Source organism: Nissabacter sp. SGAir0207, from assembly GCF_005491205.1.
Taxonomy (GTDB): domain Bacteria; phylum Pseudomonadota; class Gammaproteobacteria; order Enterobacterales; family Enterobacteriaceae; genus Chimaeribacter.
On the sequence record NZ_CP028035.1, the window covers coordinates 456,420 to 514,090 of the forward strand.

Genomic DNA, 57,671 nt, shown 5'->3' on the forward strand with positions numbered 1-57,671 from the left:
GCGTGCCGTTACCCGTGGTGGTAAAGGCAAGCGTAAGCCAAGCTCCCTGCAGCAGGGCTTCAACAAGCCGGCGCAGGCCGTGAACCGCGATGTGGTGATCGGCGAGACCATCACCGTGGCCGAGCTGGCCAACAAGATGGCAGTCAAAGGTTCTCAGGTCATCAAAGCGATGATGAAACTGGGCGCCATGGCGACCATCAACCAGGTCATCGACCAGGAAACCGCACAGCTGGTTGCCGAAGAGATGGGCCACAAAGTTATCCTGCGTCGTGAAAACGAGCTGGAAGAAGCGGTCATGAGCGACCGTGACACCGGCGACAGCGGCGCGGAAGCACGTGCACCGGTCGTGACCATCATGGGCCACGTTGACCACGGTAAAACCTCCCTGCTGGACTACATCCGCTCCACCAAAGTGGCAGCGGGCGAAGCGGGCGGCATTACCCAGCACATCGGTGCTTACCACGTAGAGACCGGTAACGGCATGATCACCTTCCTGGACACCCCAGGCCACGCCGCGTTTACCGCAATGCGTGCTCGTGGTGCACAGGCAACGGACATCGTGGTACTGGTAGTGGCGGCGGACGACGGCGTGATGCCGCAGACCATCGAAGCGATCCAACACGCCAAAGCGGCCAGCGTGCCGGTTGTTGTGGCCGTGAACAAGATCGATAAGCCAGACTCCGATCCGGATCGCGTGAAGAACGAACTCTCCCAGTACGGCGTGATGCCGGAAGAGTGGGGCGGTGAGTCTCAGTTCATCCACGTCTCTGCGAAAGCCGGTACCGGTATCGATGACCTGCTGGACGCCATCCTGCTGCAGGCTGAAGTTCTGGAACTGAAAGCGGTACGCAATGGCATGGCCAGCGGCGTCGTGATCGAATCCTTCCTGGACAAAGGCCGTGGCCCGGTTGCAACCGTACTGGTTCGCGAAGGCACCCTGAACAAGGGCGACATCGTGCTGTGTGGCTTTGAGTATGGCCGTGTGCGTGCGATGCGTGACGAACTGGGTCGTGAAGTCAGCTCTGCTGGCCCATCCATCCCGGTTGAGATCCTGGGTCTCTCTGGTGTGCCGGCTGCCGGTGACGAAGCGACTGTTGTCCGTGACGAGAAGAAAGCGCGTGAAGTGGCGCTGTACCGTCAGGGCAAGTTCCGCGAAGTCAAACTGGCGCGTCAGCAGAAGTCCAAGCTGGAGAACATGTTCGCCAACATGACCGAAGGCGAAGTCTCCGAGCTGAACATCGTCTTCAAAGCCGACGTTCAGGGCTCTGTCGAAGCGATTGCCGACTCTCTGATGAAGCTCTCCACCGACGAAGTGAAGGTGAAGATCGTGGGCTCTGGCGTAGGTGGTATCACCGAAACCGACGCCACCTTGGCAGCGGCGTCCAACGCCATCGTGATTGGCTTCAACGTGCGTGCTGATGCCTCTGCCCGCCGCGTGATCGAAGCTGAAAGCCTGGATCTGCGTTACTACTCCGTCATCTATGACCTGCTGGACGAAGTGAAGCAGGCGATGAGCGGTATGCTGGCACCAGAGTACAAGCAGCAGATCATCGGTCTGGCTGAAGTGCGTGATGTGTTCAAATCACCGAAGTTCGGCGCCATCGCTGGCTGTATGGTGACCGAGGGCATCATCAAGCGTCACAGCCCGATTCGTGTCCTGCGTGAAAACGTGGTGATCTACGAAGGCGAACTGGAATCCCTGCGTCGCTTCAAAGATGACGTCAACGAAGTGCGTAACGGCATGGAGTGTGGTATCGGCGTGAAGAACTATAATGACGTTCGCACCGGCGATATGATCGAAGTCTTCGAAACCATCGAGATCCAACGCACCATCGCTTAATCACAGCGACACTCTGCTTAGATCCAATTGGGGGGCCTTGCGCCCCCCGCTTTGTCTGGAGAATCCATTATGGCCAAAGAATTTAGCCGCACTCAGCGCGTCTCCCAAGAGATGCAGAAAGAGATCGCTATCATTTTGCAGCGTGAAGTGAAAGATCCGCGCGTTGGCATGGCGACGGTATCCGGGGTAGAAGTTTCCCGTGACCTGGCATACGCCAAAGTGTTCGTCACCTTCCTGGACGTACTGACCGAAGATCACGATCCAGAACGTATCACCACCGGCATCAAGGCGCTGCAAGACGCCTCTGGCTTTATCCGTATGCTGGTTGGCAAGGCCATGCGCCTGCGCGTGGTGCCGGAACTGACCTTCGCCTACGATAACTCGCTGGTTGAAGGTATGCGCATGTCCAACCTGGTCACCAGCGTCGTGAAAAACGATGCAGAACGCCGCTCGGCGGCGGGCGACGACGAGGAGAAGTAATGGGACGTCCTCGTCGCCGCGGTCGCGATATTCACGGTATCGTGCTGCTGGATAAGCCGCAGGGCCTCTCCTCCAACGATGCCCTGCAAAAAGTAAAACGCCTCTATAACGCCAACCGGGCCGGCCACACGGGCGCGCTCGATCCGCTGGCAACCGGCATGTTGCCGATCTGCCTGGGTGAGGCGACCAAGTTTTCCCAGTTCCTGCTCGACTCCGATAAGCGTTACCGGGTCATTGCGCGCCTTGGGCAGCGTACTGACACCTCAGACGCGGATGGGCAGATCATCTCCGAGCGTGATGTCACCTTTAGCGAGGCACAGCTGCAGGAGGCCCTTGAGCGCTTCCGCGGCGCGACCAAGCAGGTGCCCTCCATGTACTCCGCGCTGAAATATCAGGGCCGACCGCTCTATGAGTACGCGCGTCAGGGCATTGAAGTGCCGCGCGAAGCCCGTGACATCACGGTGTATGAGCTGCTGTTCATTCGCCATGAAGGGCTGGAGCTGGAGCTGGAAATTCACTGCTCCAAGGGCACCTACATTCGCTCCATCATTGACGATCTGGGCGAAATGCTGGGCTGCGGCGCGCATGTGACCTTCCTGCGCCGCCTGCAGGTCGCCACCTACCCGATTGAGCGGATGGTGACGCTGGAGCAACTGAACAGCCTGCTTGAACAGTGCCAGGCCGAGGAGCGCGCGCCCAGTGAGCTGCTGGACCCGCTGCTGATGCCGATGGACAGTGCGGTGCAGCACTTCCCGGAAGTGAACCTGCTGCCGACAGTGGCCAGCTATGTGAAGCAGGGGCAGCCGGTACAGGCCGCCCAGGCCCCGTCCGAGGGGATGGTTCGCATCACCGAAGGGGACGAGCGCCACTTTATTGGCATTGGTGAAATCGCGGAAGATGGGCGGGTCGCCCCGCGCCGTCTGGTGGTAGAAAACCCCGAGTGAGCCACTGCTGCTTACCTTGCGCAACACTATGGCAAGGAGTAGAATGGCGCAGCTTATGTATTGGGTTGCTGAATTAGAGATCGGCACCTGTTTTATTATCTATAATCTGGAGTATTACAATGTCTCTAAGCGTTGAAGCTAAGGCACAGATCGTAGCCGACTACGGTCGCGGTGCTAACGATAGCGGTTCTACCGAAGTTCAGGTAGCTCTGCTGACCGCTCAGATCAACCACCTGCAAGGTCACTTTGCAGAGCACAAAAAAGATCACCACAGCCGTCGTGGTCTGCTGCGTATGGTTTCTCAGCGTCGTAAGCTGCTCGACTACCTGAAGCGTAAAGATGTTGCACGCTACACCAGCCTGATTGAACGTCTGGGCCTGCGTCGCTAAGTCTGCGAGTTTCAGTGTAAAGGGGCCAAATTTGGCCCCTTTATTCTAGGAGGCAAGGCAAGACCCCGTTAGGGTACTGCCGCTGTCTCTACAGAGGATCTTCCGCTACAGAGGTTCGCGCGGCTAATGAGAGGCTTTGTCCTTCGAGGAAAGGATAAGGATTGTCATTAGTCGCGAGGATGTAATGTGAAGATCGGTGAGTCACTGGTGCACTTCCGCCCATGCGGCGCTGCATCTCAATAAAGGATATGATTTTGCTGAATCCGATCGTACGCAAATTCCAATACGGCCAGCACACCGTTACGCTGGAAACCGGCATGATGGCGCGCCAGGCAACGGCTGCCGTTATGGTCAGCATGGATGACACCGCTGTCTTCGTGACCGTGGTTGGCGCCAAGAAAGCTAAACCGGGTCAGGACTTCTTCCCGCTGACCGTCAACTACCAAGAGCGCAGCTACGCTGCCGGCCGTATCCCTGGTAGCTTCTTCCGTCGTGAAGGCCGTCCGAGCGAAGGTGAAACCCTGACCTCCCGCCTGATTGACCGCCCAATCCGTCCGCTGTTCCCGGAAGGCTTCCTGAACGAAGTTCAGGTTATCGCGACCGTGGTTTCCGTGAACCCACAGGTTAACCCGGACATCGTTGCCATGATCGGTGCCTCTGCGGCCTTGAGCCTCTCTGGCATCCCGTTCAACGGCCCGATTGGTTCCGCACGCGTGGGTTACATCAATGACCAGTATGTCCTGAACCCGACCACTGATGAGCTGAAGCAGAGCAAACTGGATCTGGTGGTTGCGGGTACCCAAGGCGCGGTACTGATGGTGGAATCCGAAGCGGATCTGCTGAGCGAAGACCAGATGCTGGGCGCTGTGGTCTTCGGCCACGACCAACAGCAGGTAGTGATTGAGAACATCAACGCACTGGTTGCTGAAGCAGGCAAAGCGAAGTGGGACTGGCAGCCGGAAGCGGTGAACGAAGCCCTGCACGCCCGTGTGGCGGAGCTGGCTGAATCCCGTCTGGGTGATGCCTACCGCATCATCGACAAACAAGAGCGCTACGGCCAGGTTAATACCATCAAGGCTGACGTTGCTGCTGCTCTGCTGGCACAAGATGAGTCGCTGGACGAAGGCGAGATCATGGATGTGCTGGGCACCATCGAGAAGAACGTCGTACGTAGCCGTGTGCTGCGTGGCGAGCCGCGTATCGATGGCCGCGAGAAAGACATGATCCGTGGTCTGGACGTGCGCACCGGCGTACTGCCGCGTACCCACGGCTCGGCGCTGTTCACCCGTGGCGAAACTCAGGCGCTGGTAACGGCCACTCTGGGTACCGCACGTGATGCGCAGAACCTGGATGAGCTGATGGGCGAGCGCACCGACAGCTTCCTGTTCCACTACAACTTCCCTCCGTACTCCGTAGGTGAAACCGGCATGGTCGGCTCACCGAAGCGTCGTGAGATTGGCCACGGCCGTCTGGCGAAGCGTGGCGTGCTGGCAGTGATGCCGGAAGCAGACTCCTTCCCGTACACCGTACGTGTGGTATCTGAGATCACCGAATCCAACGGCTCCTCCTCCATGGCGTCCGTGTGTGGTGCTTCTCTGGCACTGATGGACGCTGGCGTGCCGATCAAAGCCGCTGTTGCGGGCATCGCGATGGGTCTGGTGAAAGAGGGTGAAAACTTTGTGGTTCTCTCTGACATTCTGGGTGACGAAGACCACCTGGGTGACATGGACTTCAAAGTGGCAGGCAGCCGTGAAGGCATCACCGCCCTGCAGATGGACATCAAAATCGAAGGCATTACCCGCGAAATCATGCAGGTTGCCCTGAATCAGGCCAAAGGTGCGCGTCTGCACATCCTGGGCGTGATGGAGCAGGCCATCAGCACCCCGCGTGGTGATATCTCTGAATTCGCACCGCGCATTCACACCATCAAAATTAATCCTGATAAAATCAAGGATGTGATTGGCAAAGGCGGCTCGGTAATCCGTGCGCTGACCGAAGAGACCGGCACCACCATCGAAATCGAAGATGATGGCACCGTGAAGATCGCAGCGACCGACGGTGACAAAGCGAAATACGCTATCCGTCGTATCGAAGAGATCACCGCTGAGATCGAAGTGGGCCGTATCTACCAGGGTAAAGTAACCCGTATCGTTGACTTCGGTGCCTTCGTGGCCATCGGCGGCGGTAAAGAGGGTCTGGTACACATCTCTCAAATCGCTGATAAGCGCGTTGAGAAAGTGACCGACTACTTGGAGATGGGTCAGGAAGTGCCAGTGAAAGTACTGGAAGTTGATCGTCAGGGCCGTGTCCGCCTGAGCATCAAAGAAGCGACTGCCCAGTCTACAGAAGCGGCTGCGCCTGAAGCAGAATAACTGTTGATGCAGTTTTACAGCGCCTTACCGCCGGTAGGGCGCTGTTCGTATCGCGAGGGCAGGAGGCTTTCGTGTTAAGCAAGCGGATGACAGGACGATCATCCAATGTTTGTCTTCGGGAGTGGGAAATGAAGCCTTTCTTGCGCTGGTGTTATGTTGCGACAGCACTTATGCTGGCAGGATGCAGCAACCATGATTGGCGTAAAGACGACGTTCTGGCAATTCCTTTGCAGCCTACGCTGCAGCAGGAAGTGATCCTGGCGCGCATGGAACAAATCCTTGCCAGCCGGGCGTTGACAGATGATGAGCGTGCGCAGTTGTTATATGAGCGTGGAGTGCTGTATGATAGCCTTGGATTACGGGCGCTGGCGCGAAACGACTTTTCACAGGCGCTGGCGATTCGTCCCGACATGCCGGAAGTTTTCAACTACCTGGGCATTTACCTAACGCAGGCAGGCAATTTTGATGCTGCCTATGAAGCGTTTGATTCTGTACTAGAGCTTGATCCAACTTACAACTACGCGCGTTTAAACCGAGGCATCGCACTGTATTACGGTGGCCGATACCCCTTAGCGCAGGATGATCTGCAGGCGTTTTATCAAGACGACCCAAATGATCCCTTCCGTTCGTTATGGCTTTACCTGGTGGAGCGAGAGATCGATCCCAAGCAGGCTGAAGCAGCGCTGGAACAGCGTTACGAAAAAGCGGACAGAGGGCAATGGGGATGGAATATTGTCGAATTCTACCTTGGCAACATCAGTGAAAGTACGCTGATGGATCGCCTGAAGGCAGATGCAACGGATAACACTTCGCTCGCTGAGCATCTCAGTGAAACTGACTTCTATTTAGGTAAACACTACCTGAGTCTGGGGGACAAGAGCAGCGCTTCGGCACTGTTCAAACTGACGGTCGCTAACAACGTTCATAACTTTGTTGAGCACCGCTATGCATTGTTGGAATTGGCGCTATTAGGCCAAGAGCAAGACGACCTATCAGAATCGGACCAGCAATAGCTGACGGACACTTATCAGCCTGATTTACCTTGGTTTTACCATCGTCAAATCGCCTTAACAGGCGAGGGTTTTTTTGTCCGTTTATTAACTTATTTGAGCCGGTTCACACTTTTCAATGAAAATGACTGAAAATTTTCTCGACGAGTTACGTAGACTGGCCGCCATCTCTCATGAGGCACGTGTACATGACTACTGAGTTTGAAACCTCTTTTGCTGACCTGGGGCTTTCCGCTCCTATCCTTACCGCTCTGACTGAAATGGGTTACGAAAAACCCTCTCCGATTCAGGCGGAATGTATCCCACATCTGCTGAACGGCCGTGACGTACTGGGTATGGCACAGACCGGCAGTGGTAAAACCGCCGCGTTCTCGCTGCCGCTTCTGCACAATGTCAAAGCGGAGCTGAAAGCGCCACAGGTGCTGGTACTGGCACCGACCCGTGAACTGGCTGTTCAGGTTGCTGAAGCCTGCACCGAGTTCTCCAAACACATGCACGGCGTCAACGTGGTTGCCCTGTACGGCGGCCAGCGTTATGACGTACAGCTGCGCGCACTGCGTCAAGGCCCACAGATTGTGGTCGGTACGCCGGGCCGTCTGCTGGACCACCTGAAGCGTGGCACCCTGGACCTCTCTAACCTGAGCGGTCTGGTACTGGACGAAGCTGATGAAATGCTGCGTATGGGCTTCATCGAAGACGTCGAAACCATCATGGCGCAGATCCCGGCTGAACATCAGACCGCGCTGTTCTCCGCGACCATGCCGGAAGCGATCCGTCGCATTACCCGTCGCTTCATGCAGGAGCCGCAGGAAGTGCGTATCCAGTCCAGCGTGACGACTCGCCCGGACATCAGCCAGAGCTACTGGTCTGTCTACGGTATGCGCAAAAACGAAGCGCTGGTGCGTTTCCTGGAAGCAGAAGACTTTGATGCGGCGATCATCTTCGTACGCACCAAAAACGCGACCCTGGAAGTGGCTGAAGCGCTGGAGCGCAGCGGTTACAACAGCGCCGCGCTGAACGGCGACATGAACCAGGCGCTGCGTGAGCAGACCCTGGAGCGCCTGAAAGATGGCCGCCTGGACATCCTGATCGCAACCGACGTAGCGGCCCGTGGCCTCGACGTTGAGCGCATCAGCCTGGTGGTAAACTACGATATTCCGATGGATTCTGAATCCTACGTGCACCGTATCGGCCGTACTGGTCGTGCAGGCCGTGCAGGCCGCGCGCTGCTGTTCGTTGAGAACCGCGAGCGTCGTCTGCTGCGCAATATCGAGCGCACCATGAAGCTGACCATTCCAGAAGTAGAACTGCCAAACGCAGAACTGCTGGGTGAACGCCGTCTGGCCAAGTTTGCCGCTAAAGTACAGCAGCAGCTGGAGAGCAGCGATCTGGACATGTACCGCGCGCTGCTGGCTAAGCTGCAACCGGAAGAAGAGCTGGACATCGAAACCCTGGCTGCCGCGCTGCTGAAGATGGCACAGGGCGAGCGTCCGCTGATTCTGCCGCCGGACCCGGTATTCAAACCGCGTCAGCGTCGTGAGTTCAACGATCGTGACGATCGTCGTGGTGACCGTCCGGATCGTGGCGATCGCCGTGATGCACGCGATGGCGACCGTCCGCGTCGTGAGCGTCGTGAAGTGGGCGATATGGAGCTGTATCGCATTGAAGTGGGTCGTGATGATGGCGTTGAAGTGCGTCACATCGTTGGCGCGATCGCCAACGAAGGCGACATCAGCAGCCGTTACATTGGTAACATCAAGCTGTTCGCAACCCACTCCACCATCGAGCTGCCGAAAGGTATGCCGGGCGATCTGCTGTCGCACTTCACCCGCACTCGTATCCTGAACAAGCCGCTGAACATGCAGCTGTTGGGTGATGCGCAGCCGCGTGAACGCCGTGAGCGTCGCGAAGGCGGCGCTGGTGAGCGTCGTGAAGGCGGCCGTGGTGGTCGTACTTTCAGCGGTGAACGCCGTGAAGGTGGTCGTGGTCGTCCGTTCAACGGTGAACGCCGTGAAGGTGGCGAGCGCCGCCCAGCGGGCAACCGTGACGGCCAGCGCGCCCCGCGTCGTTTCGGTGATGCGTAAGCACAACCGGTAATATAAAAAAACCAGCCTGCGGGCTGGTTTTTTTTTGCCTGAAATTCAGCGCACTTAACGGATGCGGCTCTCTTTCACCAAATCCGGGTGCACCTGCGCCACGATCTCAAAGGAGCGCAGGCGAGCCTGATGGTCAAAAATCTGGCCATTGATCATCAACTCATCCGCCTCTGTCTCACGCAGCAGCGCTTGCAGGCCATGACGGACGCCCTGTTGATCACCCACCACCGACATCCGCAGCGACTGCTCCACACCAAAGTGTTCAGCCGGTGACCAGAGGCTGTTGATGTCATCAACCGGCGGCGGCAGGGGGCCGGGGTGCCCACGGCGCAGGTTGATAAACTGCTGCTGGTTGGAGGTGAACATGCGCTGTGCCTCCTCTTGGGTATCGGCGGCAATCACGTTGACGCAGACCATCGCGTAGGGCGTAGGCCAACGTTCAGATGGCTTGTAGTTGCTACGGTAGACCGCCAGTGCCTGATAGAGCATGTCGGGCGCGAAGTGGGAGGCAAAGGCAAATGGCAGGCCAAGCGCCGCCGCCAACTGGGCGCTATAGAGGCTGGAGCCAAGCAACCAGATGGGCACATGTAGGCCCTGACCCGGCACGGCCTGCACCGGCTGGTTCGGCTGGGCATCGCCAAAGTAGAATTGCAACTCCTGCACATCCTGCGGGAAGTTGTCCACCTCACCGGAGAGATGGCGACGCAGGGCGATCATGGTGCGCTGATCGGTACCCGGCGCACGGCCCAGTCCCAGATCAATGCGATCCGGGTAGAGGGTGGCGAGGGTACCAAACTGCTCGGCAATTACCAGCGGGGAGTGGTTCGGCAGCATTACGCCGCCCGACCCGAGACGGATGGTCTGGGTGCCAGCGGCGAGGTGGCCGATCAGCACGGAGGTGGCAGCACTGGCGATGCCGGTCATGTTGTGGTGTTCAGCCAGCCAATAGCGCTGATAGCCCCACTTTTCCGCATGTTGTGCCAGATCGAGCGAGTGGCGGAAGGCATCCGCCGGGCGTTTGCCTTGCGGCACCGGAGCCAGATCCAGTACCGAAATCGGGACAATTTCGGAAGGTGTCGTCTGTTGTATGGACATAGTCATTACTCACGGTTTATACACTGGCAAAATAGCTCGCCAGCTAATGATAAACTTGAGTATCGTTCATTTTGCCTATTTTGAATACAGGATGGCCTTAGGTGAATGTGCGCTCCGGTTGCTGGCACTCCGCGCTATTGGCGCAGTACCAGGCCCGGCACGCGGTGCCAGTAACCGTTGCAGTCCACGCCTGCTGGCAGTGTCTGTCTGGCCGCACCCTGCTCATTGGCGCGGAACTGCTCCAGCTTCGCCAGATCCTGCGTGGAGGCGGGAGAGAGGCGCACGATGTCCACACAATCAGCCATGCCCGGCAGATCGTTCACCAGGTTATAACAGTAGCCGCTCTGCGTCTGGATGCCGTTGAGCACGAATACCTGCTGCTGCTCTTGAGACAGTACCGTGCGCCCGGTCGGGTAGTGGATGCAGCAAGTTTCACACTGATCCTTGGCGCGGTTCTCCGAGCGGGCAGTAAAGCAGCGCGCCGAATAGGCCAGCGGCAGGTGGCCATAACCCATCACCTCCACCTCAAACGCGCCGCGGATGCCCAGTTCGTCGCACTGCGTTAACAGCGCGGCCAACCACTGCCGTGATAGCTCGACCGGCATGACCCAGCGCACCATGCCCTGACGGTGCAGCAGGCGCAGGGTATAGGCGTTGTAGCAATTCAATGCATGGCCGGCGACAAAGGGCAGGTGGCGCTCCGCCGCCATGTTCACCGCCGCCAGATCGTTGGCCTCCAGCAAAAACTCACCGTTCTCCACATAGCGTTTCAACTCTGTCAGCTCAGAGGGGGCCTGCACCAGTGTCAGGGTAGAGAGCACCACCTGCTTGCCAACCGCCGCCAATGCCTTTGCCAGCGCCAGCCAGTCGCCCACCTTCATCTCCCGCCGCTTGCTGCACACCGTCTCCCCTAAATAGAGGATGTCAGCGCTGCTGTCCGCCGCCGCCTGATAAAAAGCCTCAACCGTGCCTTTTGGCCAGTAGTACTGGATGGCACCCAATGCGTATTTCATGCGGTTTCCCTTACTGCCATTTGCGGTGATAGGCACCCAGCGTGGTCTGGGTTCCCTCTGACAGCGCGCCCAGTGCTTCCATCCAGGCGGGCTGCGGGGTAAAGGTCTCTGGCGCGGCCTTGCAGCGATCAATCGCCTGCCGCCAGATGCGGGTAACACTGCTGACATACGCTGGGCTGCGTTGGCGCCCCTCGATCTTCACGGAAGCAATATTGGCGGCCAGCAGTTGCGGCAGCAGGGCCAGCGTGTTGAGGCTGGCTGGCTCTTCCAGCGCATGGTAACAGCTGTCGCCCACCCGGTAGCGCCCCTTGCAGAGCGTCGGATAGCCAGCATTTTGCTGCGGGCCGTAGCGGTCAATCAGCACATCATTCAGCCGTGCCTCCATGCCCTGTGGCGTCTGTTGCCAGCGCACAAAGCGCGCCGGGGAGCAGGCACCCACGGTGTTGGGGGATTCACCCGTCAGGTAGGAGGAGAGATAACAGCGCCCCTCGGCCATGATGCAGAGGCTGCCAAAGGCGAAGACCTCCAGCGGCACCGGGCTGCTGCGAGCCAACTGGTTGACTTGATGCATGGAGAGCACCCGTGGCAGCACCACGCGGCTGACGGCAAAGTGGCGCTGGTAAAACGCGATGGCCTGCTCATTGGTGGCGGAAGCCTGCACCGAGACATGGCGCTCCAACTGCGGATAACGCGCCGCAGCATACTCCAGCATCGCCAGGTCAGACAGGATCAAGGCATCCGCGCCCGACTGCGCCGCCATATCCACGGCCCGCTGCCAGCGCGCAAAGCCATCGGGATGGGCAAAGGTATTGATGGCGACATGCAGCTTACGCTGGCGGCGGTGAACCAGCATCGCCGCCTCCTGCAGCTTCTTCTCGGTAAAGTTCAGGCCGGCGAAGTGCCGGGCGTTGGTGTCATCCTTCAGGCCGACATACACGGCATCCGCGCCATTCTCCAGCGCAGCTTTCAAGGCTGGCAAATTGCCAGCAGGGCAGAGCAGTTCCATAGTTGAGTCCCGGCGACGTGCCTTGGTGAGCACATAATCAGCAACAGCCTGCGATTCTAGGCAACCTTTTCGGCGCGTATATTGATTTGAGGCAGTTTCTATCTCATTGATAACAATGTGATGAATAATTTCCGCTGTACACGCGGGCGTTCTGGTGCAAAATTTATTGATATAGACCGCTGAACACGTTTTTCAATCTGGCAGAATAGTGTCAGTCTTGATCAGAGGAGTAATGCCAGTGTTGGAGCAACTACGCTCGCGCCTTGTGCGCCGGGGGCCATCGTTACTGCGGATGCCGTTAGCTATCACCCCGTTTGCTGTGCAACGGCAGCTGCTGCTGTCGCTGCTGAATGTGCAATTCCGGCAGGCACTGGCGGAGGGGGAGCTGGGCTTCCTGGAAGCGCGCTGGCTTGAGGTGGAGGTGCGGGATCTGGGACTGCGCTGGTATATCACCCTGGCGGAGGGGCAGCTGGTGGTCAGTGAACAGGCCGACGCCGATGTGCGTTTCAGCGCCGATGCCAACGATCTGATTCTGGTGGCTGCGCGCCGCTGCGATCCGGATACCCTGTTCTTCCAACGTCGCCTGAGCATTGAGGGTGACACGGAGCTGGGGCTGTATGTGAAAAACCTGATAGATGCCATCGATCTGGACACCCTGCCGTCGGCGCTGCGCCGTGGGTTGGTTCAGCTTGCCGATTTTATTGAAGCGGGATTACGAGAGGGCGCGGTGACCGATCACCGTGCGGTTAACATATGCTGATTCGAGTAGAAATCCCGGTGGATGCCGCCGGTATCGATAGCCTGCTGCGTCGCGCCTTTGGCCGTGATGACGAGGCGGATTTGGTACAGGAGCTACGGGAAGATGGCTTGCTGACGCTGGGCATTGTCGCCACGGACGATGAGGGCGGCGTGGTGGGCTATGCGGCGTTCAGCCCAGTCGAAGTCGCGGGCGAAGACCGGCAGTGGGTCGGCCTGGCACCGTTGGCGGTGGACGAAGCCAGCCGTGGGCAGGGAATCGCCACCCAACTGGTCTATGAGGGGCTGGATGCGCTGAACGAATTCGGCTATGCCGCCGTGGTGACGCTGGGCGATCCGGCGCTGTATGGCAAACTGGGCTTCCGCCCGGCGGCGGCCTACCAGTTGCACTGCCCCTGGCAGAGCGCGGAAGCGGCCTTCCAGATCTACCCGTTGGCTGAGCACGCGCTGGAGGGCGTCAGCGGCTTAATCAACTACGCGCCGCCTTTTAACCGCTTCTGACGCTGGGCGCGTACGCCAGCAGATAATCCACCACATCTGGGGGCTGGTCACTGACCAGCCTCTCTTTTTGCTGGCGATGCAACTGCTTGATGCGGTACTCCGCTTTCAGCGCGGCCGAGCGATCGCCCGCCAGACAGTGAAACTCCAGGATCAGCGGCCCCTTGCCGCGCAGGCTTTTGGCGCCCTTGCCGCTCTGGTGCTGGGCCAGCCGGCGCGCCACATCGGTAGTAATGCCTGTATAGAGCTGGCCAGCGGCGGTGCGCAAAATATAGAGATGCCAGGCAGTGGTGGATTCAGTCATGGGAGCGGGGCAAGGGTCAACATCGGCACAGGGTAAACCAGATGCTGGGTTGGTTCCACCCTGACGGCGCGGTAGACTGGCCACTCATTCAAAGAGGGAGCGCACATGAATTCGCCTGACGAGCGGTTAGCTATCGAAAAATTCCTGAAGAAATACCATGTCTTGACCCTGTGCAGCGTGGGTGAGGGGGATCTCTGGTGTGCCAACTGTTTCTATGTACCAGAGCCGGGTGAGATGTCGCTGCTGTTGATGACCGAATTGAGGACGCGCCACGGCACCCTGATGGCGCAGCACCCGCACGTCAGCGGCACCATCGCCGGCCAACCGAAAAGCGTCGCGCTGATCCGGGGCATCCAATACGCCGGCCGTGTCAGCCAGTTGAGCGGCGAGGCCGAGCGGGCGGGGCGCGATCGCTACTGCACGCGTTTCCCAGTCGCGGGCAAGATGCCAGCCCCTCTCTGGCGGCTGACGCTGGATGAGGTAAAGATGACCGATAACACCCTTGGTTTTGGTAAAAAACTCTACTGGCAGCGCGATACCCCTACCTGATCTCCCCTCCCGGCCGTGTGGCCGGGCACTCCCCTCTGCGTTTTATCCTTTCTGTCTGTTCATTTACCTGACACTCGCAATATGGGGTTGCTGTTCGGTACACTCAATGCAATCAGCCTCTCAAGGAGAAGGGGCACTGAAGCGCAAAACATCCTGATTTTTTTCTGAAAAAAGCGGCCTGTAGAAAAGTTCAAATTTTTTTTGCTCAGTTACTTAAATATAATTACCATGAATTTTAAAGTAAATTATATTTCTGTTATAAATAACAACGAAGATTTTGTTTATTTCTTTGTGATTGTAACGCGTAGGTTGTAAATTGTTTGAGTTGAATGATCGAATATGTATAATCAAATGTAGTTTTACGCTATTTAGATAAACAAAAAGCATTGTTTGTTATTAAATAATACGCTTATCAATTCTTAATCCGTAGAGTTCTCTCCTTATAATTCACCGGCTAAATAAATCTGGGCGTTTCCCCATTTTTATTTCAGGATATTAACTATATTAACTGGCAAATAAATACACTACGATCCTTTCCGTCAAGAAGACCCCCCTAATTAAGGAAAGGATATGAGAAAGATTAGTTTTATTGCCAAAACACTGCTGGTTCCCTCTTGCTTATTAATCAGCAGCATGGCGGCCAGTGCAGAAGATGGCACTGTTACCTTTACCGGTAATATCAGTGACACTACCTGTATCGTCACCATTGCCGACGCCAATGGCACTGGCATCGGTGACTACACCGTGAAGTTGAAAGATGTCAGCACCACTGCTCTGGCCAAAGCAGGGGAACGTGCTGGGGATACGGATTTCAAATTCCAGCTGAGCGGTACGAACTGCACCAACGGCAAATATGCCAACGTCTCATTCGAGCGTGCGTTGAGCCAAAATATCGACGGCACCACAGGTAACCTGAAAAACCACACGGCTGCCGGTGCGGCAAAAAATGTGCAGGTTGGTCTGAGCGATGAGTCCAAAAACCCAATTGACCTGCGTCAACAAATCACTGACGCCACCAAAGGTAAACAGATTACCAACAACACGGCAGAATTTACCTATTGGGCGCAGTACGTTGCCACAGGTGACGCGGCCAGTGCAGGCTCTGTCCACACCGATGTAGTTTACTCCATTATTTACCAATAATTGTAGGCTCTGGCAAAGGGGCGTTTACGCCCCTTTTTTTACTCTGTCCGGAATATCACTATGACTCTCAAAAAACTGGCTTTGGTGCCGCTATTACTTTCATTCGCCTTTTCTTCATCCGCCTCAATCCAGGTGTTGGGAACGCGCGTCATTTTTAATGCGCAACAGAAAGAAGAGACTGTGCGTATTAACAATGTTGGGACGACGCCCGCGCTGGTACAAATTTGGCTGGATAGCCGTGCCGATTCAAAGATTTCTGATAAAGAAGATCTGCCTTTCATGATTAACCCGCCCATTTCGCGGATTAATGTCGGCAAAAGCAAAGTGTTTCGCATTTTCCAGACTGATGAGGCCGTAAATAAATATCCACAGGACCGCGAGTCAGCGCTGTGGGTCAATATTCTGGACGTGCCGCCAGAAGGTGAATTAGACGCCAATAAGCTCAATATTGCCGTGCGGACGCGCATCAAGTTCTTTTACCGCCCCGCTGGGTTGAAAGGGGATGCCATTACCGCGGCTGAATCCCTGACGTGGAGTGGGCGTAGAGTGGCGAAAGGCTATGAATTTACTGCCGAAAACAATACGCCGTTCCATATCTCTATCGCCAATTACAAGTTAGGTGATGATGCCTCAACCCAAACGGCGGGCGGCATGATCGCGCCATTCAGTAAGAAAGCATTTGTCGTGAAATCCGATAAAACAGTCGCCAATCCGGTATTGAAATACAACTACATCACCGATCTGGGCGCATATGTGGCGAAGGAGTATCGGGCCTCGATGTAATCGCGCCTGATGAGTGATAGGGAAGGACACGTTCGTGAGTTATCTGAAACAAAGTAATCAATTTGTAAGCATCATCCTGGTGAGTGGGATGGTGCTTGTGCCTGTGGTGGCAAAACCACAGCCAGCAATGCTTCTTGAGGGTAACTCAGATGCGAATGAAACGACGACACAAAATAACACCCCAGCCAAAAAGCCGGTGAAGTTCAATACCGGTTTTATTGCCGCCGAGATGGAAGGGGTGGATCTCTCCGCGTTCGACGGCGAGGGAATGGTCAATCCTGGCATCTATCCGGTTGAGGTAACGGTTAACGGTAAAGAGATTGGCGTTAAGCAGATCCGCTTCGCCAAGGATAGCGGTGACAATGAGTTAGCGCCGTGCCTCTCACCGGAGTTGATCATCCAATCTGATGTGAATGTGAAAAAATTCCCGGCAGATTGGAAAGATCAATCCTGTGTGGCGCTGGACACGCTGGTGCCCGGCTCTACCCATCACTATGACACCGATGAGGAGGCGCTGGCGCTTACCTTCCCACAAGCGAGCCTGCTGCACAGCCCCAATGGCTATGTCAGCCCGGAGCTATGGGACAACGGTGTGCCGTCATTGGCGGTCAACTACTCCTTTAGCGCCTCGGATGTGAAGTACCGCGACAATACGTCGAATAAATACCTCTACGGTAACGCCCTGACCTCCCTGAAGTGGGGAGCATGGCGCCTGTATACCTATGACAGCGTCTCCAGCAACGATGATGGTTCGCAGTGGGATCATATGTCGGCCTACGTGCAGCGGGCCATTGCCCCGCTGGAAGCGGAGTTCCAGGCCGGTGACATCCATACTTCCGGGCAGATGTTCGACTCCATCAGCCTGCGCGGGGCAAAACTGGCGACGGATGACCGCATGTGGCCTGACTCCATGCGCGGTTACGCGCCGGTGGTACGCGGCGTCGCGGATACCAATGCGCAGGTCACCGTTCGGCAAAATGGCAACGTCATCAAAGAGCTGACCGTGCCGCCCGGCGAGTTTGTGGTGGATGACCTGTATGCCACCGGTTATGGCGGCGATCTGGAGGTCACCATCACGGAGGCGACGGGCCAGGTGCGTAAGTTCATCGTGCCTTACTCCAGCGTGCCGATGCTGCTGCGGGCCGGCTACTCCAAATTCTCCACCTCCATCGGTGAGGTGCGTAACGGGGACCTGAAAGAGGCCCCCGTGATGATGGAAGCGACCTACCAATATGGCTTGAACAACCTGATCACTGCCTACGGCGGGGGCCAGGTGACGGCAGATGGCGATTACGCCTCACTCGTGGGCGGTTTTGCCCTGAACACGCCTGTTGGCGCATTGGGTATGGATTTAACGCGCTCATTCACCTCATTTGATGATGAGAAAGAGTGTGACCGCTTCTGCCAGATGAGCCTGAAAATCAGCCTGGCGAAAGTCATCAACGAAACCAATACCAGCGTCAGTCTGGCCGGTTACCGCTATTCCAGCAGCAACTACTACACGCTGATGGACGCCATGTTGATGAAAGAGGCGATTGATGCTGACGATGGACGCCTGTTGCCAGAGAGCTACCGCGACAAAATTGAGCTGAACATCTCCCAGAGCCTGCCAGGAAACTGGGGAAGCCTGTTCATATCAGGCTATTACGGCCGCGTCTGGGACAGCTGGACAGAAACCAACAAGCGCAGCAGCTACCAAGTGGGGTACTCCAATGCCTGGCGCTCCGTTAGCTATAGCATCAACCTGGCCCGTACCTATGATGAATATGGCGAAGATCAGGACAGCATCTACCTGAGCTTCTCGGTGCCTTTCGGCACCCTGCGCTCCAAGGTGCCTAAGTTGAATGCGACCGTCAGTTACAGCGATGAATCCTCCAGTATGCGGGCATCGTTGAATGGGACGGGAGGGGAGTATAACCAGTTCAACTTTGGCGGCTGGATGGACTACCGGCAGGACCACAACTCCAACCTGGGCATCAACCTGGGTTATAGCGGCAGCAACATGCAGGGCAGCGTGGGTTACAGCCAGACCGAGCAGTCCTATACCGCGTCAGTCAATGCCAGCGGCGGTGTCGTATTCCATGGTGGTGGCGTCAACTTCACCTCATCGCTGGGCGATACCTTCGCCATTGTTGAGGCGAAAGGGGCCACCGGGGCGCATGTTTATCCAGAACTGAATAAAACCATTGATAAAAATGGCTATGCGATTATCTCATCACTGTCGCCCTATCAATTTAACGATGTCTATCTGGATACCAAAGGCGCGCCGGCTGGCGTAGAAGTGGATGAATCAAAAGTAAGCGCCGTACCGACCGCGGGCGCAGCACTTAAATTAAAAATGGCAACCAAAACCAACGTGACGCAATTTGTGCGTATCACGCATCCTTCGGTGAAAAACATTCCGTATGGATCAGCCATTAAAAATGAGAGTGGAGAGATGCTAGGCATGATCGGCCAGGGCGGCCGTGCCATGTTGGATTTGCCAGATGATGCTAAATCACAAGTACTGACCATAGATTGGAAACACCAAGACGTCTCTTATCATTGTCGAATTGAATATGCTCCCAGCGCTGCATCAACTATTTCTGATGCTGGGAACCTCGTGACACAGGAATTAACCTGCCAGCCATAACGAGAGGCAGGTAAGGTTTCTTTGGAGTGACTATGTTAAAAAAAATTATGCAGGTATGTCTCGCCCTGTGTGCGCTCTCATTCCTGCCAAATATAAGTTTTGCAGCCAATGATTGTCGTATTACATCCGGTGAAACTATTGATGCCGTAATTAATATTTCTACCCTTAAACCGTCGTCGAAAGGGGCAGCAACGGGCGCAGTGCTAGGGCAAGCGGAGATTCCCACTAAATCGATCAACTATACCTGTGGCTCAGGTGTATCGAATACCTGGCGCTCTGAGTTCACACGCCCAGAGTCAGCAGGCAGAACCGCCATCGACCATGTTTACGCAACCAATCTGCCGGGAATCGGGATACGCATTACCTGGCCCGCATCGCGCTCCTCCTATTTCCCTGACGCCTATGTCTGTAATGGGTCGTGCATGGAGAATAGCGACAAAATCCGGGTGGAATTTGTTCAAACCGGGAATGTCTCCGCAGGAACCATTCCTGCCGGGATGCTGGGACAGGTCGTAGTAAGGGCTAACAGCAATCCGGGCAATAGCGTGAACTTATTGAATGTCCGTCTGGCTAACCCGATTGATGTCAAACCCGTGACCTGCGCCGTTTTAACACCGTCACAAGAGGTGGATTTGGGTAGCTGGTCATTGGCCGACTTTATTGCTGAGGGCGGGCGTACAGATAAAGTGAAATTTCCTATCACGATAGATTGTCCACAAAGTTCCCAAGTGGCAATCGGATTTGATGGCAACTCCGATACGAACGTTGGGAAGGGCTATATAAAAAATTGCAGTGCACCAACGTGTGCTCAGAATATCGGTGTCAGGTTGTCAGAATATGGCGGCTCATCGGTGGATGTGACCGGAAAAGTGCCTAGTGATACTCAGAAAAAAACCGTCTCGGGAAGATACACCTTTGAATATGAGGCAAGGATTTATTCAGGAAGTCCGAGTAAAGCCACGCCGGGTTCAATTAACACATTTGTAGTCTTTAACGTATTTGCTGATTAACATCATTGTCTTTAATAATAAGCAGGTAAACCATGTTTAAAAATTTATTTGTTATCAGCTCAACTCTTTTGCTGGGTATTACAAGTACCAATGCGGCCATGTTACCGCAGCGCAGCGCTAAGCATGATATTGATCAACTGGAACGTCGCCAGACACAACAAACGATCGAGGAAGAGAAGAGCCGGGAAAAGCAGCTGTATGAAATGAAGCAGGACGCACAGCCTGCTCAGGACAGCATTGGCTTGCCGAAAAAGGGCCATCAATTCCAGATCGAGAAGATTGTGATCATGGGTGATGACGAATTCGATCTCTCCGCGCAGCGTCAGGCGATTGTTGACCGGTATAGCCATAAGCAATTGGGCAGCAGTGATATTCTCAACCTGATCCGTGAACTGACCGACTTTTATATCAGCAAGGGTTACTCCACGACGCTGGTCACCATTGTGCCGGGTAACCTGAAAGAGGGTACCTTAACGCTCAAAGTGCTGTGGGGAAAGATCGCGGCGTTTAGCTCGCATGGACAGCAGCCGACATTCCGCGAATCGAGCCGCCTGTTTAGCGCCATGCCTTTTGCCAAAAACAAAAAGCTGAATATGCAGGATGTGGATCAGGGCATCGATAACCTGATGCGTGTTTCACAGGGAGACAAGCTGGTGGTTGTGCCCGCCCAAGAGGCAGGCTATTCCGTGATTGATCTGCAAGGCGCGGCCGTTACCCCTTTTTCCGGCAGCATTGGTACCAATAACTCTGGAAACGAAGCGGAAGGCTGGGGGCAATATTTTGCCAGCCTCAACGTCAATAACCTGGCCGGGCTGAATGATGTTTTCAATATTTATTACTCCTTTAATGATTTAAAGCATAACAGCGATGATCAGGACTCCTGGTCTGCCAGCTATAGCCTGCCACTGGGATATTGGACTTTCGATGCACTCTATTATCACTCTGGTTATTCAAAGGAAATTGGCGGCTATTATGGCGGCTACCACTCTGAGGGCACCTCCGATCGACTCTCATTGAAAGTGAGCCGTCTGTTATTCCGCGATAGCGTGGGTAAAACCAGTGCCTATGCCAAGCTGGAGACCCGTGAGAGCGAAAACCTCATCGAAGATGAAGTTATCGGCGTCAGCAGTAAACGTTACACCTCCCTGACCGGTGGGGTTAACCGTGTGGGCACCCTGTTTGGTGGCTGGTTATATGGCGATCTGAGCGTGACGGCTGGCACGCCGTGGTTCGATTCAGCGTGGGATAACGATCCTGATCTTGAAGGGTTCGATCTGAACTATGTGAAATATAACGGTTCAGTGAACTGGTCTAAAACGCTGGCTGAGTATGGACGTATAGGCGCTAATTATGTTCTGAACAGTGGTTTCCAATACACCAATGGTGTACTGGTCAGCGAGGCTAATTTCAGCGTAGGTGATGAATTTACGGTACGCGGCTATAAGGACAGTTTTATCTCTGCCAACAACGCTGCCTATATTTCCAATACGTTCGAATTCCCTATCAGTATCTATCAATTCGGTCTTTACCAGATCACACCTTTTATCGGCTATGACCTGGGGGTAGTGGATGACAATTGCCATGAGAGCAATAGCCTTTGTCACACCGAATATATGACGGGCGCTGCGGTGGGTATTAAAGCCAATGGTAACCATTTCTCTACCTCATTGACCTATAGCTGGCCGCTAGCTGAACCCCAATCCCTTGAGGAATTGGGTGTGTCAGAGCCCGCCATTTATTACAGCGTTAGCCTGAATTTTTAATCAGTAGCTCCATAACCAGAGTCATTAGGATAAAAGCATTCTGAGGTTCATATGACAAACTCAAAAAAAAGTGTACGAATAATAAAAAGGCGCAGTTTCAACGGCAGAATTAAGCCGATCTATTTAGCGATGGCGAGCGTGCTGCCGACCATGGCATTTGCTGACGCGATTGTTCCTGACGATCGCCAGCAACATGCGCCAACCATGAGCCAGGCGGCCAACGGTACGCCAATGGTCAACATCGTTGATCCTAACCAACGCGGGATCTCACACAACAAATTCAAAGAGTTCAACGTCAATAAAGAGGGCCTGATCTTCAACAACAGTAAGAGCGATGGCGTCTCGCAGATTGGCGGCTACGCGATGAAGAACAGCAACCTCAATAATGAAGCCAAGGCGATCATTAGTGAGGTGACGGGCGTCAACGGCACCAAGCTGAATGGCACGATGGAGGTGTTCGGTAAGAAGGCAGATGTGATCATCGCCAACCAGAACGGCATCACCGTCAACGGCGTTGCCACTGTCAACACCAACAACCTGACGCTCAGTACCGGGCGCGTGATCACGCAGCAGGATGGCAGTGTTCGTCTGGGCGTGGACAAAGGGACGGTCGAGATTCAGGGTCAGGGTATCTCCACCCAAGGGCTGGGCTACTTCGACATTATCAGCCGCTCGGTCAAACTGGACGGTGAGATTGCTGGTCAGGCCGATGTGAAATTGCTGACCGGCCTGAACGACTACGACCCGGAAACCCGCACCCATACCGTTCGCAGCGCAGAGGGCGAGGGTCGCCCAGAAGTGGCGATTGACGGCAGCGCGCTGGGTTCAATGTATGGCGGCCGTATTCAGCTGATCAGTACCGAAAGCGGGGCTGGCGTGCGTCATGAAGGCAGCATCATCGGCGACCAGAGCATTGAAATCACCGCCGATGGCGACTTGCGCCTGACCGGCATTCAAAGTAAGCAGGGTGGCATTAATTTGCAGGGTAACAATATTACTGTGCAAAAAAATGCTAATGGCATTGGTGGCATCCTCAGTTCTGGCGATCTGGTCATTCGTGCGCTCTCTCATGTCAATCTGTCGGCAGACGCTCAGGCGCAAAACGGCATCGTGCGTATTGATGCCACCTCCATGCTGCAAAATGCCGCCAGCATCATGGCGAACAGTGGTCAATCCGGTGCGGTGAAAGTGCCGTCCATTCAGATCAATGTCGCCAATGACTATCGGATTGAAGGCAAGCTGTATTCGATAGATGGCAACGGCAACACCATCCCGAACGCCGTGATCACGCTGGAAAACGGTGACTATGTGGTGCGCGTTAACGGTCAGCAGGTCAATGCGGGCATCTACTCGGATGCACAACTGGCCAGCTTTGATGGCGACGTGGAGATCAATGCTGCCTCAATGAGCAACAATGCGGGCTGGGTCAGCGCCCAGAAAGGCGCACTGGTGCTCAACATCAAAGACGCTGTCGAAAACAGCGGCATGATCCATGCCTCCGGTACCCTGACCATCAATACCAAGGCGCTGAAAAACAAGGGTGTCGCGTTCGCTGACAGTGCGCTGTTCAACGTCACGTCGCTGGATAACCAAGGTGGCCTGCTGGTCAATAATGCCCTGGAGGTCAATACCCAGGCGCTGGACAACCGCAGTGTCATCAACAGTGCCGCTGGCAACGTGAACCTGAATGTCAATAATGAGCGCCTGAACAACAGCGGCCAGATTGGCGGCAAACAGGTCACCATTAACCAGAAGAGCGATGCTGGCAAGCCGACGACCTTCAACAACAGCGGCACCATCAACGCCCAACAGGGTCTGGCCATCACCACGGATAGCCTGGAGAATGAGGGCGGCGAACTCTATGCGCAGAAAGATATCACTCTTTCCCTTAGCCACCTGCTGAGTAACACCGACGGTGGGCAGATCATCGCAGGGGAGAACCTCTCCGTGCAGATCACCCACCCTGACGCGCGTCACCTGCAAATCCTCAACGCCGACGCCGGCTGGATACAGGCAAAAAATATCCAGCTCGATAACATCGATCAGTTGGAAAACCGCGGTGAAAGCGTCATCGTGGCGCTGGATAATCTCAGCATCAACAATGCCAACCGCATACTGAACGACGGCTCCACCTTGCAGAGTGACGGCCAGTTAACGCTCTCCAACATCGACACCATCAGTAACGTCAATGAGGCGGAACTGTTTGGCAACGGGGCACTCAGCCTGCTCAACAACGGCGATATCCGCAATGATGGCGCCAGCATGGGCTCCAACGGCGACGTCACCATTTCCGGTGCCAACAGCCTGACCAACACCAATGAAGCCAGAATCAGCAGCGCCAATGGTAAGGGGCAACTCGATAATATCGGTACCCTGACCAACAGCGGCGAAAGCGTGATTGAAACCCAGCAGGATCTGGTCATCAGTCATGTCAACAAGCTGGACAACCAAGCGGACTCGAGCATTACCTCGAATGCCGCCCTGAGAATGCAGGATATCGTTACCCTGACCAACAGCGGCGAATTGCTTGGCAACAACCTGCTTGAACTGTCGAATATTGACACCCTGACTAACCAGAACCGTATCCAGTCCAATGCCAATGTGGTGCTGAAAAACATCCACCAACTGATCAACAGCGGCGACGAAGCCGCGCTGGTGGCTTTGGGGTCATTGACTGCCGAAGATATTGAGATGTTGCTCAATACCAATGAGGCAAGAATCAGCGGCGCGATGCAACTGGTGCTGGAAAAGATCGGGGTGGTGAAAAACGAGAAGGATGCCTCACTGGAGTCGCAGACAAATGTGCGGATCCAGGCCGATAGTCTGGACAACTCCAGCCGGATCGTCTCAGAAAACCAGATCGATCTGGAAGTCATCTCGCTTCAGAACCAATTTGATGGACGCATTGCCGCTGATGGCAACGTCTTCATTGATGCTGAATATATGCTCAATGCCCAGGATGCCATGATCAGTGGCCTCAATACCATTATTGAAGCCGGTGACCTTGATAACCACGAAGGGATTATTCAGGCAACCCAGCAGACCAAGCTGACCATCAGCGATGTGCTGAAAAACGACGATGGCGTGCTGCGCGGCGGCGAGATGCTGTGGCTGACGATGGTTGATAAGGATTATACCTACGACGACCACAGCGGTAAGTTGGGCAGTGATGGCGCCGTGATCATCGATGCGAAGAACATTACCGTCTCCGCCCTGATGGAAAACACCGGCACCATCCAACTGGGTGCCAAAGAGACCATCAAAATCTCTGATGGCGCCGCGATCAACACCGGCAAAGACCTTAACCTGGTCGCGCATGATGTGATCAATGGCGAAAATGCCTCGCTCTGGAGCTTGGGTAACCTCTATATCGACGCCCGAGAGGGGTCATTCGTCAACAACTTCAATGGCAACGTGCTCAGCATCGGCGACATGATGATCATCGCCAAAGAGCTGACCAATGCCGTGGGCCTGATCCGTTCCGAAGGGAATATGTTCCTTGAGGCCATGTACCTGAATAACCTGAGCCAGTACAGCGGTGGTGACAAGGATATTTACGGGCCAGAGCAAAATGCGAGTGCCTCAATTGAAGCCTGGTCGGGATTGAAATATCTGAAATACACGACCACTATCGCCATCCCCACACTTTCTTCAGACATTGAACTGATCAAAGCGGGTGAGATCTCATCCTCAGGCAGTATGTACATTAACAATGAAGGGATCTTCAGCGACATGGTCGATGAAAGGGTCACCATTGTGGATGGCAAGGAGCAGCGCACCACGCAAGACACGCAACAAATCGTCAATGATGGTGGCAACATCATGTCTGACAAAGACATGGTCATTGTCGGCGACTTGGTTAACGTGCCCCGTTATGCAGAAGTGTCGATGTATGACTACATCCATAAGCCGCTGGCGACCCCGATCACCATCACTTTCTATTGGAAAGTGGTGGCGGACGGTACACGGCGGGCTTCCTTCAACACGGTTTATGAGTACCTGGACTTCATGTTCGGCAGTGGCCAACCCAGTAGCTACTCCGGTGATGATCCAAACTGGGGCTGGTGGCAGGATGCCAACCGTGAGCGCTTTACCGATTCGTTACGGATGACGTCGCATGAGTCAGCCCAACTGCAATCCATCATGATCCAGATGTTTGGCAATAGCTGGGAGACCAAGGACTACTATGACCTGGTAAAAGACTGGTCAGTGCTGAATGGCTCTGAACAAACCGCGCTGAAAGAGAAGAAGCAGTACTTCCTGCCTTCTGAACGCGGCAGTGTCATCAGCGGTGGGAACTTCTACCACACCGGTGGGGATCTGGTTAACGGTATCGGTGATCTGAGCGGCGGTGAAACCGGTCAGGGCAGCGTTGACGTTGAGAAGATCGGCGACAAAGAGATCAAGGGCATCGGCGGCAACAGTGAAGTGCTGATCAACCTGACCGATTTTGAAGAGATCCGTAAAGGCATCAGCCCGGCCAGCGTTATCAGCGATCTGGTCTCCATTCCGGGCATGTTCCAGAAGTCTGAGGAGTTCCTGGCGCAGAAAAACGGCCTGATCGAACTGGACGCCTCCAGCAGCAAGGTCGTGCCTATCTTCGAAACACGCATGGAGATGATGGATCAGAGCAAATATTACGGCTCTGACTACTTCTTTGAGCAGGTGGGCTACACCCCAGAAGAGCCTGTTACGGTGATTGGGGACAACTACTTTATCTCTGAACTGATCCGTCGTCAGGTCAATGAGTCGGTGGGTACCTTCTTCTCCGTACGCGATGGCGTGCAGGGCGTTGATCTGGTCAAAATGTTGATGGATAACGCCGAAATCGCCATGCAGAACCAGGATCTGGGGCTGGTGGTCGGTGAACCACTGAACGAGGAGCAGCTGTCGAAACTGGATCAGGATATCGTCTGGTTCGTCAACAAAGAGGTTGATGGGATCACCGTGATGGTGCCTTATGTCTACCTCTCCACCACCACGCTGGAGGAGCTGGGCAATGGGGTTACCCAAGGCCAGGGCTCGGCTATCGTCCATGCAGACGGCAATGTCTTTATTGATGCCAAGTCAGTCGATAATGGCAACGGCGTCATCTCCGCCAACCAGAGTGTGGTCATCAATGCTGAAGAGGACATCAACAGCAGCGCGAAAGGCATGAATGCCGGCATCAAAGCGAAAGAAGATGTCTACATGAACAGCGAAGCGGGTGACATCAATATCGATGGCTCCTATGTGAAAGCTGGTGGTGACATCGTGATGCTTGCCGATCAGGGCAGCATTGATCTTACGGCCAGCGTCGGGCGCGATGTCACCGGCAAACAGCAGGTGCACTACTTCGAAGACGGCCTCAACGCCGGTGGCGATATCATCATGCAGGGGGGCGAAATCAACTCCAATGCATCGACGATCAACGGTGAAAACATCGCCATGAAGTCCCTGACTGGCGACATCAACTTCAACGAGATGCATGAAGTCTCCGCGGAGTACAACTATGAGATGAACTCCAAGGGCGCATTGAACTATCGCCGCACTGAAACGGAGATCACCAACGCAACCAGCATCCAGAACGACGTGAATGCGCGTGGCAATCTCTCCATCGACTCCGCCAACAACATCACGATGGAAGGCGGCAATTACAACGCCAACACCGGGTCAATCGTGGCGAAAAATGATGTCGATATCAAAACCGGACAGGACTTCAGCCACGTTGAGCAAAATATTAAGGCCAAAGAGTTCTCTCTGAGTGCGAAAGCCGGTGCCGTAGGCTACACCGCACAAGCGGACTACAGCATGTTGGATGGCGGCACGGCCTCTACCACCAGTGGTCAATACGAGAACAACTTCTCTGACACCTCGAGCCAGGCTGGGGCAAGCCGCACCGGTAAAGCGAAAACGGCACCGACGGCAGAAGCGAAGATCGGTTTTGGCAAGATGACTGACGAAGTTGAGGTCAATCAAACCACCAACGCCAATGCCTCGCTCAACTTCAATGATGGCCTGACCATCAAGGCTGGCGAAACCGCGGATATTGGCGGCGCTGACATCAATGTGGCCAATGGCGACATGGCGATCTATGCGCGTGATCTGGACACCACCAAGTATGAAGATACGGTGGATGTGAACGCCAAGCACTCGGAATCCTTCTTCGGCTGGAAGAGTGAGTTCGGCAGCGTTGTGCTGGATGTCCTGGACAAAAACGCCTCAATGGTCGTGGACGCAGTGAGCGACCCGGAAAAAGGCTTTGATCCGCTCACCACCACTGCCCAAGTGGCCAGTGATGCGTTGAACCTCTATTACGGCGATTTGGCCTATGCGGAACACTCCATTGGTTACGAAAGTTCGAGCAGCAAATCCTCGTCGCACTCCACCAGTGAGAACATGAATAACATCAATGTGGCCGGTAACATGGATCTGCATATTGAGAATGACGCGACCCTGGCGGGCGTCACCATCAATGCTGGCCAGTTCAACACGGACATTGGTGGTGATCTGACTGTACGGGCGGCGGAAGCGCACTCCGACATGACGGAATCCAGCAAGGCGTTCAACATCGGCATTAGTGGTGGCGTGGCCGTAGACAAAGACACCGTGGGTATGGGTGTGTCCCTCAATGCCGGCGGCAACCGAAATAAAGGGGAAGAGACCGCGGTCACCTACACCAACAGCACCATCAATGCCGGTAGCGCGGATCTTAACGTCAAGGGCGATGCCAGCCTGATTGGCGGCAACATCACCGCGAATGATGTCAAAACAGATATCAAAGGCGATCTGAACATCGTCAGCGTGCAGGATACCTTCAATAGCGACGGCTCACGTTGGGAAATGGGCGGTAGCATTGGTGTGGCTGTCAACAGTGACACCGGCTTCGCGGCACCTATCCCGACTGCCAGCTTCTCCTCCGGCGGTGGATCGGAGTACCGTGACAGCGCGACCACTGGGCAGCAAGCAGGCATCACGGCAAATGATAGCCTGGCGGTCAACGTCGGTGGCGACCTGAACATGGCCGGTGGCCATATCATCAGCGAGTCTACTGCCAGTACCCTGGATGTTGGTGGAGATATCAACGCTCGTGACGTGGTGGATACCATTGAGCAGGATGGGGCATATGGCGGCGGCGGCGGCGGTATCAGTAAAACCGGCATCGCGGTTAACTACTATGCCGAAACCGTGGATGAGGTGCACTACCGCGAAGAGCAACACTCCACCATCGCCGTGGGTGACATTGATGTCAAAGGGCAGGACCGCAGTGAGTACAACACTGACGCGACCAAGACATCGACAGTGACCAAAGATGAAGAGGAGTGGGGCAGCGACATCGCCGGGACCATTGCGATGGATCCGATGAAGCACAAGGATGGCTATAGCCCGCGTCCGGATACAGGTAAGTCAACCGACACCTATACGCCGCGCCCGGATAGCTATACGCCGCGTCCGGATAGCCAGACGCCGCGTCCTTCGGGCGGTGACAATACCCCGCGTCCGCACACTGACGACGTTCCGCGTCCGGACAACACGCCACGCCCGGACAATACACCGCGCCCGGATGCCGATGGTCAGGTTCCGGATCGTAACATCCCGTCACCGGTCAAGCCGGATGATACGGCTAAGCCGCATGAGATAGCCAAACCGGATGAGACGATCAAACCGCAAGATGCGGTTAAGCCGGACGAGATGGTCAAACCGGACAACGACGTCAAACCGGACAACGACGTCAAACCGGATAACAACGTCAAGCCGGATGACGCCATCAAACCAGATAACGCCGCCAAACCGGATGAGACCATAGCACCGGATCACGCGACCAAACCTGATGAGATGGTTAAACCGGAAGAGGCTGCGACCCCGACACGCCCTGATGGCGGCTGGAAGGTGAAAGAGTATGAGCGCGTCATCCTGACGCCGGGTTCCTCTACCGGTAAGACGGATTGGATCGCACCGCCGCGTGATGGCGTAGGCAAACCGGACACCGAATACCAGGGTGTGCCGCACAGCAAGCTGGTGGAGCCGAAAGCACCGAAGAACATTGATGGATCAACCACCTATAATGGCAAGCATTATGAAGTGAAGGTGCCGACGCCAGTGGTGTTGACGCCGGGATCCAATACCAACAATGTGCCGGCCAACGGGACGCCGCGTGATGGTAATACCAGCAATGGCACGCAATTTGAGGGCTTGCCGAAGATTATCTATACCCCAACCGGGAACAAGGCACCGAGCAATCAGGATGGTTCCACGACCTATAATGGCAACCATTATGATGTGAAAACGCCGGAGCCAGTGGTGCTGACCCCAGGGTCTAACACCAACAATATCCCGGATCATGGGACGCCGCGCGATGGCAACACCAGCAATGGTACGCAGTTCGAAGGCAATCCGAAGATTGTCTATGATCCGGCCGGAAATGCGGACAAGGCGCCGAGCAATCAGGATGGTTCCACCACCTACAATGGCAACCATTATGAGGTGAACACGCCGGATCCGGTGGTGCTGACCCCAGGGTCTAACACCAACAATATCCCGGATCATGGGACGCCGCGTGATGGCAACACCAGCAATGGTACGCAGTTCGAAGGCAATCCGAAGGTTGTCTATGAGCCAACCTCGAACAGCGTCCAGGATGGTGCGATGAACGTCAGTGAAGGTCGGTCAAACTGGACACCGCTGTTGCCTGAGTATCGCCTCTCCCAACAGCAGGCTTACCTTGATGCGGAGTGGGGACAGAGTAATACCCCGATAAAGGGTAAAAACGCGTAATCTAGTCCGCTTCAAATAAGCAGACAGTACCCCCCAAAGCGTGCTCCTCAGGAGCACGCTTTTTTTATGCCTGTTGATTTTCGGTGGGTTAAAAAAGCGGCGAATATTGCCGTGGGGTGCTGTCTTTGGATTATTTTACAGGTGTGGCCGATCGGGTGGGAATTATTGGGGATAAATTGCGAGGCGTGTGATTAATAGCCCGATTTCTCTTGCAACTCTTTTACCGCATTAACCAACTGAATGTCATTGGTTACATTGAGTTTGCGCATGGCAGTGCTTTTCTGGTTGCTGATCGTTTTCGGGCTTTTACATAAATCGTGGGCAATCTGTTTAATCGAATGGCCATCACAAATGAGTTGTACTACCGCTTTCTCCCGCGCAGAGAGGGTGTTCCAGGGATTTTTATTCCGCTGCTCTGACAGATAGTGTGAAAGAAGCTCTTGCGAGAGCGTGGACTGAAGATAGAAATGCCCGCTATAGATATGGCGTAAAGTTTGGATTATTAATGACAAATCCTCCTCACTTTTCCTGATGACGCTGGCTGCGCCCGCCTCCATAGCCTCAGTGATGGTATGCGTGTTCGCATGATGCGTGAAATAGATAATGTGGGTTTGCGGATTATGGCGATGAATTAGCCGGAAAAGCTGGGTGCCATGCGCGCCCAATAAATCCTTGAAATTATTGTCGCAGATAACAATATCAACCTTATTATTGCTCAAGGTTTTTAATAGGTGCTTGGCCGTATGGCTGATGAACAGGACGTCAATGTCACTCTCTTCGCGCAATAATGAGGCCAGCCCAAAGGTGACAATAGGCTGCGGATCGGCAAGGGCGACCTTTATTTTCTGTCCGAATTCAGCGTGGACAGGAGAATGGGCCAGTGCGGCTCTTTTCTTCATAATATTATGGCTGTCAGTAGACTGGTGGATAAGTATAGCGTTAAAAGGGAGAGGGGATAAACGATGTCTAAGAAAAACTTCCCCTGCGAAATTAATGAAGGAATTTAAAAGGGAGGTGCTTTTGAATTCCTAAGCTGCGTCAAAAAATAAAATATTATCGCTAGAAATAGTGAATAACCTGATTGTCGCTCCCGCGCCAGGGCAGGGAGGGGTTATACCGTTCGCGGATAAAACGGCCATCCACCAGCACATCAATCAGGGCCAGCACAGGTCGCTGTTCAGGGCTTAACTCCGCCCGCGTATACCCGGTCCAGAGCCAGACATCTTTGCCCTCGCACTCCTGCCGCACCCGCTCCAGCAGGTGCAGCACGGCGGGCACATTCTGCGGATGCAGCGGATCGCCGCCGGAGAGCGACAACCCCTGGCGCGGTATGCGCCTATCATTCAGATCACGGAGGATGCGATCCTCATCGGCAGCCGTGAAGGGGCGGCCAGAGTCCAGCCGCCAGGTGCTCTGGTTGTAGCAGCCGGGGCAGTGGTGCTCGCAGCCCGCGACAAACAGCGTGCAGCGGGTGCCCGGCCCGTTGACTACGTCGATGGGGTAGTAACGGTGGAAATTCATTGCCCCTCCCAACCGCCGTCTGGCAGGTGCTTGACCCGACGCTTCACCTCCTCCTGCTTGCCAGCATTGAATGGGCGGGCGTCGGGACTGCCGAGGTAACCGCAAACCCGGCGCGTCACGGAGACCCGGCTGGCATCGTGGTTGCCGCACTGCGGGCAGACAAAGCCTTTGCTGGTACAGTCAAACTCACCGGTAAAGCCACACTCATAACACTCGTCAATCGGCGTGTTGGTGCCGTAGTAGGGCACCCGGTGATAGCTGTAGTCCCAGACATCCTCCAGCGCCTTCAGGTTGTGCTGCAAATTGGGGTACTCGCCGTAACAGATGAATCCCCCGTTCGCCAGCGCCGGGTAGGGGGCCTCAAAATCGATCTTGGCGTAGGGATTGACCCGTTTCTCCACATCCAGATGGAAACTGTTGGTGTAGTAGCCCTTGTCAGTGACGCCCGGCACTACGCCGAACTCGGCGGTGTCCAGCCGGCAGAAGCGGTCACACAGGTTTTCGCTGGGGGTGCTGTAGAGGCTAAAACCATAGCCGGTCTCCGCCTTCCAGCGATCGGTGGCGGCGCGCAGGGTCGCGACAATCGCCACCGCCTTGGCGCGTAATGCCTCGTCATCAAATACGTGCCGGTTGCCAAACAGCGCATTGATGGTCTCATGCAGGCCGATATACCCCAGCGAGATGGAGGCGCGGCCGTGGCGGAACAGCGCGGAGATGTCGTCATCCGCCTTCAGCCGCACCCCGCACGCGCCTTCCATATAGAGGATCGGTGCCACCCGCGCCTTGATCCCCTCCAGCCGGGCGATGCGGGTCATCAGCGCCCGTTTCGCCAACGCCAACCGGCTGTCGAGCAATTGCCAGAAGGCGGCCTCGTCGCCCCTGGCCTCCAGGGCAATGCGCGGCAGATTGAGGCTGATGACGCCAATATTGTTGCGGCCATCATGGATCAGCTCGCCGTTCTCCTCATACACCCCAAGGAAGCTGCGGCAGCCCATCGGCGTCTTGAAGGAGCCGGTCACCTTCGCCACCTGCTCGTAGTTAAGAATATCCGGGTACATGCGCTTGCTGGCGCACTCCAGCGCCAGTTGCTTGATGTCATAGTTGAGATCGCCAGGCTTGTGGTTGATGCCATCACGGATGGCGAACACCAGTTTCGGGAAGACGGCGGTCTTGCGGTTTTTGCCCAGCCCGGCGATGCGGTTGCGCAGGATCGACTGCTGCACCAGCCGCGCCTGCCAGCTGGTGCCAAGGCCAAAGCCGAAGGTGACAAAGGGCGTCTGGCCGTTGGCGGTGTGCAGCGTATTGACCTCATACTCCAGCGACTGGAAGGCGTCGTAGCACTCCTTCTCGGTGCGTACCTGCGCATACCCCTCGCCGTCCGGGATCTGCCACTGCCGGGCGGTCTCCAGGTGCTTCTCATAGCTGGCGGTGACGAAGGGGGCGAGGATCTCATCAATGCGGTTGATGGTGGTGCCACCGTAGATATGGCTGGCGACCTGCGCGATGATCTGCGCGGTCACGGCGGTGGCGGTCGAGATCGATTTGGGTGTCTCAATTTCGGCGTTGCCCATCTTGAAGCCGCCGGTCAGCATCCCTTTCAGATCAATCAACATGCAGTTGAACATCGGGAAGAAGGGGGAGTAGTCGAGATCGTGGTAGTGGATCTCGCCGCGCTCATGGGCCAGCACAATGTCACGCGGCAGGATGTGCTGCCGGGCATAGTGGCGCGCGACGATACCGGCCAGCAGGTCGCGCTGCGTCGGGATCACCTTGCTGTCCTTGTTGGCGTTCTCATTGAGCAGTGCGGCGTTGCGCTGCTCCACCAGCCCACGGATCTCCTGGTTCAGCCGGCCGCGCTGCTCGCGGGCGACGTCCCGGTCATGGCGATACTCGATATAGGCGCGCGCCAGCGCCTTATAGGGGCCAGCCATCAGCAGGTTCTCCACCGCCTCCTGAATCTCATGGATATCCACCTGCGCCCGCCCGGCCAACTGCGCGTTGACCTGCCGGGCCACGGCGGCACAGTAGGCCGGATCGTTGACACCGGCGGCAACGGCAGCCCGCTGCACCGCCTGCACAATGCGCGTCTCATCAAACTGGGCCTGACACCCGTCCCGCTTAATCACCACTGGCTCCACGATGCACTCCTTTTTATAGACGTTCCGCCGCCGCCGGGGCAGTCCGGTGGCGCAGGGGTAACGTATCGAAAGATTAACTAGATATAGATGAGGTGGGTCACTATACATACAACATCTAGTTATTTGCTGGCAGTTAATGCAGAGTTTATTGACGTAAAACAAAGAAAAGCCAGCAGTGGAGCAAGGCTAACCATTCGTCAATGCGCAAGGTGGCAAAACAAGTCGGAGGATTTAGGAAACCGGTTTAGTGGTTTTTGCCGAAAAGACTACATATTAGATATTAACGATTTTTTTACACTTTGCGCCCGGCTACACTGCTGGGGCAGGTCTTATCTTTCAGGATGGCGATACGGGCAGGAGAGCGATGAAGATACTGGTTACCGGGGCGACAAGCGGATTGGGCCGCAACGCCGTAGAAGCCCTGTTGCTGGCAGGGCATGAGGTTCATGCCACCGGTCGCAATCCGCTGGCCGGTGAGGAACTCACGGCGCTGGGCGCACGCTTCACGGCGCTGGATCTGGTTGGGGCAGACATCGCCGCCTGCCGGGCGTTGATGGAGGGATGTGACGCGGTCTGGCACTGTGCGGCCAACACCTGCCACTGGGGCGATTACCAATCCTTCTATGATATCAACGTGCTGGCCACGGAAAACCTGTTGCAAGCCGCCGGGCAGCTCGGGGTGGGGCGCTTTATCTACCTCTCTTCCGCCGCCATCTACATGGATTACCGCCATCGCTACAACGTGCAGGAGAACTTCCGCGCCAAGCGCTTCGTCAACCACTATGCCGCCAGCAAATATGCGGCGGAAGAGGCCATTCGCCGGTTGATCCCGCACTTCCCCGCCACCCGCTGCGTGATCCTGCGCCCCTGTGCGCTGTTCGGCCCGTGGAATCAGGGCATCCTGCCCCAGATGTTGGATGAGTTGCGGCGTGGCAAGGGGATTTTGTCCCTGCCGGAGGGCGGTGTGGCGCGGTTGGAATTTACTTACAGCCTGAACGTGGTGGAGGCGATGCAGCTGGCGACCAGCCAGCCGGAGATGGCCTCCGGCTCACTGTTTAACGTCACCAACCAGGAGGCGCAGAGCCTCGCGGTGATGCTGGAGTGCCTGCTCGGGCAGCAACTCGGCATCCAGTACTATCTGCGCGCCACCCCTTACCGGCTGGCCTACAGCCGCGCTGGCCTGCATGAGCTGGGCAGCCTGCTACGCCGCCAGAGGCCGGGCACTACCCGCCACCACATCGCCGCCGCGGCCTATGACCTGACCCTCAGCGCCCAGCAGGCGCGCGAGGGGCTGGGCTACCGCCCGCGCTACTCCCTGAAAGAGGGTGTGGAGCAGACGGCGCAGTGGCTGGTGGCGCGGGGCTTTGTCACCCCGCGCTAACCGAACCGCGTAGCCAGTAGATCGCCTCAAACGGGCGCAGCGTGATGCCGCCCGGCTGTGGCGCGGCATCCGCATAGTTGGCGAGCAACTGCTCCCATCCCTCCAGCTCCACCTCCTGCGGCTCCCACGCCTGTGGCTCACGGCTCAGGTTGGCGATCACCAGCAGTTGCTGGCCCTCCGCCTCACGCTGGTAGCACCAGAGCCAGGGGTGATCGGGCAGCAGATCCTGATAGTCGCCGTGGGTCAGCAGCGGGATCTGCTTGCGCAGGGCGATCAGCCGCTGGTAGGTGTAGAACACCGAATCGCGGTCGGCCAGCGCGTGCTGCACATTCACCTCCCGGTAGTTGCTGGCTGGCTCCAGCCACGGCTCGGCAGGGGTAAAGCCAGCGTTGGCGCTCTCATCCCACTGCATCGGCGTGCGGCTGTTGTCGCGCGACTTGCTGGCCAGAATCGCCAGCAGCTCCTCCGCGTCGTGGCCCGCCTCGCGCAGCTCATGGAACATGTTCAGGCTCTCCACATCGCGATACTGCTCAATGCGCTGGTAGCCGGGATTGGTCATGCCAATCTCCTCGCCTTGGTAGATGTAGGGCGTGCCCTGCATCCCGTGCAGTGCCATCGCCAGCATCTTGGCGGCTGGCACGCGCAGTGCCTCGCCGTCGCCAAAGCGCGACACAATGCGCGGCTGGTCGTGGTTACACCAGAACAGCGCGTTCCACGCCTCCCCATGCATCCCCTGTTGCCACTCGCGGAAAATGGCCTTGAGCCGGACGAAATCGGGCTTCGCCAGCGACCACTTCTCGCCATCGGTGTAATCCACCTTCAGGTGGTGGAAGTTAAAGGTCATCGACAGCTCACTGCCATCCAGCGCGCCATACTGGCGGCAGTGCTCGAGGGTGGTGGAGGACATCTCGCCGACGGTCATCAGCCCACGCGGCTGGAAGACGTCCCGGCTCAGCTCACGGATAAACTCATGGATGCGCGGGCCGTCGGTGTAGTAGCGCCGCCCATCGCCGCCCTCATCCTCCGGCAGGCCGGGGGTTTTTGACACCAGATTGATGACGTCGAGCCGCAGGCCATCCACCCCGCGCTCCGCCCAGAAGGCGCACACCTGCTTCAGCGCCTCCCGCACCGGTGGGTGCTCCCAGTTCAGGTCGGCCTGCTGGGTGGCGAACAGGTGCAGGTAGTACTGGCCGCTGGGGTCGTGCCACTGCCACGCCTGACCACCAAACTTGGAGCGCCAGTTGTTCGGCGCGCTGCCGTCCGGCTTGCCATCGCGCCAGTAGTAGTAGTCGCGGTAGGGGCTGGCCGGATCCTTGGACTGGATAAACCACTCGTGCTCGGTGGAGGTGTGGTTGAACACCATATCCATGATGATGCGGATGCCACGCTGGTGCGCCTCGCGGGTCAGCTGCTCGAAATCCTCCAGCGTGCCGTAGCTGGGGTCGATGGCGCAGTAGTCCGCCACGTCATAGCCATTGTCCACCTGCGGCGAACGGTAGATGGGCGTCAGCCACAGGGCGTCCACGCCAAGCTGTTGCAAATAGTCGAGCCGGCGAATGATGCCGGGCAGGTCGCCCCGGCCATCGCCGGTGCTGTCCTGAAAACTCTTTGGATAGATCTGGTAGATGACGCCGTTTCGCCACCAGGGCAGGGGTGCAGACATAACAGGTCTCCCATTTTTACTGAGGAAAGGTCGGCCAAAGGCCGTAAAAAGGCCGGGTGCGCAGTGGCGCACCCGGCAAGGATCAGATATAGACCTGCTCGCCCCGGCGCACTTTGCGCTGGTAGACCAGCATGGTCAGCAGGATCGGGATCACCGTCGCCACCAGCATCGCCAGCGAGAAGGTGCCCCAGAACTGGGGTTTGATGGAGAGGATACCGGGCAGACCACCGACGCCGATGCCGTTGGCTGTCACGTTGCCCAGCCCGCAAATCAGCGAGGCGGCCGCCGAGCCAATCATTGCGCAGAGCATCGGGAAGCGGTACTTGAGGTTGATACCGTACATCGCCGGTTCCGTGACGCCAAGGAAGGCGGAGATGGCGGCTGGCACGGAAATCTCGCGCTCATTGGCCTTGCGGCTGACAATGATGATGCCGACCACCGCCGCTGCCTGTGCGATGTTGGAGATGGCGATCAGCGGCCACACTGGCGTGCCGCCCATGCTCTGGATCATCTGCAAGTCGATGGCCAACGTGGTCTGGTGTACGCCGGTGACCACCAGCGGCGCATAGAGGAAGCCAAAGATCGCCGCGCCAATCGGCGCGAAGCTGCCGGTCAGCATCGCTTTCACTGCCCAGGCAACGCCATCGCCGACCAGTCGGCCAAACGGGCCAATCAGGGTGTGGGCGAGGAACACCGCCAGCAGCAGCGACACCACTGGCACAATCACCAGATCCAGATAGTTGGGCACGATGCGCCGCAACCGCGTCTCAATAAAGGCCAGCGCCACGCCCGCCAGCATCGACGGGATCACCTGTGCCTGATAGCCCACTTTCTCAATGGTGAACCAGCCAAAGTTCCACACCTCCGGGATCTGTTGCCCGAGCAGGTAGGAGTTCATCAGCTGCGGCGACACCAGCGTAATACCGAGCACGATGCCGAGGATCGGCGTGCCGCCCAGCTTTTTCACCGTCGCCCAGCAGATGCCGACTGGCAGGTAGAAGAAGATCGCCTCGCCCAGCAGCCAGAGGAAGTCATACACCGTCTTCCACAGCGGGTGCGACTGCGCCAGCGTCTGGCCGTCTGACATCGGGATGTCGCCAATCACGTTGCGGAAGCCCAGCACCAGCCCCCCGGTGATCAGCGCTGGCAGCAGTGGGAAGAAGATCTCGGCGAAGTGGGAGATGCCGCGCTCAAACCAGCTCATGTTCTGGCGCGCCGCCACTTTGGCCTGCTCCTTGTTCGCGCCGCTGTTGCCGGTGGCGGCAATCAGCGCCTGATAGTATTCGCCCACCTCCGGCCCAATCACCACCTGGAACTGGCCAGCGTTGGTGAAGCACCCCTTCACCATCCGCAATTTCTCAATCGCCTTGCTGTCCGCCTTGGCGGGGTCATTCAACACAAAACGCAACCGGGTAATGCAGTGGGTGACGGTGGCGATATTGCCACTGCCGCCCACCAGGGTAATCAACTGCTCAATGTCCGCCGGGTCAATCGCTTTCTTTTTGCTCATGGTCAGATGCTCTTGTCAGGGGCCAGGTGGCCGATCCGGAGAGGGTAGGAGGTAAGCAAAGCATAGCGCCAATTGAGGCGGATAGAATTGGGAACGTTCCCGGATTGGGGCGTCGATCACAAATACCGGCCGCCGGATCGTCGGCGGCGAGTGGGATCTACTCCGCTAGGCGGCAGGGAATGGTGATCTGCTGGGGATCGGCGGGCGAGGGCTGGAGCTGGCTGAGCAGCTGCTCGGCGGCGCGCAACCCGGCGGTGCCGTAGCCCATCTCCACCGACAGCGTCTGCGGAAACAGGAAGCGCAACAGTGAGTTATTGCCGATGCCGCCCACCTGCACCGCGCTCCCTTGCTGTTGCAGGTACTGGGCCGCGCCAAGGGCGATGGTGTCAGAGGCGCAGATCAGCGCAGTGGTCTCGGGGCGCAGCACCTCTGGCGCCAACCGGAAGCCGCTCTGGTAACACAGCTCGCCGAGCGCCACCACTGGCGTTATCCCGGCCTCCTCACAGCAGGCGAGATAGGCCTGATGGCGGCGCTGGCCGGTGGTGGCGTCCGTCGGCTGCACGCCGATGTAGCTCACCTGTCGGTGGCCGCGCGCGGCCAGCGTCTCCATCAGTAAACGGATGGCACCGGCATCGTCATAACAGACGGCGGACAGCCCGGCGTAGCCGCGTGCCAGCGTCACCATATTGGCCTGCCAGGGGCGCAGCGCCGCCTCATCCAGCCCGGTAAAGCCAAACAGGATCACCCCATCCACCCGCCGTTGGCGCAGCACATGCAGATGCTCCTCCACCCGTTCCGGCGAGAAGCGGCTCTCCATCACAATCGGGTCGTAGCCGTGCTGATAGAACAGCGGCAGCATGGCGCGCACCGCCTGATTCTCAGAGGCGGAGTCGAGGCGCGAGACGATAATTCCCACCACCTTGTCGCTCTGGCCGCGCATCGCCCGCGCCGACTTGGAGGGCGTAAAACCATGCGCGCGGATCACTGCCTCCACCCGCTCACGGGTCTGCGGGTTCACGCTCTTTTCATGGTTGATTACGCGGGAGACGGTGGACTTCCCCACGCCGCTGAGACGGGCAATGTCTTTGATGGTCAGGCGACTGGTCATGGTTTACGGCTGGTTACCACAGTTGGGAGTAGGGGGCCGGCAACACCGGCGGTGTCCCCCTTTTTAGCTGAAATTGCGCCGTCGCGCATCCCCCCAGACCACACTCTGGGGTAATTCTTAATTTCCATCGCCAGCTAGCCATTCTGGGGGGCGCAGGGTGGAAGTAAATGCCTGAAAATTTTCGTTATTGCCAGCGATCGTCACGCCATTGCCAGCAGGCGGTGGCAATCGTCGGTTTTTTGCGCCACAGCGGCGACGGGGCGAGACTTACCCTTTACTATCCATCGGGTTACTCTTGCGCATTGCTGTAATGACCCCTGGGATGGATAACCATGAAACGCTCTCTACCGACCTCGCTGCTTGCCTCGTTGCTGCTGCTCTCCCCCGGCCTGAAGGCCCAGCCCGCTGGCGATCTGCCGCTGATGCCGTGGCCGCAACGGGTGGAGTTCAACCCGCAGCAGCAGGGCAGGCTGGTGCTGGACAACCGGCTGACCATCGGCGTCAGTGGCGACGATCTTGGCCCAGAGGTCACGCGCTGGCGGCAGCGCATCGCGGAGCAGACCGGCTGGGAGCTGTTGCCGCAGACCGGCAACCCGCAGCAGGCGATGATCATGATCGTCATCGCGCAGAAGGTTGATCCGCTGCCGCAGCCGGAGAGCGATGAGCGCTACCAGCTCACCATCACGCCACAGGGGGCGGTGCTGAATGCCGAGACGCGCTTTGGCGCGCTGCGCGGCATGGAGACGCTGCTGCAACTGATCCGCGATGATGGCCGCCAGACTAGCCTGCCGCTGGTGCGCATCACGGACGCGCCGCGCTTCCCGTGGCGTGGGCTGCTGCTGGACTCGGCGCGCCACTTCCTGCCGGTAGCCGACATCAAGCGGCAGCTGGATGGCATGGCGGCCGCCAAGCTCAACGTCTTCCACTGGCACCTGACCGACGATCAGGGCTGGCGATTTGCCTCCACCCACTACCCCAAGTTGCAGGAGCTGGCGAGTGACGGCCACTACTACACGGTAGCGCAGATGAAGGAGGTGGTGGCCTACGCCGCCGCGCTCGGCATCCGCGTGGTGCCGGAGATTGACCTGCCCGGCCACGCCTCGGCGATCGCCGTCGCCTACCCGGAGCTGGTCAGCGCGCCGGGGCCTTACCTGATGCAGCGCGAGTGGGGCGTCCATACGCCGCTGCTCGATCCCAGCCGGCAGGAGACCTACCAATTCGTGGATACGATCCTCGGCGAAGTGGCGGCGATCTTCCCCGATCCCTACCTGCACATCGGCGGCGATGAGGTGGATCCGACCCAGTGGCTGGCATCGCCCACCATTCAGGCATTTATGCAGCGCAACAATCTGGCGGATGCCCACGCGCTGCAAGCCTACTTCAACCGCAAGCTGTCGCTGATCCTCGGCTCCTACCAGCGGCGTATGGTCGGCTGGGATGAGATTTTGCACCCGGACTTGCCGCACACCAGCGTCATCCAGTCCTGGCAGGGGCCAGACGCGCTGGCCGCCGCCGCGCAGGCGGGCTATTCGGGGCTGCTCTCCACCGGTTTCTACCTCGACCAGCCGCAGAGCACCGCCTACCACTACCGCAACGAGGTGCTGCCGCAGCCGCTGTGGGTGGATGACAAGATCCATGCCGATGAGAAGGGGCAGAGCTGGGCCTTCACGTTGCCGCGCCTGAAGGGCAAGCCGGTGGAGGGAAGCTTCACGCTGATTGAGGGGCCGCAGGGGTGGCGTGGCTTTATCGACTTCAACGGCAAGGCGCGCCGCGCGGTGCGCGAGATTGACTGGCACTCGCCGGAGGAGGTGAGTTTCCGCCTCGACACCTGGCTGGGCGACACCCGGCCGGTGCTACGGTTGCGGCCGGATGGCCTGAGCGGCTACTTCCTGCTGGGCAACGTCCGTTACCCGGTCAGCGGCCAACGGCTGGCATCGCCACCGGCGGGCATCGCGCCAGTGGTGCCGAACCGCGAGGCGGCGGCCAATATCCTCGGCGGCGAGGCGGCGCTGTGGGCGGAGAACGTCACGCCTGCCGTCCTCGACCTGAAACTCTGGCCGCGCGCCTTTGCGGTGGCGGAACGGCTCTGGTCAGCGCGCGACGTGCAGGATGAGCAAAACATGTACCGGCGGCTGGCGGCGGTGGACGCGTGGTCGGTGGTCTCCGTCGGGCTGCAACCCCATGCCGAGGCGGCGCGGCAGTTCACCCGGTTGGCGCAGAGCACCCAGATCGCGCCGTTGCAGCTGTTCGCCGAGGCGCTGGAGCCAGCGCACTACTACACCCGCCAGCACCTGAAATTCCAGGCTGGCAACTACCACCAGTTTGAGCCACTGAACCGGCTGGCCGACGCACTGCCAGCGGAGAGCGAGGCGGTACGGCAGATGCGGCTGGAGGTGGATCGCCTGCTGCTCAACCGGGCCGACAGCGCGGCGGCGGACGCCCTGCGTGAGCGGCTGGCGCGCTGGCAGGCCAACCTGCCGCAGGTGGCACCGCTGCTGGCTGGCAATAGCGTGCTGACGCCGCTGCAACCGGTGGCTACTGACCTCAACGGGCTGGCGGTGCTTGGCAAACGGCTGGTGGATCTGTGGCAGCGCGGCAGCCTGATCAGCAACGGCGAGGCGAAACGCGCCCGGCAGCAGCTGGATCAGGCGGCGGCAGTACGGGATGAGGTGGTGATTGCGACGGTCTATCCGCTGGAGGCGCTGCTGGATGCGCTGACGCGCAAGGAGCCAGAGGCGGCGAAAAACCGGCCAGCCAACGCACGGCGCTGACCGGCCAGACGGGGCGCGCCCCACGGGGACTGGGGACTAGCCGCGCGCCCCAACGGGGCTAGCCACGCGCGGCGCGGCGGTTGACCCAGACGTTCAGCAGCATGGTGATCGCCAGGATGCCAGCCACCACACCGAGCGACACCCCCACCGGGATGTGGAACAGGTCAATCAGCAGCATCTTGATGCCGATGAACACCAGAATCACCGCCAGCCCATACTTCAGCAGCGAGAACTTCTCCGCCACGTTCGCCAGCAGGAAGTACATGGCGCGCAGGCCGAGAATCGCAAACAGGTTGGAGGTCAGCACGATAAAGGGATCGGTGGTGACGGCGAAGATGGCCGGGATGCTGTCCACCGCGAAGATCACGTCGCTCAGCTCCACCAAAATCAGCACCAGCAGCAGCGGGGTGGCGTAACGCACGCCGTTGCGCACGGTGAAGAACTTCTCGCCATCCAGCTCCTCGGTCATTCGCAGGTGCTTGCGCAGCCAGCGCACCAGCGGTTTCTCGCCCAGTACCGCGTCATCCTCTTTCGCCAGCGCCATCTTGATGCCGGTGAACAGCAGGAAAGCACCGAACACGTAGAGGATCCAGTGGAACTGCGTCACCAGCCAGCTGCCGCCGAAGATCATGATGGTGCGCAGCACGATGGCCCCCAGCACGCCATACACCAGCACCCGCCGTTGCAGGTTGGCCGGCACGGCAAAGTAGCCAAACAGCATCAGCCAGACGAAGACGTTATCCACCGCCAGCGCTTTCTCAATCAAATAGCCGGTCAGGAAGGCCAGCGCCTGCGGGTCGGCCACATCGCGGCCATAGGTCTGGGTGAGATACCACCAGAAACCGGCGTTAAACAGCAGCGCCAAACTGACCCACACCAGCGACCAGCAGGCGGCGCTCTTCATGGTCATGGTTTGCTGCCCACGCTTGCCCTGCAACAGCAGGTCAACCGCCAGCATAATGGCGACAATCACGGCAAAACTGCCCCAGAGCCAGGGGTTTCCAACAGAGTTCATGGCATGTTCCTCATTGAAGTCCAAAAAAAACGGCCGACATCGGAAGACGTCAGCCGCTCTGTGGAGCTATAAGCAAACCTCGCCTTCCGGCAAGGTCTCACTTACAACTCGGAAACATGGATGGTGCAATGTTCTCGGGTTGTCCCGGCAACCGGGCATCCTGTCTGGACACCGTAATGACGATTGGCCGGCGAAGAAGTTACTCCCCTTTGCTGATGTCAAAATAGTACAAAATATTTCCACCTACAATGGGAGCGCCGGTAAAGTTTCGTCAGCCTTATGAATTCTCCGCCCGCCCGGCCACCTGCGCCACGAAAGTTTGTAACAGCCGCTGGCTGTCCGGGGTGTCCTGCGCCTGATGTGCCGCGGGCAATGACGCCTGGGCTGGCTGGGCCGCCTTCAGCCACTCCAGGTAGCTGCGCATCACCGCGCCATTGAACTCCGGGTGGAACTGCGTGCTGAAGGTGGTGGGCGAGTAGCGCAGGATCTGGTGCGGATCGTGCGCCGAGCGCGCCAGCACCTGCGCGCCGGGCGGCGGCGTGATCACCGTCTGCGAGTGGATCAGGTTGGCGGTGAAGCGGTCGGGCAGGGCGGCGCAGAGCGGATCCTGCTCCGCGCCCGGCAGCCGCTCCAGCTGTTGCGTGCCGACCTCCATTCCCTGCGGGTGGTAATCCACCACGCCGCCCAGCATATCCGCCAGCAGCTGGTGGCCGTAGCAGACGCCAAAGATCGGCAGTGACTCCGCCATCGCCTGACGTAGCCACCCGGCGGCCCACTCGCTCCACGGCAGCCGGTCAGTGACCATCGCCGAGGAGCCGGTGATCACCACGCCAGCATAGTGGCTGGGCGACTGCGGCAGGCCACCGCTCGGCAGGTGGATAATCTCCAGCGCCAGCGGCTTCATCCCGCCCTGACGGATAAACATCTGTTGGAAGTTCTCATGCTCCTGTCGGATCACCTCGGGGGCGTCGCCGGTTTGCAGGATCAGTAGGGGGCGTGGCTGCGTCATGGTCGGCTCCTGTCAGGCGGTGGCGGTATCTGCCGGGAAGATGACGCCGGTCTGGCGGCGGATCTCCGTCAGCAGGCGGGCGGTGATCAGCGAGCGTTCAAGGCCGGGGTGCTCCACCTGCTGCGCCTCCACCAGCCGGGCGAAGGCTTCGGCCTCATACAGCATGGTGTTGATGTGCTGCGGCTGGGTGATGTCCAGACGCTGGCCGCCGCGCGGGGTGAAGGCCAGTGACTGGCACTCCGCCAGCTTGCCAATCTCCAGCGTGCCGCTCTCGCCCTGGATCTCGCTGGGCAGCGCCGAGTCGCTCACCTTGGAGTGGGTGATCACCACCTCAAACTGATCGTAGTGAAGGATCACCACGCCATGCCCATCCACGCCGCTCGGCAGCAGGCTGGCGCTGGCGGTGACGCGCGCCGGTTCGCCCCACAATGCCACGCTGCTTGCCAGACAGTAGTAGCCGATGTCCATGATGGAGCCGTTGGAGAAGGCCGGGTTGAAGGTGTTGGGGTTCTCGCCCGCCAGATAGCGCGGGTAGCGCGAGGAGAACTGGCAGTAGCTGAAGCTGGCGCGGCGCAGCACGCCGACCCGTGGCAGGCAGCTTTGCAGGTGCAGGAAGTTGGGCAGCCAGGCGGTCTTGAACGCCTCAAACAGTACCACCTGCTGCTCCCGCGCACAGGCGACCATCTGCTCCGCCTCGCGCTGGTTGGAGGCGAGCGGCTTCTCGCAGATCACATGCTTGCCGTGGCGCATAAACAGCAGCGCCTGCTCGCAGTGCAGGGCGTTCGGGCTGGCGAGGTAGACCGCGTCTACCTCATCACAGGCCGCCAGCGCCTCCAGCGAGTCAAAGTGGTGCTCGGCCGGGTAGTCCTCGCCAAAGGCCTTGGCCTGCGACAGGTTGCGGGAGTAGATGGCGGTCAGGCGCATCTTGCCGCTCTCGTGGGCGGCATCGATAAACCGTTGGGTGATCCAGTTGGTGCCGACAACAGCAAAGCGAATCATGATGTACTCCATGTGTGGCGGCACGGGCCGCCCTCGGTTCAGGTATAAAGTGTGCCGAACAGGTCCAGATGGGTGAGGTAGAGCCGGGTATCAAACTCCAGTTGGTGATAGGCCGGATCCATGTGGCAACAGAGGCTGTAGAACGCCTTGTTGTGCTCCTTCTCTTTCAGGTGCGCCAGCTCATGCACCACGATCATGCGCAGGAACGCCTCCGGCGCGCTCTTGAACACCGTGGCGACGCGGATCTCCGCCTTCGCCTTCAGCTTGCTGCCCTGCACGCGCGACACGGCGGTGTGCAGCCCGAGGGCGTGCTTCATCACCTGGATCTTGCCGTCATAGGCCACCTTGCTGATGGGCGGCGCATTGCGCAAAAACTGGTTCTTCAGGTCGGCGGTAAACTGGTAGAGCGCCTTGTCGGTGGTCAGCTCATGGGGCTGCGGGTAGCGTTGCAGCAGCACGCTGCCCAGCCGCTGTTCATCAATCAGCTGGTGGACCTGGCGCAGCAGGTGTTCAGGGTAGCCCTGAAGGTAAGTCAATGATGGCATGGGCGTGGCTCGGCTCTCCAGAAAGGGGGTGCGGGCCGGTTGCGGCGGCGGGAAACGCGCCGCAAGGGCAATAATGCCAGTTTTAACCGAAAAAACATTTTACTGACAGGCAAATTTAAGGGATAAACAGCCCAAATTTTTTATTCAGGAGGGGCGATGAGCCTATTTGAACTGGGAACGTTGCGCCTTGAACTGGAGCGCTACCCGCAGCAGGAAGAGATCACGCAGCTTCAGGCTTGGGATGCGGCGGATGAGTATCTGCTGGAAACCCTCGACCTCAGCGCGGCGGCTGGCAAGCCGCTGCTGATCTTCAACGACACCTTTGGCGCGCTGGCCTGTGCCCTGGCGGAGCAGCGCCCGTACAGCATCAGCGACTCCTACATGGCGCAGCTGGCGGTACGCCACAATCTGGCGCTGAACGATCTTGAACCGGAGAGCGTGACCCTGCTCGACAGCCTGGCACCCCTGCCGGCCGCGCCGGGGCTGGTGGTGATCCGCGTGCCGAAAACGCTGGCGCTGCTGGAGCAGCAACTGCGGGCGCTGCGTCAGGTGGTGACGCCGGAGACGGTGATCGTGGCCGGTGCCAAGGCACGTGACATCCACACCTCGACACTGCAACTGTTTGAGAAGATCCTCGGCCCGACCCGCACCAGTTTGGCGAAGAAAAAGGCGCGCCTGATCTTTGGCAGCGTGGCGGAGCTGGCGGTCAGCGACCAGCCGGTGATCAATGAGTGGGCGCTGGATGGCACGGATTACCGTATCGCCAACCACGCCAACGTCTTCTCACGCGGTGGGCTGGACATTGGCGCACGCCTGTTTATGCAGCACCTGCCGGAGGGGATGGCGGGGCGTATCGCCGATCTCGGTTGCGGCAATGGCGTGATTGGCCTAACGGCGCTGGAACAGAACCCGGATGCGGAAGTGCTGTTTGTCGATGAGTCCTACATGGCGGTGGCCTCCAGCCAGCTCAACGTTGAGCGCAACCGCCCGCAGGATTTGGCGCGCAGCGCGTTCGAGGTGGATAACCTGTTGGCGCACGTGGAGCGCGACAGCCTGAGCGCGGTGCTCTGCAACCCGCCGTTCCACCAGCAGCAGACCGTCACGGACGTCACTGCCTGGCAGATGTTCTGCGACGCCAAACGCTGCCTGCACACCGGCGGCGAACTGCGCATCGTCGGCAACCGCCACCTGGGCTACTTCCACAAGCTCAAGCGCCTGTTCGGCAACTGCGAAACCCTGGCCTCTAACCAGAAGTTCGTGATTTTGCGCGCCGTGAAAGGGCCGTCCCGCCGCTAAATCTGCAATGCCAGCCGGGTGCCCTGTTCAATCGCCCGGCGGGCATCCAGTTCCAGCGCCACCTCAGCACCGCCAATCAGGTGCACCGGCCGGCCCAGCGCCATCAGCGGCGCGTACAGCGCCCGCTGTGGCTCCTGCCCGGCGCACACGATCACGTTGTCCACCGCCAGACAGTGCCGCTCCTCGGCGCGCTGAATGTGCAGACCCTCATCATCAATCCGCAGATACTCGACGCTATTGAGCAGCCTGACGCCGCGCTGCATCAGGCTGGCGCGGTGGATCCAGCCAGTGGTTTTTGCCAGCCCGGCCCCGACCTTGCTCGCCTTGCGCTGCAACAAAAAGATCTGCCGTGCCGTGCTCGGCGGCAGGATCGCGTGCGCTTGCAGGCCGCCGCGCTGGCGCAGGGTGGTGTCGATGCCCCACTCATGGCAGAACGCCACGCGGTTCAGGCTGGAGGAGGGGCCAGCCTGACTCAGGTACTCCGCCACATCAAAGCCAATGCCGCCCGCGCCGATGATGGCCACCCGCTGCCCGACCGGCTGGTGGTCGCGCAGCACCTCCAGATAGCTCATCACCTTGGGGTGATCGATGCCGGGGATCGGCGGGAGGCGCGGCTCAACGCCCGTGGCGAGGATCACCTCATCAAAGTCGGCCAGCATCGCCGCCTCGGCCCGGCAGTTGAGGCGCTGCGTTACCCCCAGCACCGCCAGTTGGGTGCGGTAGTAGCGTAGCGTCTGGCTAAACTCCTCCTTGCCGGGGATCTGCCGCGCCAGATTGAACTGCCCACCAATCTCCGGCTGGGCGTCAAACAGCGTCACCTGATGGCCGCGCGCCGCGGCATTGACGGCAAACGCCAGCCCGGCTGGCCCCGCGCCCACCACCGCCAGCCGCTTGCGGCTCAGCGCGGGCGTGACGATCAGATCCGCCTCCCGGCAGGCAAACGGGTTGACCAGACAGGAGGCCACGTGGCCTTCGAACACCCGATCCAGACAGGCTTGGTTGCAGGCGATACAGGTGTTGATCTCCTCCGCCCTTCCTTGCGCTGCCTTGGCCACCAGCTCGGCATCCGCCAAAAAGGGACGCGCCATGGAGACCATATTCGCCATGCCAGACGCCAGAATCTGCTCGGCCACGGCGGGATCGTTGATGCGGTTGGTGGCAATCAGCGGCAGCGAGACGTGGCCCATCAGTTGCTGCGTCACCCAGTCAAAGGCGGCGCGCGGCACCATGGTGGCAATGGTCGGGATGCGCGCCTCATGCCAGCCAATGCCGGTGTTGATCAGCGTGGCGCCCGCCCGCTCCACCGCCTGCGCCAGCGCGATGCTCTCCGCCAGCGTCTGTCCCTCCTCCACCAGATCGAGCAGCGACAGACGATAGATGATGATGAAGTTCGCCCCGACCCGCTCACGCACCGCGCGCACGATCTCCACCGCAAAGCGCTGGCGCTTTTCTGGCGTGCCGCCCCAGCCATCGTCACGCTGGTTGGTGCGGGCGGCCAGGAACTGGTTAATCAGGTAGCCCTCGGAACCCATGATCTCCACGCCGTCGTAGCCAGCCTGCTGTGCCAGCCGCGCGCAGCGGGCGAAATCCTGGATGGTGGCGAGGATCTGCGCCTCGCTCAGGGCGGTGGGCGCAAAGCGGTTGATCGGTGCCTGCAAGGCGGAGGGGGCCACCGGATTTGGCTGGTAGCTGTAGCGCCCGGCATGGAGGATTTGCAGCGCGATTTTGCCGCCAGCCTGATGCACCGCGTGGGTCACGGTACGGTGCCCATTGAGTTGCGCGCTGGAGACCAGCGTGGACGCGCCCTGATAGACCACGCCCTCATCATTTGGCGCCACGCCGCCGGTCGCGATCAGCCCCACGCCAGCGCGGGCGCGCTGGGCATAGAAGATTGCCAGCCGGGAGGCACCGTCTGGCAACTCCTCCAGCCCGGTATGCATGGAGCCCATCAGGACACGGTTCTTCAGGGTGGTAAAACCCAACTCCAAAGGGGCAAGCAGATGAGGATAAGCGGTCATGAAAATCTCTCCGGCGTGGTCAATCTGGCGGCACAACTTCCGATGATCTCGAGTGGTCGGATGAGTTTAAGGGGCATTTTGGTAAAGGAGAAGGGGAGGAAAAGCACTCTCTCCGCTGAATGTGAGATTGTTCAAATATTTAATGACTAGCTAGCAAAGAGTCATGAAATGATTATGCCCAAGAACGAAGACGGTCGCGTATATTTATAAAAGAGATATATAAGAATAAATTAATTTATTTAGTAACTATATGCTTGCTGACCATGCGGCTGCCTGCGCTACCGCACCCCTTCGCCTGTCAGCGCCACGGCAAAGCCCTTAGCTGGCCAGCGTAATAACAGGCCAAACCACCGCTGCATAAAATCTCCGTGGGCGTAAACAGCAAAGGATTTGCTATTTCTGGCGTCAGTAGCAGGTTATTTATAAACGGCAACGCCACACGATAGAATAAATAGTTCTGCCTGCACGCTCTTTCTAAAAAACAACAACACGAACCACAGCGGCCATTATTTTCACCCTGACATAACTTATCGAATTTTCATTTGGCGGGCAGGGGAAGAGGCGAGCCGCCTTCGGCTTAAGCCACTGCCTGAAAAGGAGTTATGCAAAATCACGTTGTGGATTACTGGCCAGGGCGGTTATTAATGCGGCAAGAGGGCCATAAGGGGCAGGGCGCAACCAAATGCAGAAAGAAAAGAGCACATTTCAGAAAGAGAGGTGATTCAGTTCGGCAGTCAGCTGCACTAGGCTGGAATGGCTTCACCCACTCTATACTGAAAATAGTGGAATTATATTATGAACCTTCTTGACCACCCATCTTGCCGTCCATTCACCGAAGCCGGCCACATGTCCCAAATTTCCGCATTTTATGAGGAGGGCAGAAATGTCTTATGGATGATGCTGCGCGCCTATCCGCGCCCCTGTTTCAATCAGGCCCTGATCGACGACATCATGAAGCTGGCGGACTGCGCCCACGCCTCCGGCCTGCCGATCGACTTCTGGGTCACTGGCTCGCTGGTGCCCAACATCTACAACGTGGGCGGCGACCTCAACTACTTTGTGGAGTCCATCAAGAGCCGCAAGCGCGAGTCACTGCGCGCCTATGCCCGCGCCTGCATTGACTGTGTCCATGCCGCGTCGCAAGGATTTGGCGTCGGTGCCATCACACTGGCAATGATTGAGGGCACCGCGCTCGGCGGCGGCTTTGAGGCGGCGCTCGCCCACCACTACGTGCTGGCGCAAAACACCGCGCGCATGGGCTTCCCGGAGATCGCCTTCAACCTGTTCCCCGGCATGGGCGCTTATTCGCTGGTGACCCGCAAGGCCGGGATGCGGCTGGCGGAGGAGCTGATCAGCAGCGGTGAGTCCCACACCGCCGAGTGGTATGAGTCACGCGGGCTGATTGACCGGCTGTTCCAACCGGGCGACGCCTTTGCCGCCACCCGTACCTTTATCGATACCCTGCGCCCCAAGATGAACGGGATGCGCGCCATGCTGCGCGCCCGCCAACGGGTGCTGCAACTCTCACGCTCTGAACTGATGGACATCACCGAGGATTGGGTCGATGCGGCCTTTACCTTGGAGGAGAAAGACGTCGCTTACATGGAGCGACTGGTGACACTACAGAACCGTCATACCGCCAGCTTGCGCAAAGCAGGTTAAGCGGTTAACTACCCCCTGGCGACAGAGTGCCACGGCACCGTTGACGCCTGAATACCCCCGCGCTGGCGCAGACTAACCTGCCCGGCAAACCTTATGGGTGAAGCAAATTGTAGTCCGACAGCCAATGCTCCAGCTCGTCTGCGGGCATTGGCTTCGCGTAGAAATAGCCCTGTTTGTCATGCACGCCCATCTCATCCACGAACTGCTCCTCCTTCGCACTCTCCACCCCCTCGGCCACCACCTTCAGATTGAGGGTGCCCGCCACGGCGATAATGGCGCGTACCAGCGCCTGCGAGACGCTGTTCTCACTGATGCCGCGCACGAAGCTCTGGTCGAGTTTGATGTAGTCGATAGGGATGCGCGCCAGCTGCGAGAGCGAAGAGTAGCCAGTGCCGAAATCATCCAGATAGACCTCCGCGCCCAGCGCGTGCAGCTGCTCAATCAACGAGACCGCCCGCCGCTCATCGTCAATCAGGCAGCTCTCCGTCAGTTCAAAGTCGAGCAGGCAGTCGGTCATGCCCACCTCCTGCATCGCCTCGCGGAAGGTGGTGATCAGCGCGTCGCCGCTGAGCTGGCGCGCCGAGAGGTTGACGGCCACCCGCAGGTCAAAGCCCTTCTGCTGCCACGCCATCGCCTGCCGGGCAGCGCTCTCCAGCACCCACTTGCCGAGCGGCGTGATCAGCCCTGACTCCTCGGCATAGGGAATGAACTGGATGGGCTGGATCAGCCCGCGCTCCGGCGAGTACCAGCGTACCAGCGCCTCCACGCCGGTCACCCGGCCCGTGGACGAGGCAATCTTCGGCTGGTAGTAGAGCAGCAGTTGCTCCTCCTCCAGCGCCTTGCGCAGGTTGGTGTCGAGCCACATATACTCCGCGACCTTGTAGTTCATCTCCGGTGAGAAGATGCGGTGCGTGCGCTTGCCCTGCTCCTTGGCGACGTACATGGCGGTATCGGCATTACGGATCAGGCTCTCGGCGCTGGTGCCGTGGTCTGGGCAGATCGCCAGCCCGCAGGAGCAGCCGGTGTAGACCTCTATCAGCCCGATGCGGAACGGCGTCTTCAACAGGTTGTGCAGCTGCTGCGCCAGCGCCTCCAACTCCTCCAGCGAGCTGTTCTCGCACAGCAGGATAAACTCATCGCCGCCCAGCCGCGCCAGGGTCTGGTTGGGCGAGAGGCAGCCCTTCAGCGCCGTCGAGACCTCCTCCAGCAACTGGTCGCCGAACATATGGCCGTAGGCGTCATTCACCTTTTTGAAGTTATCCAGATCGAGGTAGATGATGCCCACCTGCTGTTCGCCGCGCACCGCCAGCGCCGCCTTGAGCTTCTCCATAATGGCATGGCGGTTGGGCAGGCCGGTGATGGTGTCGGTGTTGGCGAGGATGCGCAGGTGCTCCTGTGCCATGCGCTCATCGGTGATGTCCGTGCCGGAGCAGATCAGGAAGGTCTGCTGCTTGCCGCTGCCGCTGTGCACGAACTTATTGCGGAACAGGAACAGGCGCTGCCCCTTCACCGTATTGATCCAGCGCTCCACCTCATAGGATTGCTTGTTCTGGAAAAAGCCGGAGATGTTCTGGCGCGAGGCGGATCCCTCCTCCAGTGACATAAAGAGATCGTGCGCGCTTTTGCCGATCACGTCCTTCTCTTTGACGCCGGTGTACTCCTCGCTGAGGCGGTTGAAGCGCTGGACTTTCCCCTCCTGATCGATGATCACGATCACCGAGTTGGCCTCTGATACCACCTGCTCGGCGAACGAGAGGCCGACCTCCAGGTCATGCGCCACGGAGGGGGTGTCATAGTAGTCAGAGGCGGTGCCCGCCCACTCCTCCGCGCCGACGCGCCGACCCACCAGATGCAGCCGCAGCGGCGCGCCATAGAGCGTGATCTCCAGCGTAAAGCTGGAGGTAATGCCGGTCAGGCCACGGATGGTGGACGCCTGATAGGGTGTCAGGGCGACCGCCACGTTGGTCATGTTTTTTTCGGCAGAGAGTTCCAGCGCGTGACTGTCTGCATGGAGCCGCCAATAGGGGCGGGGCGTACCAAAATGTTGGTACAGGATCGAACTGTCTTGATTTTCGATCATGAAAACATCTCCGCAGAAGAGGCTGAGTATACCGGATGGCGCCGGCACATCCGCCGGGATGGCTGGGCCTGGTCTTGCAGGCAGAACATCACTAGGTTGCCACATAGGGTAAGGGGGTTGCTAAAAATTATAGTAAGGACTCTCCCAATCCCCTGTGGTTAAGCGTAGCGAGTGTTAACAGGGGCGTCATGGTTAATTGCGGGCGGGGAGGCCAGTGGCCTCCCGCACCCCGTTACTCGGTCAGCAGGAAGCTTTGCTTCTTCACGTTCTGCGAGTCGAGGCCGATAAAGACGTTGAACCGCCCCGGCTCGGAGGCCCACTTCAGCTGGTTGTTGTAGAAGCGCAGCGCACTCTCGTCGATCGGGAAGCTCACCACCTGCTTCTCGCCCGGCTGCAACATCACCTTTTTGAAGTTTTTCAGCTGTTTCACGGGCTGGGCCAGCGAGGCGGTCACATCCTGTAAGTAGAGCTGCACCACCGTCGCCCCGGCACGGTCACCGCTGTTGGTGACCGTCACGCTGGCGTTGATCTGCCCATGCCGCCCCAGCGTTGAGCCAGAGAGCGCGATCTCCGACACCTCGAAGTTGGTATAGCTCAGGCCATAGCCGAACGGGTAGAGCGGCCCATTGGTGATGTCGAAGTAGCGGGTAGTGTACTTGTCCGGCTTTTGCGGGTTGAACGGCCGGCCGGTGTTCAGCACATTGTAGTAGAGCGGCACCTGGCCCACCGCGCGCGGGAAGGTCATTGGCAGCTTGCCGGAGGGATTATAGTCGCCGAACAGCACGTCAGCGATGGCATTGCCGCCCTCGGTGCCGCTGAACCAGGTCTCCAGCATCGCATCGGCATTCTCGCTCTCCCACGGCAGCGCCAGCGGGCGGCCATTCATCAGCACCAGCACCAGCGGCTTGCCGGTGGCTTTCAACGCCTTCAACAGGTCACGCTGGCTCTCCGGGATGGTGATGTCGCTGCGGCTGGAGGCCTCGTGGGCCATGCCCTGCGATTCGCCCACCGCCGCCACGATCACATCCGCCTGCTTCGCCACCTGCACCGCCTCATCGATCATCTGCTGCGGCGTGCGCGGGTCATTTACCACCGCTTTGTCATAGGAGTTGAGGTAGTCCACGATCGCCTGATCGTTGGTGACATTCGCGCCACGCGCATAGAGCAGCTTAGCGCGGTCGCCGACCGCACTCTCCATCCCCTGCCAGAGGGTGACCGACTGCGCGGCGACACCGGCCGCCGACCAGCTGCCCATGATGTCACGCTGGCTCTGTGCCAACGGCCCGATCACGGCGATGGTGCCGGTTTTTTTGAGCGGCAGCGTCTGGTGATCATTCTTCAGCAGGACCATTGCGGTGCGCGCCACTTCGCGTGCCTCCTTGCGATGCAAACGGCTCTCGGCATTGGTATCCGCCGGGTCAGTGGAGGCCGGGCCAAGGTGGCGGTAAGGATCGGCGAACAGCCCCATGTCCCACTTCACGTCCAGCACATTGCGCACCGCGCGGTCGAGATCGCGCTCGCTGATCAGGCCATCTTTCAACAGCCCTTTCAGGTAGAGGCCATACATGTTGTCGGCCATGTCCATATCAACGCCAGCCTTGAGCGCCATCGCCGCCGCCTGTCGGTTGTCCTGCGCCACGCCATGTTTCACCAGACCGCCGATCGCGCCGTGGTCACTGACCGTCACGCCGTGGAAGCCCCACTGCTGGCGTAAAATGTCCTGCAACAGCCAGGTGTTGGAGGTGGCGGGCATCCCATTGACCGCGTTCAGGGCCACCATCACGCCGCCAGCGCCGGCATCCAGCGCCGCCTTATAGGGCGGCAGGTACTCCTGAAACATCTTCGGCAGGGACATATCGACAGTGTTGTAGTCACGCCCGCCCTCCGCCGCGCCATAGGTGGCATAGTGCTTGACGTTAGCCATCACATTGCCCGGCGCGGAGGGATCATCGCCCTGATAGGCTTTCACCAGCACCTCGGCCAGCCGTGAGGTGAGGTAGGTATCCTCGCCGAACCCCTCGGAGACGCGGCCCCAGCGCGCGTCACGGGTGATATCGACCATCGGTGAGAAGGTCATGTTCAGGCCATCGGCGGCGGCTTCCGTGGCGGAGACGCGCCCGCTCAGCGCCACGGCGTCCAGATCCCAACTCGCCGCCAGCCCAAGGCTGATCGGGAAGATGGTGCGCTGCCCGTGCACCACGTCATAGGCGTAGAACAGCGGGATCTTCAGGCGGCTGTGCTGCACCTGATCCTGCATCCGGCGGATGTCCGGCTTAGTCACGGTATTGAACATGCCGCCCACCTTACCGGCGCGGATGTCCGCCATGATCGCCTCTTTCGGGTACTCGGAGCCGACGGTCACCAGATTGAGCTGGCCGATCTTCTCATCCAGCGTCATCTGCTTGAGCAAATGATCAATAAAGGCGGTTTTCTCTTTGACCTGATACTGCGGGGCGGTATTGACCACCAACGGCTGGGCGAATGCGGGCGTGAACGCCAATGAGACCAGAATGCCAAGTAAACAACGCTTATTCATCAGTAATCCTTTACAGGCTTCATCAGCCTGGTGAGTAGTGCCGTCAGCCGTGGCGGCCTGAACCTTGCCTGTCCGGGAGGGTGAACGGAGAGAATCTAACCGCCACCCTGAATGTTATCAATTGATATTACGACGGTTCATTAGTTTACAACCAACTTTGCGAGGCATTACGAAAATTTGCGCCAGCACTGCCATTTCCTATCCATCAGGCGCTCACTCCCCCACTTGGCGTTTATTGCGCCAAGCGCCTGATATCAGACTAGACTTATTTTTAGACAGGGTAATCCGCCAACGCCTGGCGGACGACAGACAATAGGGAGAAGAGTGATGATGCTGATGATATTTGCGGTGATGAGCTGGATCTGCTGCCTGATCACCGGGGGATGCTTTGTCTACTGGAAACAGGTAAAAAACTCTAACGGCGTGATCGCCTTCTGGACCTCCGCCATCATGACGCTGGTGATCGCCGTCATCTATCTGGTCGCCCTCTCCAGATATGGGCATTAGTGGGGGGAGGGCGTAGAAGCGGCCACAAAAGTGTGGGGTAAGTACCGCCCTTTCCCAGACCCAACAAAAGAGCCACTGTTGCAGGGTGGCTTTGTTAGGACTTTGGACGATGCGGAATTTTTATCGTTACTTTTGCCGGGACACTACACACCCTTTTTGTTCATCCCGCTTATTATCCAGAATGTCTTTTTTATGTTTAATCGATTGTGATGTAGCCATTGCCCAAAGAATTAATAAAATCAGAGATGCTGTTTTTCTGTCAAATTCACGCAATGAATTTAATAATTAATCATTATAATATTTATTTAAAAATACAAGCGCTTTATTTGTGAATTTTTTTATTTAATATCAATTGGTTGGATTGATTTTCATCTTCTTTTTCGCCGCCATTAATGTGTTAACCCTCTTATTTTGACAAAAAAATCATCCCCTAAAGTCAGCTATGGCTGTACTCCTGCGCTCTGGCGTTATCATTTTGCACAATTCAGTTGGTGCGCCAGCAACGTGTGGGTTTTTAACCAAATAGTTATCTCGGCGTAACAATTGCACTTCCTTTATATTTTTCCTGGAATAATTATGGCTGATAACAATTTCTCGCAAATCGTCGCTTTTATTTGGTCAGTGGCGGATCTGCTTCGCGGTGATTTTAAGCAATCCCAATATGGACGCATAATCCTGCCCTTCACGCTGTTGCGCCGTCTGGAGTGTGTGCTGGCGCCTACCAAAGACGTGGTGATCGCTGAGGCTGAAAGGTTGAACACCAGTACGTTACCTGAAGAGGCTAAAGAGAAATTTTTGCTGCGCGCCAGCGGACTGTCCTTCTTTAATACCTCGAAGATGGATCTTGGCAAGATGGGGCAACATCACATCAAAGCCAATCTGGAAAATTACATTCACTCTTTCTCCAAAGACGCCCGTGAAATCTTTGAGCATTTTAATTTCATTGAGCTTCTCGGCCATTTGCAGGAAGCCAATCTGCTTTTTAAGGTGATGGAGAGGTTTGCGACCACCGATCTCAGTCCCAAAAAACTTTCCAACCACACGATGGGCTTGGTGTTTGAAGAGCTAATCCGCCGCTTTGCGGAGAGTTCCAATGAGACCGCTGGGGAGCACTTTACTCCGCGCGATATTGTGCGTTTGACCACCTCATTGGTGTTCATGCATGACAATGATCTCCTGCTGAAAGAGGGTATCATCCGCACCCTTTACGACCCGACGGCAGGTACTGGCGGTTTTCTCTCCTCTGGTATGGAGTATGTGCACAAACTGAATCCACATGCAGTCATACGCGCCTTTGGTCAGGAGCTGAACCCGGAATCCTATGCCATCTGTAAAGCGGACATGCTGATTAAGGGCCAGGATGTCAGCCGTATCAAGCTGGGCAACACGCTTTCTAACGACCAACTCCCACAAGATCAATTTGACTACATGCTCTCCAACCCGCCATTCGGTGTGGATTGGAAAAAGATTGAACG

General features: G+C 57.9%; 40 protein-coding genes (2 of these 40 cut by a window edge). 23 read left to right on the top strand and 17 right to left on the bottom strand.

Annotated elements, in window-relative coordinates; all coding sequences use genetic code 11:
• The 8 genes from infB to C1N62_RS02140 all read left to right on the top strand — a co-directional run.
• Positions 1-1,840, top strand: the 3' portion of a protein-coding gene (gene infB / locus C1N62_RS02105; RefSeq protein ID WP_137762065.1) for a translation initiation factor IF-2. 851 nt of this gene lie to the left of the window's left edge; only the last 1,840 of its 2,691 coding nucleotides appear in the window; its start codon lies beyond the left edge, outside the window; its stop codon occupies positions 1,838-1,840.
• Between the two features lie 69 nt (positions 1,841-1,909).
• Positions 1,910-2,320, top strand: a complete 411-nt coding sequence (rbfA, locus tag C1N62_RS02110) for a 30S ribosome-binding factor RbfA (RefSeq protein ID WP_137762066.1) — start codon at positions 1,910-1,912, stop codon at positions 2,318-2,320.
• On the top strand, positions 2,320-3,264 hold the full coding sequence (gene truB, locus C1N62_RS02115) for a tRNA pseudouridine(55) synthase TruB (RefSeq protein WP_137762067.1): 945 nt from the start codon (positions 2,320-2,322) through the stop codon (positions 3,262-3,264). The genes rbfA and truB overlap by 1 nt, the downstream gene beginning before the upstream one ends.
• A 119-nt stretch (positions 3,265-3,383) precedes the next feature.
• Complete coding sequence (gene rpsO, locus C1N62_RS02120; protein ID WP_072927115.1) at positions 3,384-3,653, top strand: 30S ribosomal protein S15; 270 nt, start codon at positions 3,384-3,386, stop codon at positions 3,651-3,653.
• Positions 3,654-3,907: 254 nt separating this feature from the next.
• Entirely contained in the window at positions 3,908-6,025 is a 2,118-nt protein-coding gene (gene pnp, locus C1N62_RS02125) for a polyribonucleotide nucleotidyltransferase (protein ID WP_137762068.1), read from the top strand.
• A gap of 128 nt (positions 6,026-6,153) precedes the next feature.
• The gene (gene nlpI / locus C1N62_RS02130; protein WP_137762069.1) at positions 6,154-7,038 is read left to right on the top strand and encodes a lipoprotein NlpI; all 885 of its coding nucleotides are present in this window, start codon (positions 6,154-6,156) and stop codon (positions 7,036-7,038) included.
• A gap of 121 nt (positions 7,039-7,159) precedes the next feature.
• The gene (yrbN, locus tag C1N62_RS23545; RefSeq protein ID WP_370465591.1) at positions 7,160-7,234 is read left to right on the top strand and encodes a protein YrbN; all 75 of its coding nucleotides are present in this window, start codon (positions 7,160-7,162) and stop codon (positions 7,232-7,234) included.
• A complete protein-coding gene (locus C1N62_RS02140) occupies positions 7,224-9,119 on the top strand; it encodes a DEAD/DEAH family ATP-dependent RNA helicase (protein ID WP_137762070.1) in 1,896 nt (631 codons plus the stop codon). Before yrbN ends, C1N62_RS02140 begins: the two co-directional genes overlap by 11 nt.
• A 66-nt stretch (positions 9,120-9,185) precedes the next feature.
• Here the strand turns inward: C1N62_RS02140 and C1N62_RS02145 are convergent, their stop codons facing one another.
• From C1N62_RS02145 to C1N62_RS02155, 3 genes are all read right to left on the bottom strand, one after another.
• Positions 9,186-10,226, bottom strand: a complete 1,041-nt coding sequence (locus C1N62_RS02145) for a luciferase-like monooxygenase (RefSeq protein WP_137762071.1) — start codon at positions 10,224-10,226, stop codon at positions 9,186-9,188.
• A 134-nt stretch (positions 10,227-10,360) separates the two neighbouring features.
• The gene (locus C1N62_RS02150; protein ID WP_137762072.1) at positions 10,361-11,239 is read right to left on the bottom strand and encodes a U32 family peptidase; all 879 of its coding nucleotides are present in this window, start codon (positions 11,237-11,239) and stop codon (positions 10,361-10,363) included.
• A gap of 10 nt (positions 11,240-11,249) precedes the next feature.
• Positions 11,250-12,245 (bottom strand): peptidase U32 family protein, encoded by a 996-nt coding sequence (locus tag C1N62_RS02155; RefSeq protein ID WP_137762073.1) that lies wholly within the window; start codon positions 12,243-12,245, stop codon positions 11,250-11,252.
• A gap of 238 nt (positions 12,246-12,483) precedes the next feature.
• Here C1N62_RS02155 and C1N62_RS02160 point away from each other — a divergent pair, with 238 nt between their 5' ends.
• A complete protein-coding gene (locus C1N62_RS02160; protein WP_137762074.1) occupies positions 12,484-13,005 on the top strand; it encodes an SCP2 domain-containing protein in 522 nt (173 codons plus the stop codon).
• On the top strand, positions 12,999-13,502 hold the full coding sequence (locus C1N62_RS02165) for a GNAT family N-acetyltransferase (protein ID WP_137762075.1): 504 nt from the start codon (positions 12,999-13,001) through the stop codon (positions 13,500-13,502). Before C1N62_RS02160 ends, C1N62_RS02165 begins: the two co-directional genes overlap by 7 nt.
• Here C1N62_RS02165 and C1N62_RS02170 read toward each other — a convergent pair.
• Positions 13,489-13,803, bottom strand: coding sequence for a GIY-YIG nuclease family protein (locus C1N62_RS02170; RefSeq protein ID WP_137762076.1), 315 nt, complete (start codon positions 13,801-13,803; stop codon positions 13,489-13,491). The genes C1N62_RS02165 and C1N62_RS02170 overlap by 14 nt on opposite strands.
• A gap of 105 nt (positions 13,804-13,908) precedes the next feature.
• Between C1N62_RS02170 and C1N62_RS02175 the strand changes: the two genes are divergently transcribed.
• From C1N62_RS02175 to C1N62_RS02205, 7 genes are all read left to right on the top strand, one after another.
• The gene (locus C1N62_RS02175; RefSeq protein WP_137762077.1) at positions 13,909-14,352 is read left to right on the top strand and encodes a YhbP family protein; all 444 of its coding nucleotides are present in this window, start codon (positions 13,909-13,911) and stop codon (positions 14,350-14,352) included.
• A gap of 570 nt (positions 14,353-14,922) precedes the next feature.
• A complete protein-coding gene (locus tag C1N62_RS02180) occupies positions 14,923-15,495 on the top strand; it encodes a fimbrial protein (RefSeq protein ID WP_137762078.1) in 573 nt (190 codons plus the stop codon).
• A 60-nt stretch (positions 15,496-15,555) separates the two neighbouring features.
• Positions 15,556-16,278: a molecular chaperone gene (locus C1N62_RS02185; protein ID WP_137762079.1), complete on the top strand. Its 723-nt coding sequence runs from the start codon at positions 15,556-15,558 to the stop codon at positions 16,276-16,278.
• Positions 16,279-16,366: 88 nt separating this feature from the next.
• Entirely contained in the window at positions 16,367-18,910 is a 2,544-nt protein-coding gene (locus C1N62_RS02190; RefSeq protein WP_137762080.1) for a fimbria/pilus outer membrane usher protein, read from the top strand.
• Between the two features lie 32 nt (positions 18,911-18,942).
• Positions 18,943-19,920, top strand: a complete 978-nt coding sequence (locus C1N62_RS02195) for a fimbrial protein (RefSeq protein ID WP_137762081.1) — start codon at positions 18,943-18,945, stop codon at positions 19,918-19,920.
• Between the two features lie 32 nt (positions 19,921-19,952).
• Positions 19,953-21,683: a ShlB/FhaC/HecB family hemolysin secretion/activation protein gene (locus C1N62_RS02200; RefSeq protein ID WP_137762082.1), complete on the top strand. Its 1,731-nt coding sequence runs from the start codon at positions 19,953-19,955 to the stop codon at positions 21,681-21,683.
• Positions 21,684-21,833: 150 nt separating this feature from the next.
• Complete coding sequence (locus tag C1N62_RS02205; protein ID WP_168195794.1) at positions 21,834-30,437, top strand: hemagglutinin repeat-containing protein; 8,604 nt, start codon at positions 21,834-21,836, stop codon at positions 30,435-30,437.
• 191 nt (positions 30,438-30,628) lie between these two features.
• On the opposite strand, the gene C1N62_RS02210 is transcribed toward C1N62_RS02205, so the two are convergent.
• The 3 genes from C1N62_RS02210 to nrdD form a co-directional block, all read right to left on the bottom strand.
• Positions 30,629-31,336, bottom strand: a complete 708-nt coding sequence (locus C1N62_RS02210) for a response regulator transcription factor (RefSeq protein WP_137762084.1) — start codon at positions 31,334-31,336, stop codon at positions 30,629-30,631.
• A gap of 160 nt (positions 31,337-31,496) precedes the next feature.
• Positions 31,497-31,958: an anaerobic ribonucleoside-triphosphate reductase-activating protein gene (gene nrdG / locus C1N62_RS02215; protein WP_137762085.1), complete on the bottom strand. Its 462-nt coding sequence runs from the start codon at positions 31,956-31,958 to the stop codon at positions 31,497-31,499.
• Positions 31,955-34,096 (bottom strand): anaerobic ribonucleoside-triphosphate reductase, encoded by a 2,142-nt coding sequence (gene nrdD / locus C1N62_RS02220; RefSeq protein ID WP_137762086.1) that lies wholly within the window; start codon positions 34,094-34,096, stop codon positions 31,955-31,957. Before nrdD ends, nrdG begins: the two co-directional genes overlap by 4 nt.
• Before the next feature lie 364 nt (positions 34,097-34,460).
• On the opposite strand from nrdD, the gene C1N62_RS02225 reads away from it, so the two are divergent.
• Positions 34,461-35,477, top strand: a complete 1,017-nt coding sequence (locus tag C1N62_RS02225) for an NAD(P)-dependent oxidoreductase (protein ID WP_137762087.1) — start codon at positions 34,461-34,463, stop codon at positions 35,475-35,477.
• On the opposite strand, the gene treC is transcribed toward C1N62_RS02225, so the two are convergent.
• The 3 genes from treC to treR all read right to left on the bottom strand — a co-directional run bounded on the left by treC (position 35,464) and on the right by treR (position 39,758).
• The gene (treC, locus tag C1N62_RS02230; protein WP_137762088.1) at positions 35,464-37,140 is read right to left on the bottom strand and encodes an alpha,alpha-phosphotrehalase; all 1,677 of its coding nucleotides are present in this window, start codon (positions 37,138-37,140) and stop codon (positions 35,464-35,466) included. The two genes, C1N62_RS02225 and treC, sit on opposite strands and share 14 nt — an antisense overlap.
• Before the next feature lie 82 nt (positions 37,141-37,222).
• The gene (gene treB / locus C1N62_RS02235) at positions 37,223-38,650 is read right to left on the bottom strand and encodes a PTS trehalose transporter subunit IIBC (protein ID WP_137762089.1); all 1,428 of its coding nucleotides are present in this window, start codon (positions 38,648-38,650) and stop codon (positions 37,223-37,225) included.
• A gap of 157 nt (positions 38,651-38,807) precedes the next feature.
• A complete protein-coding gene (treR, locus tag C1N62_RS02240) occupies positions 38,808-39,758 on the bottom strand; it encodes a trehalose operon repressor TreR (RefSeq protein ID WP_137762090.1) in 951 nt (316 codons plus the stop codon).
• A 332-nt stretch (positions 39,759-40,090) separates the two neighbouring features.
• Between treR and C1N62_RS02245 the strand changes: the two genes are divergently transcribed.
• A complete protein-coding gene (locus C1N62_RS02245; protein ID WP_137762091.1) occupies positions 40,091-42,529 on the top strand; it encodes a beta-N-acetylhexosaminidase in 2,439 nt (812 codons plus the stop codon).
• Positions 42,530-42,587: 58 nt separating this feature from the next.
• Here the strand turns inward: C1N62_RS02245 and C1N62_RS02250 are convergent, their stop codons facing one another.
• The 4 genes from C1N62_RS02250 to C1N62_RS02265 form a co-directional block, all read right to left on the bottom strand.
• On the bottom strand, positions 42,588-43,544 hold the full coding sequence (locus C1N62_RS02250) for a TerC family protein (protein ID WP_137762092.1): 957 nt from the start codon (positions 43,542-43,544) through the stop codon (positions 42,588-42,590).
• Between the two features lie 277 nt (positions 43,545-43,821).
• The gene (locus C1N62_RS02255) at positions 43,822-44,553 is read right to left on the bottom strand and encodes a glutamine amidotransferase (protein ID WP_137762093.1); all 732 of its coding nucleotides are present in this window, start codon (positions 44,551-44,553) and stop codon (positions 43,822-43,824) included.
• Between the two features lie 12 nt (positions 44,554-44,565).
• Entirely contained in the window at positions 44,566-45,552 is a 987-nt protein-coding gene (locus tag C1N62_RS02260) for a Gfo/Idh/MocA family protein (protein ID WP_137762094.1), read from the bottom strand.
• Between the two features lie 38 nt (positions 45,553-45,590).
• Complete coding sequence (locus tag C1N62_RS02265; protein WP_137762095.1) at positions 45,591-46,097, bottom strand: M48 family metallopeptidase; 507 nt, start codon at positions 46,095-46,097, stop codon at positions 45,591-45,593.
• A 156-nt stretch (positions 46,098-46,253) separates the two neighbouring features.
• Here C1N62_RS02265 and rlmG point away from each other — a divergent pair, with 156 nt between their 5' ends.
• Positions 46,254-47,393 (top strand): 23S rRNA (guanine(1835)-N(2))-methyltransferase RlmG, encoded by a 1,140-nt coding sequence (gene rlmG, locus C1N62_RS02270; RefSeq protein ID WP_137762096.1) that lies wholly within the window; start codon positions 46,254-46,256, stop codon positions 47,391-47,393.
• Here the strand turns inward: rlmG and C1N62_RS02275 are convergent.
• On the bottom strand, positions 47,390-49,411 hold the full coding sequence (locus C1N62_RS02275; RefSeq protein WP_137762097.1) for an NADPH-dependent 2,4-dienoyl-CoA reductase: 2,022 nt from the start codon (positions 49,409-49,411) through the stop codon (positions 47,390-47,392). The two genes, rlmG and C1N62_RS02275, sit on opposite strands and share 4 nt — an antisense overlap.
• 795 nt (positions 49,412-50,206) lie before the next feature.
• On the opposite strand from C1N62_RS02275, the gene C1N62_RS02280 reads away from it, so the two are divergent.
• Positions 50,207-51,073, top strand: a complete 867-nt coding sequence (locus tag C1N62_RS02280; RefSeq protein ID WP_137762098.1) for a crotonase/enoyl-CoA hydratase family protein — start codon at positions 50,207-50,209, stop codon at positions 51,071-51,073.
• A 91-nt stretch (positions 51,074-51,164) separates the two neighbouring features.
• Here the strand turns inward: C1N62_RS02280 and pdeR are convergent, their stop codons facing one another.
• Both pdeR and bglX read right to left on the bottom strand, forming a co-directional pair.
• Positions 51,165-53,153 (bottom strand): cyclic di-GMP phosphodiesterase, encoded by a 1,989-nt coding sequence (gene pdeR, locus C1N62_RS02285; RefSeq protein WP_137762099.1) that lies wholly within the window; start codon positions 53,151-53,153, stop codon positions 51,165-51,167.
• Between the two features lie 232 nt (positions 53,154-53,385).
• The gene (bglX, locus tag C1N62_RS02290; RefSeq protein WP_137762100.1) at positions 53,386-55,689 is read right to left on the bottom strand and encodes a beta-glucosidase BglX; all 2,304 of its coding nucleotides are present in this window, start codon (positions 55,687-55,689) and stop codon (positions 53,386-53,388) included.
• A gap of 327 nt (positions 55,690-56,016) precedes the next feature.
• Here bglX and C1N62_RS02295 point away from each other — a divergent pair, with 327 nt between their 5' ends.
• Together C1N62_RS02295 and C1N62_RS02300 are read left to right on the top strand one after the other, a co-directional pair.
• Positions 56,017-56,196 (top strand): hypothetical protein, encoded by a 180-nt coding sequence (locus tag C1N62_RS02295; RefSeq protein WP_137762101.1) that lies wholly within the window; start codon positions 56,017-56,019, stop codon positions 56,194-56,196.
• Between the two features lie 576 nt (positions 56,197-56,772).
• On the top strand, positions 56,773-57,671 hold the 5' portion of the coding sequence (locus C1N62_RS02300; protein ID WP_137762102.1) for a class I SAM-dependent DNA methyltransferase. Its footprint extends 1,459 nt past the window's final position; only the first 899 of its 2,358 coding nucleotides appear in the window; it begins with the start codon at positions 56,773-56,775; its stop codon lies off the right edge, out of view.

Coding starts and splice junctions, on each gene's coding strand:
- rbfA (WP_137762066.1), top strand. CDS start 1,910: ATGGCCAAAGAATTTAGCCGCACTCAGCGCGTCTCCCAAGAGATGCAG.
- truB (WP_137762067.1), top strand. CDS start 2,320: ATGGGACGTCCTCGTCGCCGCGGTCGCGATATTCACGGTATCGTGCTG.
- rpsO (WP_072927115.1), top strand. CDS start 3,384: ATGTCTCTAAGCGTTGAAGCTAAGGCACAGATCGTAGCCGACTACGGT.
- nlpI (WP_137762069.1), top strand. CDS start 6,154: ATGAAGCCTTTCTTGCGCTGGTGTTATGTTGCGACAGCACTTATGCTG.
- C1N62_RS02140 (WP_137762070.1), top strand. CDS start 7,224: ATGACTACTGAGTTTGAAACCTCTTTTGCTGACCTGGGGCTTTCCGCT.
- C1N62_RS02145 (WP_137762071.1), bottom strand. CDS start 10,226: ATGTCCATACAACAGACGACACCTTCCGAAATTGTCCCGATTTCGGTA.
- C1N62_RS02150 (WP_137762072.1), bottom strand. CDS start 11,239: ATGAAATACGCATTGGGTGCCATCCAGTACTACTGGCCAAAAGGCACG.
- C1N62_RS02155 (WP_137762073.1), bottom strand. CDS start 12,245: ATGGAACTGCTCTGCCCTGCTGGCAATTTGCCAGCCTTGAAAGCTGCG.
- C1N62_RS02165 (WP_137762075.1), top strand. CDS start 12,999: ATGCTGATTCGAGTAGAAATCCCGGTGGATGCCGCCGGTATCGATAGC.
- C1N62_RS02170 (WP_137762076.1), bottom strand. CDS start 13,803: ATGACTGAATCCACCACTGCCTGGCATCTCTATATTTTGCGCACCGCC.
- C1N62_RS02175 (WP_137762077.1), top strand. CDS start 13,909: ATGAATTCGCCTGACGAGCGGTTAGCTATCGAAAAATTCCTGAAGAAA.
- C1N62_RS02180 (WP_137762078.1), top strand. CDS start 14,923: ATGAGAAAGATTAGTTTTATTGCCAAAACACTGCTGGTTCCCTCTTGC.
- C1N62_RS02185 (WP_137762079.1), top strand. CDS start 15,556: ATGACTCTCAAAAAACTGGCTTTGGTGCCGCTATTACTTTCATTCGCC.
- C1N62_RS02190 (WP_137762080.1), top strand. CDS start 16,367: ATGGTGCTTGTGCCTGTGGTGGCAAAACCACAGCCAGCAATGCTTCTT.
- C1N62_RS02195 (WP_137762081.1), top strand. CDS start 18,943: ATGTTAAAAAAAATTATGCAGGTATGTCTCGCCCTGTGTGCGCTCTCA.
- C1N62_RS02200 (WP_137762082.1), top strand. CDS start 19,953: ATGTTTAAAAATTTATTTGTTATCAGCTCAACTCTTTTGCTGGGTATT.
- C1N62_RS02205 (WP_168195794.1), top strand. CDS start 21,834: ATGGCATTTGCTGACGCGATTGTTCCTGACGATCGCCAGCAACATGCG.
- C1N62_RS02210 (WP_137762084.1), bottom strand. CDS start 31,336: ATGAAGAAAAGAGCCGCACTGGCCCATTCTCCTGTCCACGCTGAATTC.
- nrdG (WP_137762085.1), bottom strand. CDS start 31,958: ATGAATTTCCACCGTTACTACCCCATCGACGTAGTCAACGGGCCGGGC.
- C1N62_RS02225 (WP_137762087.1), top strand. CDS start 34,461: ATGAAGATACTGGTTACCGGGGCGACAAGCGGATTGGGCCGCAACGCC.
- treC (WP_137762088.1), bottom strand. CDS start 37,140: ATGTCTGCACCCCTGCCCTGGTGGCGAAACGGCGTCATCTACCAGATC.
- treB (WP_137762089.1), bottom strand. CDS start 38,650: ATGAGCAAAAAGAAAGCGATTGACCCGGCGGACATTGAGCAGTTGATT.
- treR (WP_137762090.1), bottom strand. CDS start 39,758: ATGACCAGTCGCCTGACCATCAAAGACATTGCCCGTCTCAGCGGCGTG.
- C1N62_RS02245 (WP_137762091.1), top strand. CDS start 40,091: ATGAAACGCTCTCTACCGACCTCGCTGCTTGCCTCGTTGCTGCTGCTC.
- C1N62_RS02250 (WP_137762092.1), bottom strand. CDS start 43,544: ATGAACTCTGTTGGAAACCCCTGGCTCTGGGGCAGTTTTGCCGTGATT.
- C1N62_RS02255 (WP_137762093.1), bottom strand. CDS start 44,553: ATGACGCAGCCACGCCCCCTACTGATCCTGCAAACCGGCGACGCCCCC.
- C1N62_RS02260 (WP_137762094.1), bottom strand. CDS start 45,552: ATGATTCGCTTTGCTGTTGTCGGCACCAACTGGATCACCCAACGGTTT.
- C1N62_RS02265 (WP_137762095.1), bottom strand. CDS start 46,097: ATGCCATCATTGACTTACCTTCAGGGCTACCCTGAACACCTGCTGCGC.
- rlmG (WP_137762096.1), top strand. CDS start 46,254: ATGAGCCTATTTGAACTGGGAACGTTGCGCCTTGAACTGGAGCGCTAC.
- C1N62_RS02275 (WP_137762097.1), bottom strand. CDS start 49,411: ATGACCGCTTATCCTCATCTGCTTGCCCCTTTGGAGTTGGGTTTTACC.
- C1N62_RS02280 (WP_137762098.1), top strand. CDS start 50,207: ATGAACCTTCTTGACCACCCATCTTGCCGTCCATTCACCGAAGCCGGC.
- pdeR (WP_137762099.1), bottom strand. CDS start 53,153: ATGATCGAAAATCAAGACAGTTCGATCCTGTACCAACATTTTGGTACG.
- bglX (WP_137762100.1), bottom strand. CDS start 55,689: ATGAATAAGCGTTGTTTACTTGGCATTCTGGTCTCATTGGCGTTCACG.
- C1N62_RS02295 (WP_137762101.1), top strand. CDS start 56,017: ATGATGCTGATGATATTTGCGGTGATGAGCTGGATCTGCTGCCTGATC.